Raw genomic sequence first — 57043 nt, 5'->3', positions numbered from 1 at the left:
ATCCGCCTGAGGTTGACAATGTCCGCCCGGGTGCTGAAGTAGACGGCGATGGCGATGCGTCTGCGAAGCCGCTGAACCCACGTCCACTTGCACCTGCACCTGCACCTGCACCTGCACCTGTCGGTGCATCCTCACCCACACCTGCATCAGCCGACGACGCCGCCGTTACCGCGGCCGCCGCTTCCGTTGCCGCCGACGCCGCTTCCATCGCCGATGCCGATGCCGACGCCGCTACCCCTGCCGAAACCGCTACGCCGGCCGACGTCGCTGCGGACGGCGCTTCGGACGGCGCTTCCGCTGCCGCTGACGCTGCCGCTGCCGCTGCCGCTGACGCTGCTGATGCTGCTGCTGCTGCTGCTGCTGCTGCTGCTCGTGCCTATGCCGTTGCCGTCGCGTATCCGGATCCTGATCGCGGTATCGAGCTGTTTCCCCGGGTTAATTTTGATCCTGATTTCGGTGTTGATTTCGTTCCCGACCCCGCACTTTGCGCAGACGATGATGCTCAGGTTGATCCGTTCCCGGAAGCGCTCGATCTTCCACCGGCGCCAGGCATGGGAGATCCGCGGTGGGACTGTGTGCCTTTCGAGGATTCCGAGTCGGACGGGTGCGAACTCGACGATTGCGGGCCTGACTGGTTCGATCCCGACACTCCTGATTTTGACCCTGGCCCGGATTGGGAGGCCGATGTTCCGCCGGATCCGAACCCGGACGACGTGGGTGAGGATTGGGCTGTTGAACCACGCCCGTCGCCTCCGGCGCCGCCGACGGAGTATGCCCGGGTCGCGGATGTCTGCAGCACCCTGATCGACGCGGTCGCTGAGGTTGAGAAGCTTGAGGCGAAACAGGCGGCGTGGAAGGTTGAGTTCATTGACCGGGCGAGGACCCTCGCGATCGCGAACGAGGAAGGCGTCACCCCGACCGAGCACCCCCGCACCGCCTCGCAGCGTCAGGATTTGGCGTTGCGGTCCTTCGTCTCCGAACTGGCCTGCACCTTACGGGTGTCGGAACGCACCGCGACCGGGCTGATCGAGGACAGCGCCGCCCTGATGCACCGACTACCGCTCACCCTGCAAGCACTCCGGGGAGGGGAGATCAGTTACCGGCATGCCCAGCAACTTGTCGATCAAAGCTCGACCCTGTCCGACGCCGCTGCCGCCGAACTGGAAGAGACAGCGTTACCGTTCGCGAAAACGATGACCGTGGCAAGATTTCGGCAGAAAACCCGGATGCTGCGGGAACGGTTACACCCGGACTCCGCCGTCGACCGGTGCATCAAATCGGTGCGCGATCGCCGGGTGGAGATCCTGCCGGCGGCGGACGGGATGGCATGGATCAGCCTGTTCACCACCGCACCCCTGGCCGAAGCATTGTTCTCCACCATCCGGGAACAGTCCATGCGGTTACAGTCACCGGTCGACCCGCGCACCCTGTCCCAGTTGGATGCTGATGTGGTCGTCGGGGCGATGTTCGAATCCTTCACCGGAGAGTTCAGCACACCCGACCCGACCGGCACCAGAATCTTCGGCACCGGACTCGGCACCTACCGCTACACCACCGAACCCCCACACAACACCAACACAGACCTCGACACCCGGACCAGCACCACAACCGCGCCGCGTACGGGTTCTGCCGTGGTGCCGGGAGTGTACCGGATCCGGTGCACCGGTCCCGGCGCGGACCCGGTGCAGACGTTTCGGAAGATCGTGCCAACCGTGATGATCACCGTCCCGGTACTCACCCTGCTCGGCAGAAGTGATGAACCCGGCAATCTCGACGGGTACGGTCCGATCGACCCGGAAACCGCCCGCGACCTGGCCTCCCAGGCACCGGAGTTCAGCCGAATCCTGACCCATCCCGAAAACGGGGTCGCACTGTCGTTAGGGCAAACAAAGTACAAACCATCGAACGCGATGAAACGGTTCCTCCGCTACCGCGACGGTTACTGCCGATTCCCCGGCTGCACCCGCAAAGCCGTCACCTGCGACATCGACCACACCAACCCGTTCAGCACCGGCGGCGGCACCGACTTCGACAACCTCGCCAGCCTCTGCCCCAAACACCACAAAATGAAACACGAAACCGACTGGCAAGTCCAACAACTCGGTGACGGGGTGCTGAAATGGACCTCACCCCAAGGCCGCACCTACCTCACCCACCCAGAGAACCCGGTCCGAGGGCCCGTCCCACCCGCGAAAGCATCCCCAACAGACACCACCCCGAACCCGACGGATGAAACGAGCGCGACCGGCGCGACCGACGCATCGAGAAAGACAGGCGCGACCGGTGCATCGAGCACGACCGGTGCATCGAGCACGACCGGCGCATCGAGCACGACAGGTAAACCGCTGTCCCAAGCCGCCGAAGACGAAGCCCGACGCCAAGACATCTACAAACAGTTCGTCGAACGACTGAAAAAGAAGAAGAAGAGTGATCGGCCCGGTGACGGCAAGGGAGACGGAAATGAAAATCCGATCGCACCGATTGACCCGAACACGCCACCGTTCTGATCGAGTTGATCCCGCTTCGTTAACCGTCTAGGTGGAGGTGTCGTCCGCCGAGTGCTGGACGTTGTCTTCCCGAAGACTGCGACGGGTCAGCAGCTCAGGGGCCGGATCATGTGGTCCGCCCGAGGATTCACCAGCGCGGGAACCCGATTCGCTCGATTCACCGATCTCAACTCCTGCTTCCTCTCCGGAAACAAATTCAGGTTCGGATTCTGCCGGATCAGATTTTCGACGCCGCACCACAGTCACGATGAGCGTCACTACGGCATAGCCGATGAGTGCAACTCCAAGGCCCTGAGCAAGCCAGGTTCGAGTGTCACTGGTCACACCGTTAGTGACATATCCGATTACCGGCAACCAGTACCAAACCTTGCCCCGAACCTGCTCTTCACGAACGCCATCCGCATCCGGGGCCGGGTTGGCATCACCCTGCGTTTCGAGCCTCACGCCATCGGGCGTGACGTTGACACCAATCACCCGGTGAGTAACGACCTCCGGCTTACCGGACGAGATCTGGTAGGTGATGACATCGCCCACTTTGATCTGAGAAAACTCAATCGGCTTGACTACTACCGTGGTCCCCGGCGGCATGCTTGGACGCATCGATCCGGTCAGAACTGTGTACGGCGTCGACCCAGTCAGACGGGGCACAAGCACGAAGGCGACAATGAGCAGCCCACACACAACAAGAACTGTCCAACTTACGACCCGCACCAGAATGCCTGGCAAACGATTCAGAAACGTAGGTTCCGACTTCGACTGAACATCGTCTTGCTCAACCGACGCCGTGGTCCCGCCCTTCACGTGAGTGGCATCCTCAGAAGCATTCACTGACACGTCAACGGTTGACTGCTTCCTCGCATCAGCCGCCGGATCAACCATAATTTAGTCGATCAGATCGTGACGCACGATGATCGCGTCGCGTCCCGGACCGACACCGATTGCCGAAATCCGCGAACCGCTCATGGCCTCGAGAGCGAGAACGTAGTCCTGCGCATTCTTCGGCAGCTCCTCGAAGGTCCGGCAACCACTGATGTCCTGCTGCCAGCCGGGGAACTCCTCATAGATTGGCGTCGCGTGGTGAAAGTCCGACTGCGAAACAGGAACCTCATCATGACGAACACCATCAACGTCGTATGCCACACAAACCGGAATGGTCTTGAGGTCATCGAGAATGTCGAGCTTCGTCAAAACGAAATCGGTCACACCGTTGATGCGAGCTGAGTACCGGGCGATCGGCGCGTCATACCAGCCAACCCGACGGGGGCGGCCGGTCGTGGTGCCGAACTCGAAACCCTTCGAACGCAGGTGATCACCCGATGCGTCGAACAGTTCGGTCGGGAACGGCCCAGCGCCAACACGAGTTGTGTATGCCTTCACGATCGCAATCACACGGTCGATCTTGTTGGGAGCAACACCCGAACCGGTGGCCGCTCCACCAGAGGTCGCATTTGACGAGGTGACAAACGGGTAAGTTCCGTGATCGACGTCGAGCATTGTGGCCTGGCCACCCTCGAACAGCACGATTTCATTGCGTTCAAGCGCCTGGTGCAGCTCGAGCGCCGTGTCGGCCACCATCGGCCGCAGTCGTTCAGCGTAGGAGAGCAGGTCGTCAACAATCTCGTCCGCCGATATCGCTCGCCGGTTGTAGATCTTCAGCAGCATGTGGTTCTTGACGTCAAGGGCTCCCTCGACCTTCTGCCGCAGAATGTTCTCGTCAAACAGGTCCTGAATGCGAATGCCGACACGGTTGATCTTGTCTGCATATGCCGGCCCGATGCCGCGTCCAGTCGTTCCGATCTGACGCTTGCCCAGGAACCGCTCGGTCACCTTGTCGAGCGTGCGGTGGTAGTGCGTGATGACATGCGCATTGGCGCTGACCTTGAGCGTCGACACGTCAACGCCACGCGCACTGAGCGCCTCTAGTTCGTGGAAGAGTACCTCGAGGTCAATGACAACACCGTTCGAGATGACCGGAATGACACCCTCGGTCAGGATGCCGGATGGCAGCAGGTGCAATGCGTACTTTTCATTGCCGATGACAACTGTGTGCCCGGCGTTGTTACCACCGTTGAACTTCACCACGTAGTCGATCCGGCTACCCAGAAGGTCAGTCGCTTTTCCCTTGCCCTCGTCGCCCCACTGGGCGCCGACGATCACAATTGCTGGCATAACGGATGCTCCCTTGTCGCCTTCTGGCTATTAATATCAAAAAAAAGTGTGGTGCGACGTCACTGCGCACGTTCTATGCGGCGGATCAATCCTGGCCGCGAATGAAGAACGCCTCGGTGGACGGCTGTGGTTCGGAAGGCAGGGATTCCGTCTCGATCCGCGCAACCGCGGTCTCGTCCGCGTCACGCAGGAAGTCGGTCAGGCGAGTGACCTCGTCAACTTCGCCGATGGCATCCGCTGTCTTCCGAAGCATGAACAGGGAACGCAACACTCCCTGATTCGGTGTGTGGTTCCACGGAATCGGACCCTGGCCACGCCAGCCGGCTTTGCGCAGGGCGTCAAGGCCGCGGTGATAACCCACCCGAGCGTAGGCGTATGCCGTGATCGGGTTGGCCGAATCGAACGTCGCTTCAGCCAACCGAGCCCACGCGAGCGAAGACTTCGGGAAGCGTGCGGCTACGGCGACGATGTCGTCCGTCGTTGTGGCACGGTCGAGGGCGTCGACGACTTCCGGTTCAAACGGGAGTCGGGTCTCTGGCAGTCCGAGCAGGTTGTCTCCAGTCACAGGGCTAGCCTATCGCGACTGTTGCATCGAGCGTCGATCTCTAGATCCGGACACCTTTGCCACGCAGGAATGGAGCCGGGTCTTGTGTCCCGCCGTTGATCTTCAGGTCGAGGTGACAACCGGTCGCGACGCCCGTCTTGCCGACGCTCGCTATGACCTGGCCGCCGGAGACCTGCTGGCCCGCGCTGACCCGGAACGACCCGGCGCTGAGGTGGCCGTATGTGGATGTGACTCCGCCGTGATCGATGATGATGCGGTAGCCAAAATCGCCGGCGTTGGTTGCAGAGACAACCCGTCCACCCTGGATCGCCTTGACGGCGTGACCACAGGCGTTACCGAAGTCGATGCCGGCGTGGAAGGACACCGAGCATCCTGTGCCACCGCAGAGGATGGGACGGTTGCCGTACCAGGACGTGATGGCACCCGGCAGCGGTCGCCACCATCCCTGGGGTGACGGCGTGAAGTAGGTTCCGGTTGCGCCAGCGTTGGAGCCGCCACCACCGCCGCCGCCCGCTGAGCCGCCTCCGCCACCGCTGTTGCCCGGCTTGTTCTTTGCCGCTTCTGCTGCTGCAGCGGCAGCTCGCTCCTCGGCAAGCTTGCGCTGGCGCTCCGCTTCGATTGCAGCAAGACGTGCGCGCTCAGCGACACCTGCTGCGTATCCCTCTTCAATGGATGCCGTCTGGCCCTTGAGCAGCGACAACTGCCCAAGGAGAGTTTCTTCGTGAGCTTCCTGTTCAGCTACTGCAGCTGCCGCCGCTTCCGCTGCTACAGTCGCCGCCTCGAGCTTCTCTTCGGAATCGACCCGAGCCTCTTCGAGGATCGTCGCCGCAACCTCGCCCTGTGCGCTCAGAGAGGTGACCTGGTTTGCATCCTGCTCAGCATTATCGAGCAGCTGCGTCGACAGCGACGTCAGCTTTGATACAGCGCCGAGCTTGTAGAGCGTGTCGTCAGCCTTGTTTGAGTTGATCAAGAGGCTGGCCGTGGTGTCGAAGGTACTCGTCCGACCCATCTGAGCGAATAGGGCACCGGCCTGCTTCGACGAAGTGGCTGCAGCCTCCTGCGCTGTCGCGAGCTGTGCCTTCAGGTCTTCAGACTTGATCAGTGCTTCTTCAGCGACCGCCAGGGCTGTCTGATATTCATCGGCAGCGGCAACAGCCGCAAGCCGCGCATTTTCTGCGTTCGTCCGCAGACCGGCAATGAGACCCTCAATGCGCGTGATCTCGGCAGCCTTCGCCGATTCACTCGCCCGAGCGTTTTGAACGTCTTCCCAGGTGGGGTAGGAGGTCGCCGCAGTCGCGGGTGCGGAGATCCCCATGGAGGCGACAACTACCCCGAGGGCGATCGTCGCGATAAGGGTCCGAAGTCGCATGCGCATTGCTCCATGGTGTCAGAGAACAGCACTTGAGCTCGTAGGCAGCGCCGGTCCGGGGGGAGTCACATGAGTAACACTCGTCACATCTGCAACAAGAGCCTCGCCCCCATGCTACGTAGTTCCCTCCGATCTGCGCAATCAACTCGGTTGAGGCGCTCAATCCAGAACCGCACCTCGACACGCAAACGGCCCGGTGACAGAATCACCGGGCCGCAAGCGGGTGCCGACAGAATCAGCGATCGGAAGCCTAGAAGAGGTCCTTCTCGGCAAGCCAGTCCTCGGCCAATGCCGCAGGCTCAGCCTTCTCATCGCCCTGGTTGCGGGCGTTGAGCTCGATGAGGTCTTCTGTGGTGAGTTCAGCGGAAATCGAGTTCAGAACTTCTTTGACCTTGTCGGTCACCTTGTCCGAGTTGATGAGCGGAAGCACATTCTGCGGCAGGATCAGGTTCTCCGGGTCCTCGAGCGTGACGAAGCCGTTCTCCTCGATCGACGGAGTCGTCGAGAAGATGTCCGCGATGTTGACGGTGCCGTCGAGAAGCGCACCGGTTGTCAACGGTCCGCCCGAGTCACTGACCGGAACGAAGGTGATCCGAGCAGCATCAACGCCGTAAACCTCGGTCAGCCCCTTCGGTCCGTACGGACGCTCGGCCAGCTCCGGGTTTCCACCGACGATGAGCGGAACATCGATCCCGGCCAGATCAGCCAGACTCGTCACACCATTCGTTTCACTGAATTCCTTCGTGACGTTGTAGCTGTCTTTATCCTCCGCCTTCGACTGGTCTAGGACCTCGAGACCGTCAGGAACAGCATCCTGCAGCGCAGCAAACACTTCATCGCTCGACTTCGCATCTGAGCTGTCGTCAAAGAACTGAAGCAGGTTTCCGCTGTAGTCAGGAATCAAATCGATCGAACCGTCATTGAGCGCCTCAATGTAGACATCCCGCTGTCCAATCTGGCCCTTGAAGTCCACACTGATGTCATTGGCCTCGAGAGCCTGAGCGTAGATCTCCGCGATGATCTCGGATTCGGCAAAACCCGCGGCGCCGATCGCGATCGTTTCGCTGCCCGAACTTTCCGATTCGTCAGCGGCGAGCGGATCGCCGCTCGAGCACGCCGCCAGCGTAAGAACGGCACCTGCGGCAAAAACCCCTGCCGCGATGCGTCCGCGTCGTGAAGTGAACATCTGTTTTCCTTACTCTCTTGAAGAAGTTCTGTGCTTGAAGAAGTGCTGTGTCTAAAGTGCTGTGTCAAAAATCTGAGTTTGTCGGCCGAGCCGGTCAGGCCGCTGACGACACCGCCGGCGTCGACCTCGATGTGCTTCGTTCCCGTGATGAAATTTGGATTGCACGAACTCCAGCGGGAATCGTCAGACGCTGGCAGAAAATGAGGATGCCATCAAGCACGAGGGCAAGGATCGTCACGAGCAACGCCCCCACCAAAACCTTGGTGTAGTCACGCACCGGAAGTGCATCAATGATGTATCGACCGAGACCTCCCAACGAGATGTACGCGGCAACTGTCGCTGTTGCAACAACCTGCAACACCGCCGACCGTATTCCGCCGATGATCAGAGGAAGCGCCAGGGGCACCTCCACCTTCCACAGGATCTGCCACTCCGTCATGCCCATCGACCTCGCCGCATCGACGGTTCGACCGTCAACGGATTGCACTCCCGAGTAGGCCCCAGCAAGCAGCGGTGGGATCGCCAGAACCACAAGCACGATGATCGTCGGCAGCAACGCAAACCGGATTCCGAGTCCGAACAGCACAGCAAGGTACACGAGAAGGCCCAGCGTCGGCAACGCCCGGAGCGCACCGGTCACTCCGACCACAAGACCACGCAACCTGCCGGTGTGACCGATGTACAGTCCGAGCGTCACGGCGATTGCCGTGGCGATCAGCACGGTGATCGTCGTGTAGCCGAGGTGTTCAAGAATTCGATTCGGGATGCCATCCGGCCCGGTCCAGTGGGACGGGTCAAGTATCCAGCCGATTGCGTCGGCAAACAGGTTCATGCGGCGACCGCTTTCACTCGCGCTGAGCCAGCTCCGCGTCGTGCAGCCTCATCGACACGAGCCCAGGGCAGAAGCATGCGTCCAATCAACACGAGGAGAACGTCGAACACCACGGCAATGAGGACGGTTCCGACGATGCCCGTGAGGATCTCGGTTGGGAAATTGCGCTGGTATCCGTTGGTGAACAGATAGCCGAGTCCGCTCATCCCGACGAGCGCACCGAGAGTGACGAGGCTGACAGTGCTCGTCGAGACCACACGCAAACCGGCGAGGAGCACCGGTCCTGCCAGCGGAAGCTCCACCTGCCAGAACCGACGCCACGCACCGAAGCCGACCGCAGTCGACGACTGGATGACGTCTTTCGAAACCGCATCGAAAGCATCCGTCGCCGTGCGAACCATGAGGGCGATTGCGTACAGAGTGAGCGTGACTATTAGGTTGAGCGGGTCAAGGATTTTGGTGCCGAGAATCGTGGGCATCGCAACGATGAGGGCGAGCGACGGAATTGTGTAGAGCAACCCGCACACGGTGAGAACGACGCCGCGAGAAACGCGGAAGCGGTGAGCGAACCAACCGATCGGCACCGCGAGCACAAACCCGAGCAGGATCGGCGCGATGCTCAACAGGATGTGAGCGACGGTGAGCTCCCAGATCTGCTCGAGGTTCGCGAGCACCCAGGTCATACCGTTCGACTCGATTCCCCGGAGGGCACACGCAGGATGCCTGCGAGGCGGCCGGTTCCGTCAACGACGACATCTTTGCCGTGAACGTTCTTGATCGAGAGAGCCCGACGCCCACGTTCGGCTCCGATGAAGTTGTCGACAAACTCGTCGGCCGGGTGAGCGAGAATTTCCTCGGGTGTTCCGACCTGCGCGATGCGACCGCCCGTTGAAAGAATGACAACCTGGTCGCCGAGCAGGAACGCTTCGTCGATGTCGTGGGTGACGAACACTATCGTTTTCGCGAGTTCCTTCTGAATGCGCAACAGTTCCTGCTGGAGTTCACTTCGGACGAGTGGGTCGACCGCACCGAACGGCTCGTCCATCAGGAGGATGTTCGGGTCATTGGCCAACCCGCGTGCTACGCCGACCCGCTGCTGCTGCCCGCCGGAGAGTTGTGACGGGTACCGCTCGGCGAGCGCCCGATCGAGGCCGACCGTGTCCATGAGTTGCAGTGCGGCTTCACGCGCTTCGCGCTTTGGGACACCGGTGAGCAACGGCACAGTGGCCACATTGTCAACGACGGTTCGGTGCGGCAGCAGGCCTGAGTTTTGCATGACGTAACCGACACGTCGCCGCAGGGCGACAGGTTCGAGGGTCGAGACGTCCTCGTCATCGATCCGGATCGCTCCGCCTGTCGGATCGACCATCCTGTTGATCATGCGAAGCAGCGTGGTCTTGCCGCTCCCCGATGAGCCGACGAACACCGTCGTCGTACGCGAGGGAATGGTGATGCTGAAGTTGTCCACAGCGAGGGTTCCGTCGGGAAACCGCTTCGAAACTCCGTCGAATGTGATCATGTCCCTGAACCCTCTGAGCACACTGCTGTCGGTGGCTTGCGTTCAGCGTAGCCAGAACCTCCGTCGGCGAACCAGATACAAATGACTGTTGTGCCGATCGAACGTCGCCCTGTATTGTTCCTGCCCTCAGGCCGGAGTCTGCTGGTGGGCAGCCACGTGCCAGGAGCCGCCGCCGTAGAGGTACGTGGTCGACACCCGAAGTTCGACCGTGTCGTTTCCCCGCGTTGCAACCGCACGATAGGCAACGATTCCGCTCCGGTCGCCGAGCCGGATGAGGGCCGGTTCGTGGATTTCGTATGAATCCCACGGCGCCGCTGTTGCGAACGCTGCGACAACATCGTCCCGGCCGATCGCTGCCCCCTCAACGATCATCAACGCATCGCGGGTCATCGCACGGGCGTAGTGTTCACCGCCGCGTCCGGCGAGGATGGCCTTCCACCCAGCGTGTTCTTCGCGCAGGAGGACGGCGGGCAGATCGTCAGTGATCGCAGTCATGTCCTCACGCTACCGCGCAGGGAAGCTCACGTGTTGCATCACCCAGGAATGCATGGCGACGGCAGCCGCAGCCGACGCATTGATCGACCGGGTCGAGCCGAACTGGCTGATCTCAAGAACGGCATCCGACGCGTCGATCGCCTCGGGAGACAGCCCCGGGCCCTCCTGGCCGAAGAGCATCACACACCGCTCGGGCAGCGCGAAGGTTTCGATCAACACCGAGCCGGGCACATTGTCGATACCGATGATCGGCATGCCTTCAGCGTGTGCCCACTCGACGAGTGCGGCGATATCCGCGTGGTGAATCACGTGCTGGTAGCGATCGGTCACCATCGCCCCACGCTTGTTCCACCGCCGGCGGCCGACGATGTGCACGGTGTCAGCCGCAAAGGCATTCGCCGTGCGCACGATGGAGCCGATGTTCATGTCGTGCTGCCAGTTTTCGATGGCGACATGAAACGGATGCCTGTGCTCATCCAGGTCAGCGACTATCGCGTCCAGTTTCCAGTAGCGATACCGATCGATCACATTGCGAGTGTCGCCGTGTTTGAGCAACTCTTCGTCGTAGTAGTCCTCGGTCGGCCACTCGCCCGACCAGGGACCGACCCCGTTCGTCGAGAGTTCGTGGGTGGGATTTTCGATCGCGTCAGGCACTGTCCAAGGGTAACCGGCCAGCGAAAGCCGCGCCGACCCCTTTTCGGCGCACCGAAAGCGGGCTAGGGTTTCGGCATGCCGAAATCTGTCGCCGACGCCAGCGCTCCCGTCCTCGTTTCACCGAAGCCGGCGCAGCAGCCACGGCTGCTGTGGCTGCTCGGCCCTGCCCTCGTCGCAGGCGTCGCCTACCTCGACCCCGGCAACGTCGCGAGCAACATGACGGCGGGCGCCCAGTACGGCTATCTCCTCGTCTGGGTGGTGGTGGCCGGCAACGTGATGGCCTGGCTCATCCAGTATCTCTCCGCCAAACTCGGCGTCGTCACGGGCAAAAGCCTGCCCGAGGTTCTCGGTGAGCGCATCAGGCGCCGCCCAGCCCGCATCGCTTACTGGATTCAGGCCGAACTTGTCGCCATGGCCACCGACTTGGCCGAAATCATCGGCGGCGCTGTCGCTCTCTACCTGCTCTTCGACCTCCCCCTCCTCATCGGCGGCCTCATCACCGGCACTGTGTCGATGATCATGCTCACCCTCCAGTCGAAAAGAGGCCCGCGCGCGTTCGAGGGCGTCATCATCGGCCTGCTCGTGATCATCGCGATCGGATTCAGCGCTGGCGTCTTTATTTCTCCACCGGATGCCGCTGGCGTGGTTTCCGGCCTCGTCCCCCGTTTCGAAGATGCGAACTCGGTACTGCTCGCCGCATCCATCCTCGGCGCAACGATCATGCCGCACGCCATCTACGCCCACTCCGCCCTGAGCCGTGACCGGTACGCCGTTCGGGCATCTGGCCTGACCACGGCGAGACTGCTCCGCGTCACCCGCTGGGACGTCTCGATAGCCATGCTCATCGCCGGGAGTGTGAACCTCGCGATTCTCCTCCTCGCCGCAACCAATCTCGCTGGCGTTCCTGGCACAGACAGTCTTGAGGGAGCCCACGCCGCACTCGAGGCATCGATCGGCCCCGTCGTTGCCACCCTCTTCGCGGTTGGACTGCTCGCCTCAGGGCTGGCATCGACCTCCGTCGGCGCGTACGCCGGAGCCGAAATCATGCAGGGGCTGCTGCGGGTGCGTATCCCACTCCTGCTGCGCAGGCTCATCTCCCTCATCCCTGCCCTGCTTCTTCTTGGCTCCGGTTTCGATCCGACCCTCGCACTCGTGCTCAGCCAGGTGGTGCTGTCGTTCGGTATTCCGTTCGCGCTCATCCCCCTCGTCGTGATCACGGCAAAGCAGGGCATACTCGGGAGCTACGCCAACCGCTGGTTCACGACCGCTGCCGGCGCCGTGGCATCCGTTCTTCTGGTCAGTCTCAACGCTGTGCTGCTCGTTCTCCTTCTCACGGGCGCCGAGTAGTCTGTCGATGCCATGAAGCTCTCCAAACCGGTGATCGAGAACTACCTCAAGACCATCTACGCGCACACCGAATGGCAGGCAGAGGCCATCACGCCGTCTGTGCTGGCCGAGCGGCTCGGCCTCGCGCCGTCGACGGTAACCGAGATGGTGAAGAAGCTCGCGACCGCGGGTCTTGTGACACACGTGCGTTACGGCGCGATCACGCTTACCGACACCGGCAGGGCCGAAGCCGTTGCCGTCGTGCGGCGGCACCGGCTCGTCGAAACCTGGCTCGTTCGCGAGATGGGTTACAGCTGGGACGAGGTGCACGACGAAGCCGAGGTGCTCGAGCACGCCATCAGCGACCGGCTGCTCGAGAGCATTGATGCGAGGCTCGACTACCCCGACCGTGACCCGCACGGAGACCCGATCCCGGCGAGTGATGGTTCGGTGCGGCGAGAGGATGCTGTCGTGCTCGGCCGCGCTGAGCCAGGCCACGTCGGCGTTGTGCTGCGCATCAGTGATCGGGATCCCGCACTGCTGCGCACGCTTGAAGCGCCTGGGATCGACATTGGGACGACGGTGAGTGTGACAGGCGGAGCCGTGATCGCTGGCGACGCGAGGGTCCCTCTGGATGACGCCGCGGCATCCGCTATCTGGCTCAGCGCCTGAGCCGCACCGATGCTGAGCGCCAGCCGTACACTGAGATCAGGACCGAAGGAGCCCGATGACCCGTCGCGACGAAGTTGAATGCTGGCTGACTGACATGGACGGCGTGCTCGTGCACGAGAACCGTCCGCTTCCTGGGGCCGCAGAGCTGCTGCAGCAGTGGCGTGATCAGGGCAAGCCCTATCTGGTGCTCACCAACAACTCGATTTTCACTCCGAGGGACCTGAGCGCGCGGCTTCGAGCGTCGGGCCTTGACGTGCCCGAGGAGTTCATCTGGACCTCGGCTCTCGCGACCGCCGCATTCCTTCAGGACCAAATGCCCGGCGGATCGGCATTCGTGATCGGTGAAGCCGGCATCACGACAGCCCTGCACGAGGCGGGCTTCATCATGACCGAAACCGCTCCCGATTACGTCGTCGTTGGTGAAACCCGCAACTACTCGTTCGAGGCAATCACCAAGGCGATTCGCCTGATCAATCACGGTGCGCGATTTATCGCCACAAATCCGGATGCCACGGGGCCAAGTGCGGATGGACCGATGCCGGCGACAGGCGCCATCGCGGCCCTGATCACGAAGGCGACGGGCAAGGAACCGTATATCGTCGGCAAACCGAACCCCATGATGTTCCGGTCTGCGCTCAACAAGATCGGCGCGCACTCCGAGAACACCGGAATGATCGGCGACCGGATGGACACAGACGTTGTCGCAGGGATCGAGGCCGGGTTGCACACGATCCTCGTGCTGACCGGCATCTCCGATGAGAAGGAGATTGCTCGTTACCCGTTCCGCCCATCGGAGATTCTCGGTGGAGTTGTCGACCTGCTTGAGCCCGACCCGATCGAGTCAGAGGTCGTCTGACCCGATCCGGTTCAGGGCGCGGGCTGCGCGACGGCCAGGGTGCCGGTGAGCGGTTCGCCGGTTGATCGGCTGATGAAACAGAAGTAGTTGCGCTCACCGTCGGCCCACTGCTCCTCGTTGACCGGGTATGTGCCCTGCACCTGAAGGTCGGTGAATGCACCGGCTGCCGCAGCGTCGAGAACACCCGGCGCACTGCACCACAGCGCGATTTGTGATGCGATCTCAGCTTCACCCGGGTACGGTGCGGCGGGGTCTGAGGTCACCGGTGCTGTAAACACCATCTGTGCCTTGTGCGGTGTTGCACAGTCGACAACTGTGAAGTTCTCGGCCCACGGTGTGGAGAACGGCTCGAGGCATTCGCCACCGAGAAGCGCTGTCCACTTGTGCTCTCCCGGAGGAACGGGGCCGACCGTCACGACCTCAGCTGGGGGCGCTGTCGGAGTCGGTGTCACCGTCTCGGTGGGAGTCGCCGATTCAGTGGTCGACGGCGTTGGTGCAGCAGCCGGCTCTCCGCCGAAGAGGCCGGGAAGTCGAGTACCGAGAAAGAACAGTCCGACGAGCACGAGAACGGCGGCGAGGCCGAGCGCGATCCACTTCACGTACGGCGGAAGGGGCGGGCGTCCGGATCGCTCGGGTGAAGCCGATGCCGAGTCGTTTGTTCCTGGCGGAACGGGCGGAACGAGCGCTGTCGCCGTGTCAGCCGCGAACGCCGCGGCGGGAGTTCCGGTGCCCATGGATCCCGCGCGTCGACCGGACACCGGCTCATTGGTGGCGATGTGCGCATCGTCGCTGAACCCATCGAAACCGAACGGTTCAGTTGCGGCGGGCGCGTTTGCGTCGGTTGAGTCGGTGGCGTTTATCGCCACCGTGGCGGCGGTGGCAGCCTCGAGCTCGATCAGGAACGCGAGACTGTCGACGTCTTCGGTGTCGAATGTGGCCGTCGGCGATGAGGCTTTGCCTGCGGCTGTCGCGGGTATCGGCTGGACGTCGTCGATGCCGTCGGACTCCTCATCCACAAGCTCGGCGTCGATGATCTCTTCGTTTACGAGGCTCTCGGGAACGAGGGTTTCGTCTGAACTCGGCTCGTCCACGGTGCCCTCGTCGACGGTGCCCCCATCGACGGTGCTCTCGTCAATTGAGCCCTCGTTCACGGTGCTCTCGTCAATTGAGCCCGTGTGTGCGGAGCTTTCGTCGGTGAGTTCTGCGTCGCGCCCGAGGGGAAGCACCGGCGGCACCACCGACGCGGCGAACGCAGCCGCCGGTGCCACAGAAGCCGAAGGTCCCGCGGAACCGGCGGGCGATGCGGTTTTGTGAACGATCGGGTCGAGCTCATTGTTAGGTGTCAGCGACCAGGTGAACGGTGCGCTGTCGTTGAGGTCGCTGTTGTTGAGTGCGCTGTCGTTGGAATCGCTGTTGCTGGAGTCGCTGTCGTCGGAAACTACCGTCGGGGCGCTTTCACGATCGGCCTCAGCGGAATGGTCAACGCTTCCGTCGCCGGACCGGACCGGCCCATCGAGCGGTTTTGTCACCCACGGCCGGTCACTGTCCGGGCGCGGCTTGAACAGCGGCGGCGTCGCCTCAGACGGCGCAACGAGCTCCGACACGATGGGCTCTGACTCGACCGGCACCTCCGTTGTCTTCAGTGCTGGCTCTGACTTCGGCTCTGGCTCTGGCTCGACCGCGGCAGCCTGCGGCTCTGCGGGAGTGAAGGGCTGAAAAGTGGAGCGACGACGTGGTGCAGTTCCATCCGACTGCTCAGCGTCGGTGATGTCGGACGGAATCAGGCCTGTATCGGCTGCATCGTTGCCGGCCGCCCTGTCCGCCGCGTCGTTCGCAACCGGGCTGGGAGCCGAGTCACGCCACCACGGTGTGAGATCCGGTGTTGGTCCCTCACCTCGGCTCGGTGTCGACTGCTCACCGGCATCCGTCACCGGAATCGCCTGGGTCCGATCGACCTCGCCGTCGTCCAACTGAGATTCCAGCCAGTCCGCTCCGCCATCACCAGCCTGCGGCTCGTCAGTATATGAATCCGCGGGCCCGCGTTCGGTCAAATCATCCGGCGCGTCACCGTCTCGGCGTCGACGCCGTCGGAACGACGCGTCGCCGTCGTCGCTCATTACTCGAGTCCCAGGTCAGCGAGTCCGATGGCCGCAAAGTAGGGGTATCCAGCGTTCTCGATGATCTCCCGCGCTCCGGTGTTGCGGTCGACAACGACGGCAACTCCGGCGATCTCGGCGCCGACCTTCTTCAACGCTTCGATGGCCGCGAGTGGCGATCCACCGGTGGTGGAGGTGTCTTCAAGGACAATTACGCGCTTGCCAGCAAGCTCAGGACCCTCGACCTGCTTGCCTCGACCGTGGTCCTTGGGTTCCTTGCGCACAACGAATGCATCGTAGGAGAGTCCACGTGCTGCGCCTTGGTGCAGCACCGCTGCGGCGACGGGATCTGCGCCCATGGTCATGCCGCCGACGGCGACAACATCGGGAACGTCAGCAATGAGGTCAATCATGACCTGACCGATCAATGGCGCGACGCGGTGGTCGAGGCTGACCTTGCGGAGGTCGACGTAGTACGTCGCCTTCTTGCCGCTGGTCAGGGTGAAGTCCCCGTGGAACACGGCCTCAGCCGAAATGTACTCAATAAGTTGCTGGCGCGCGTCGGTCACGCAGCAAGTTTAGCGATTCGCCGTTCACGAACCGCGACGGGCACGCCCAAGGCGCTCCCCGTCGCCCATTCCTCGAATGGGCGACGGGGAGCAATGGGATTTATTCGCCGACTCTCGCTACGAGTCGCCCGACAACCTCGCCCTTGGCGAGGCGGTCGATTCCTTCTGCGATCTCATCGAAGCCGATCTCAGTGATCGTCGGGTTCAACTCACCGGTCGCGAGGTAGTCGTAGACACCCTGGACATCGTCCTTCGTGCCGCCGACCGAACCGACGAGCGTGACGTTGTTGGTGATGAGAACCCGGGTGTTGATGGTGGCTTCGAGTCGCCCCATGCCCACCTGCACAACGCGACCGCCCGCGCGAACGGTTTCGATGGCATCCGCTGTGGTGACTCCGAATCCAGCGAAGTCGACGATGACGTCGAGTCCGATGTCGGCAAAGTCCTTGATGCTTCCGCGAACGTCGATGACGCCCGCGTCACGTGCGTTCTGCCAGACCTTCTCGTTGACCTCTGCGACGTAGACGTCAGCGCCGGCCAGGACCGCGACGCGTGCGCCGATCTGTCCGAGACCGCCGAAGCCGATGATGCCGAGCTTTGTACCCTTGGTGACCTGCCCGTTTGCGATGACCGCGTGGTGGCTGGTCATACCCGCATCGGTCCCGGCCGCACCGTAGGCGAAAGACACACTGTCGGGGATGCGGACAAGGGCTTCCTGTCCGATGACCGTCTGAGCCGCAAATCCGCCGTCGAATGCGTATCCGGGAGCACCGAGTTCCGTCGTCGGGCAAATACCGACGCGGTCGCCGACCTTCCAGTCGGTGACGCCATCACCGACGGCGCTGACTACTCCGGCAACCTCATGCCCGATCGTGATCGGGGTTTTGGCGAGGAGAGCCAACCAGCCCTCGTCCTCCATCAGACCAACGTCGGAGTGGCAGAGACCCGCTGCCTTCACGTCGACGACAACCTGGCCTGCTTCGGCGGAGGGCTCGGGAACCTCGGCGAGAACGAGTGGTTCGTGGGTGTTGGTGAACTGCCATGCCTGCATGGGTGTACTCCTTTGCTCTGCCTCCCGAACCTCGGCGGCTGGGAGATTTCGACGCGCCATCAGAAGAGGACGTGTCCTCCATTGTGCGCTTCCGAAGCCCGACCGTCGACAGATTGCAGCGAAGCGGCGACGCAAACAAGCCCCGATCAGGCAACAAAAAACGCGCCTCCCCAGGGATCGACCGCATCTGGCGCTACGGGATCTTCCTGGGAGGGCGCGGTTTTCGCTAGCGCTGCTTTACGGCAGCAGTGCATAGGTGCGCGTTGGCACCTTGCGGTAGCCGTCGCGCTTCACAACAATGAGGCTTCCGGCGATAGCGGCAGCACTCAGGGCTGCAATTCCTGCGAAGAATACGATCATAAGAATTCCAGTCCTTTCTATGGGTGGAGCGGCAACGGCCACTGGATACAGTTCAATAGTGCCCGCATCAACTATTCAGCACAAGCGAACATTGCTTACGTGATTCGGTAGCATTACTACATGGACGTTCGCCGCCTGGACCTGCTGCGTGAACTTGCCGATCGCGGCAGCATCGCTGCCGTCGCTGCGGCAACTCATCGGACGCCATCGGCCGTATCCCAGCAGTTGAAAGTGCTTGAGCGTGAAGCAGGGGTGCCGCTGACCGAGCGCGAGGGACGCGGTATCTCCCTCACCGATGCCGGTCGCGCCCTTGCCCGCAGCGCAACCGACGTCGCCGTCGCCCTTGAGCGAGCACACGCGGTGTGGGACGAATATCGCAACGACGCCACCGGCGAGGTCACCGTCGCGACCTTTCCGACCGCAGGGCAAATGCTCCTGCCCGGAGTCATCTCATCGCTTTCTCACGTGGCAGGACTCACGGTGACGATGGTCGACCGAGACCCGGACTCAGGAAACTTCCCCGATCTCACCGTCGATTTCGACATTGTGCTCGCCCATTCGATGCCAGGGATGCGGTCGTGGAGTGGAAAAGGGCTTCGCAATCTCTACCTGCTCAGCGAACCGCTCGACGTGTCACTTCCCGTCGGCCATCGGCTCGCTGGCGTCAACATGCTCACGCCGGACCAGCTGGTGAACGAACCATGGATTGGTGTTCCTCAGGGCTACCCATTTGATGCACTCATGCACGAGATCGAAGCAGTCACCGGCCAGGGGCTGTCAGTGGTGCAACGGGTCACTGACAACCGCGTCTCTGAGGCGCTGGTTGCTGCTGGCATCGGGATTGGAATCGTGCCGCGATTTACAGCATCCGGTCGTGAACGAGGAATCGTGACCCGTCCGCTGACCGGAGTGGACGCCTCTCGCCACATTGTCGCGCTCATGCGCCCCGAGAAAGCGGAGCGGTTCGCGGTGAGGACCGTCGCCGAAGCGCTGCACGCGGAAGCCGCCAGATTGCAGCTGGCACACAACCCCGTCGAGGATGCAGCACCGTTCACAACGCCGCGCTGGACATAGGAACTGAAGCGCCGACCGAAGCGACTCGCTTCGGCCGGCGCTTTCCGTCAGTCGTGCTCCGGGAACCCGAGGTTGAGTCCGCCGTGGCTCGGGTCGAGCCAGCGACTTGTGATCGCCTTCTCCTGGGTGAAGAAGTGCACTCCCTGCGGGCCGTATGCTTTCGAGTCGCCGAACATGGACTCTTTCCAGCCACCGAAGGAGTGGTAGGCGACGGGAACGGGGATGGGCACGTTGATGCCAACCATTCCCACGGTGACTTCGCGCTGGAATCGACGCGCTGCACCGCCGTCATTGGTGAAGATCGCCGTTCCGTTGCCGTACCTGCTGTTGTTGATGATCTCGAGCCCCTCGGCGTAGCTCGCCACCCGAACGACACTCAGCACCGGACCGAAGATCTCGTCGGAGTACACAGTTGAACTGAGCGGCACGTGATCAAGCAGCGTCGGTCCGAACCAGAAACCGTCGGCATCACCGTCGATTTCGGGATCACGCCCATCGACCACAACCGTGGCGCCGTCGGTTTCCGCAACCTCGAGGTACGAAGCGACCTTGTCACGGTGTTGCCTCGTAATGAGCGGACCCATGTCGCAGGAGCGGCGGCCGTCACCGGTTTTGAGGGTCGACATTCGTTCGGCGATGCGGGACACGAGTTCGTCGGCCACCGTATCGACAACCAGCAGGACGCTGATCGCCATGCACCGTTCGCCAGCGGAGCCGAACCCGGCGTTGACCGCGGCATCGGCGGCGAGGTCGAGGTCGGCATCCGGCAGCACGAGCATGTGGTTCTTCGCACCGCCCAACGCCTGGACGCGTTTGCCGTTTCGCGCGGCTGTCTCATAGATGTACTTCGCGATCGGCGTCGATCCGACGAAGGAGATCGACTTCACCACGGGATGTTCGAGCAGGGCATCGACGGCTTCCTTATCGCCGTGCACGACGTTGAAGACCCCGTCGGGCAGCCCGGCCTCGGCGAACAGCTCCGCCAGCCAGTTCGCCGCAGACGGGTCTTTCTCGCTGGGCTTGAGGACGACCGTGTTGCCGGCCGCGATGGCGATCGGGAAGAACCAGAGCGGCACCATCGCTGGGAAGTTGAACGGGCTGATGATGCCGACCACGCCGAGCGGCTGCTTCACCGAGTAGACATCCACACCGGTCGACACGTTCTCCGAGTACTCCCCCTTCAGCAGGTGCGGCATGCCAGCCGCGAAGTCGACGACCTCGAGCCCTCGGGCGATCTCGCCAGCAGCGTCGGAGAGAACCTTGCCGTGTTCGGAGGTGAGGATCTCAGCGAGCTCACTCTTGCGAGCGTTGAGCAGTTCCCGGAAGGTGAAGATCACCGACTGGCGCTTCGCAAGCGACGCGTCACGCCAGGCGGGGAACGCAGCCGCCGCGGCAGAGACCGCGCTGTCGACGTCGGAAACGCTGGCGAGCCGCACCTCCTTTGAGACAGTGCCCTTCGCCGGGTCGTAAACCGGTGACGTCCGTGTCGAGTTCCCCTCGACGAGTTTTCCTCCGACGAAGTGGTTGAGATAGCTGGTCATTACAGTCCTTTCGAAACGTCTGTGAGCACCGCGTCGTATGCGGCCATCGCCTCGGCGACCTCGTCAGCCGTGACGGTGCACGGCGGTACAACGTGGATTCGGTTGTCTTGCACAAACGGAAGCAGTCCCCGCCCAACCAGCGCGGTCTTGATGCTTCCCATCACCGCGGCAGGAAGTGGTGCGCGCGTCGTGGCATCCGCTACCAATTCCATCGCCCAGAACACGCCCTCTCCACGAATCTCCCCGATCACCGCGTGTTTGTCGGCAAGCTCGGCGAGCGCGGGACCGATCGCCTCGCGGCCGATGGTCGCTGCGTTCTCGACAATGCCCTCCGTGGCCATCGCATCGAGAGCACCGACAATTGACGCCATCGCGAGCGGATGTCCCGAGTAGGTGAGCCCGCCTGGGAAGACTGTCGAATCGAAATCGGATGCTATTTCATCCGAAATAATCACGCCTCCTGCTGGTACATATCCTGAGTTGACACCCTTCGCGAACGTGATGAGGTCAGGAACGACGTCATACCCCTCGAATGCGAACCACCGGCCCGCACGCCCGAAACCGGCCATGACCTCGTCGAGGATGAGGACGATGCCGTAGCGGTCGCAGAGTTCACGAACTCCGGCAAGGTAGCCGGGCGGCGGGATGAGAATGCCCGCGGTTCCCGGGATCGACTCAAGCAGAATGGCGGCGATCGTCTGGGCACCCTCGCCCTGGATCACCCGCTCCAAGTGGTGCAGCGCTCGAGCCGACTCTTCCTCTGGCGTCGATGCCCAGAACTCGGAGCGATAGAGATACGGGCCGAAGAAGTGCACGTGGCCTCGGGCAAATTCGTTCGGCATCCTCCGCCAGTCACCGGTGGCCACAATCGCCGCGCCTGTGTTGCCGTGGTAGGACCGGTAGGTCGAGAGCACCTTGTCCCGCCCAGTGTGAAGGCGAGCCATCCGGATTGCGTTTTCGTTGGCATCCGCACCGCCGTTGGTGAAGAAGACCTTGTGAAAACCCTGCGGCGCGAGGTTCGTAATGCGCTTGGCCGCTTCGCCGCGCGTGAGGTTCGCCGTAGACGGCGCGATGGTTGTCAGCTGCTCGGCCTGCTCTCGAATCGCCGAGATGACGGCCGGATGCTGGTGACCGATGTTCACATTGACCAGCTGGCTGGAAAAATCGAGGTAGTTTCTGCCATCGAAATCCCACACCCGCGAACCGAGACCGCCGGCGAGAACGAGTGGGGTCAGCGTCCCCTGCGCTGACCACGAGTGGAAGACATGAGCGCGATCGAGATCGAGGGTGCTCTGGTTGTTTTCTGACGTGAGCGTGAGTGCCACGACATCTCCTTTGTGCTTTTCGTGCGGTGGTTCCCCGGGCGGGAAGCGTGTGCTTTCCCGCCCGGGATCAGGAGTGTTAGTTGCCACCCTCCTCGAGGGTGACGTCAATGGGAGTGAAGTCCTGCCCCTTGGTGTCGACACCTTCCTCCTCCAGTGCGTCGAGCGCTTGCTGGATGTAGTCGTTCGTCCACACGCCCGCTGGCGGTTCTTCGGTGATGAGTGCGGCGCCCGCTTCGTTCACGGCGGACAGAGCACCGGCCACCGTCTTGTCGAACGCTGCTTCGTCGATGAATCCGATGCCGTTCTCCGCCGGCCAGATCAGCTTGTTGGTCTCGTTAACCATCCACAGTTCGTGGCTTGGACCCCAACCGGACCCTGCATCGAGTGTGATCTGTGACGCTTCCTCGGGGTTGTCTGCGGCATAGACCCAGCCCTTGAGAACCGCCTTGAGGAAGGACACCGTGGTTTCCTGGTACTGCTCATCGCTCTCGAGCTTCTCGGTGTCCGCCCAGATTGCGTCCTGGAGCATCGCACCGACTGTGTCTTCATAGCTGATGACGTTGAAGTCCTCCGCTGTGTACAGCTCCCCCGTCTCCGGGTTCGGTGTCTCAAGCAACTGCGCGTACTCGTTGTACGTCATGGCTTGCGCCGCGTCGATGTCACCCTGCAGGAACGCATTCATGTTGAAGTCCTGCGTGATGATCTCGACTTTGGAGGAGTCGAGTCCCTCAGCTGCCATGGCCGCGAAGATCTCCCACTCATTACCGAAACCCCATGAGCCGATCTTCTTGCCCTCGAAGTCGGCGACACTCTCGATTCCGGAGTCGGCCCAGGAGACCTGGAGCGTTCCGGAGCGCTGGAAGATCTGGGCGATGTTCGTGACGTTCGCTCCTGCCTCGATCGACCCGAGCACCTTTGGCACCCAGGCGATGGCGTAGTCCACATCGCCATTGGCGAGGGCGTCCTGCGGAACGATGTCGCCACCCGACGGGATGATTTCGACATCCAGACCCTCGTCCTCGAAGTAACCCTGGTCGAGGGCTGCGAAGTACCCGGCGAACTGGCCCTGAGGCAACCACTGAAGCTGCAGTTTCACCTCGGTGAGTGAGTCACCGGCGTTCTCGTTTGATCCGGAACCGGTATCGGATGGTCCTCCTGAACAAGCGGAAAGTACGAGCGCTGCCGAGACGGCCAGCGCACCGACCGTCGCGAAGCGACGTGTGCTGTGTTTCATGGTCTGTCCTTTCATTCGAGTGCTTCGGGTGGTGCAGGAGCGGGGTGGTGCGTTGACCGTCAGCCCAACGGACTGAGGACATTCATGAGCGCCGCCTGCCTCGGGTTGCCAGGCGTTCGAGCGCGAGTGTGGCCAGGAAGAACACGAGTCCGAGCACGATGGACGCGACGACATACGCCCATGCCCTCGCATACGCGCTCGAAGCGGCTGACGTGGAAATCAGGCCGCCGAGCCCGCCGCGTGGGCCGCCGAAGTACTCTGCGACGAGGGCGGAGATCACGGCCAGAGATGAGGCGATACGGATGCCGGTGAAGACGAAAGGGACGGCAGTGGGCAGCGTCACGGTGCGGACAATCTGAGCGGAGCTTGCCGCGTAAACCTTCATCAGGTCACGGTGTACGGGAAGAGTCTGCCGGAAACCGCGCAGCGTGTTGATGAACACGGGTACAAACGACGCCAAACCAGCGATGGCCTGCCGCCCGAATTGACTGTCAGCACCAAACATCGAGTTGAGTACTGGTGCGAGCGCAACGATGGGGATGACGGCGAGCGAGGCTACAACTGGGGCACTCATGTGGTCGATCGGACGCCAGCCGGCGGCGATCGCTGCGAGCAGAATGCCAAGGATCGATCCGATGATCAGTCCGAGCAGAGCGTTCCAGCCGGTGATCAGTGTCGCTGAAACCATGGACGGGAAGAATTCGATGAACTCCTCGACGATGGCCGCGGGGCTCGGCAGCAGGTAGTCGCTCACGCCGATGACGCTCACGAGGAACTGCCAGCCGACGAGAACGAGGATGCCAACCGCGATCGGAGCGATGATCCGCAGGGTGGTCTCGGTTCTCGCGGCCGAGCGCGATTTTCCGGGCAGCGTCAGCACCATCAGCGATTCTCCACTCCGCGCGCCCCAGTCGGAACCGGAGAACCCGTGTGCAACGCTTCACGAACAGCGGTGACTCCATCAAAGAACGCGCGGTCTTCGCGCAGCGCCTCGGCGTGTTCCGGATCGCGGGTGAGTGCCATTGGAACGATCTGCTGGATTCGTCCCGGCCGAGGGGACATGACCACCACGCGGTCAGAAAGATAGACAGCCTCAGGAATGGAGTGGGTGACAAACACAACAGCGGCCCCGGTCTCGGCGCAGATTCGCAGCAGTTCAGTCTGCATCCGCTCGCGGGTCATCTCGTCGAGCGCCCCGAACGGCTCATCCATCAGGAGGAGGTCAGGTTTCTCGGCGAGCGACCGGGCGATGGCGACGCGCTGCTGCATTCCACCGGAAAGCTGGTCGGGGTACCTGTCGGCGAAGTCGCTCAGTCCGACCATGTCGAGCAACTCCTCTATGCGAGCATTGCGGTCGCGGCTTGTCGCCCCGTGCAGTTCGAGCGGGAGGCCAACATTCGCAGCCACTGTGCGCCACGGAAGAAGGCCAGCTTGTTGGAAGGCGATGCCGTAGTCCTGGTCAAGTCGAGCCCTGGACGCGGTCTTGCCGAACACGGTGACGCTTCCTGCCGTCGGCTGGTCGAGGTCGGCGATGAGCCGCATCAGTGTCGACTTGCCACACCCCGAAGGGCCGATAAGCGAGACGAACTCACCGGCAGACACCGTGAGGCCGATTGCGGTGAGCGCCTGGACCTGGCCTGAACGGGTGTCGAACGTCTTGTCGACGCCTCTCACCACGACAGCGTCGGCAGAACGCGTCGGAGTCGCGGACGAATCGGTGGGCTGGGGTTCGGGTACCTGGGTCACGCGTTGATCTCCACACGTCGGTAGTTCTTGAGAATGGCGCCGAGGATAGCGACCGAGCCTGCTGCGGCAAGGCCGAGCACGATGGATCCGAAGATGGGTCCCCAGGCCTTGGCCGGGTCCCCGCTGGCTTGCCCGGCGTACTGGATGAGGATGCGTCCGATTCCGCCCTGCATGCCCGTTGAGACCTCGGCGACAACGACGCCGACAACCGCGTTCGCCGCACCAAGCCGAAGCGCAGGCAGGAGGTAAGGCACCGATGCGGGAATGCGCAGTTTGAGCAGCGTCTTCCACCAGCCGACTCCGTAGGTGTGCATGAGTTCGGTGTGGATGGCGTCAGGCGACTGGAGGCCTCGAAGGGCACCGATCGCGATCGGGAAGAACGCAAGGTACGAGGCGATCACGGCGACGCTCATCCAGTCCTGCCACTCGAAAGCCCCGATCTCCACCCGGGACCCCCAGCTGCGGACGATGGGAGCAAAGGCGATGAGCGGCACCGTTTGGCTGAGGATGACCCAGGGCAGGATGCCCCATTCTGCGAGCTTCCATCGCTGCATGATCAGAGCGAGTCCGAACCCGACAACGACTCCGACGAGCCAGCCGACGGCCGCGATTCCCAGGGTGACGAGTGCGGCGAGCGCCACCTCGAGCCAGAGCGGGTTCGCCGTCGCCGAGCGGCTGACCGGGTCGAACAACCGTGTCACCATGTCCCAGGTGTGCGGCATGGCCAGATCGGTGGTGCGAGGCAGCACCCGGGCCTCCCCGATCACGACACCGTCGGCCGGCCCGAGAAACTTATAGAGTTCCCAGACCGCGGCGATCACGAGGATGCCGAGCACTCCGTAGCCCCAGCGCACCAGCTCCCTGGCAGGCGCACTCCGGCGCCGCCGGATCGCTGGGGCGAGGTTCTCGGCGGTCATGCCGTCGCCACGATCTTTTCCTTGAGAGCGGGGATGACCGTCTCACCATAGACGCGGAGAGTTTCCTCCTTGTTGTCGTGCTGCAGGTAACCGGCGAACTGGTCGACACCGATACTCTTCAGCTCTTCCAGTTTCGCTATGTGATCACTTGCCGAGCCAAGCACGCAGAACCTGTCGACAATTTCGTCCGGCACGAAGCTGGCGTGGGTGTTGCCTGCCTTACCGTGCTCGTTGTAGTCGTATGATTCCCGGCCGGCGATGTAGTCGGTGAGAGCTCGCGGAATGGCACCGCTCGTGCCGTATTTCGCAACGATGTCCGCGACGTGATTACCGACCATGCCGCCGAACCAGCGGCACTGATCTCGCATGTGCTGCCAGTCGTCCCCGACATACATCGGTGCGGCAACACAGAATTTGATCGACATCGGGTCGCGACCCGCCTGCTCCGCAGCATCCCGAACCGTCTTGATCATCCACTTCGCAATGTCGATGTCAGCGAGCTGGAGGATAAAACCGTCACCGACCTCACCCGTCAGTTTCAGGGCAAGCGGGCCGTATGCCGCCACCCAGACGTCGAGCTGCGATCCAACACTCCACGGGAACTGCACGGTGGCACCGTGGTATTCGACGGGTCGCGAGTTGGCAAGTTCGCGAATGACATGGATCGATTCGCGCAGCGTCTTCAGGTTTGTCGGTGCCCCATTGGTCGTGCGCACGGCCGAATCGCCACGACCGATGCCGCAGATCGTTCGGTTGCCGTACATCTCGTTGAGCGTGGCGTATGTCGACGCGGTCACTGTCCAATCACGCGTGGCCGGGTTTGTGACCATCGGGCCAACCGTGATGCGCTTGGTTTCGTTGAGGATCTGACTGTAGATGACGTAAGGCTCCTGCCAGAGCAGGTGCGAGTCGAACGTCCAGACGTGGCTGAAGCCATACTGCTCGGCGAGTTTGGCGAGGTGGACGGTTCTCGAGGCGGGCGGGTTGGTTTGGATTACTGCTCCGAAGTCCATGAATGCCCTTAGATCAGGTACTGGCTGAGACCGCGGTGGACGTACTTGCCGTCACCTTTGGTGCCCAGGTACTGGTTGTCGTCGATGATGACCTTGCCGCGCGAGAGCACGGTGTCGACGTGGCCGTCGATTTCGTAGCCTTCCCAGGCGGAGTAGTCCATATTCATGTGGTGCGTTTTCCCGACACCGATGGAGGTGTGGCCGTTCGGGTCGTAGATGACGACGTCGCCGTCAGCCCCGGGTTGAAGCACGCCTTTCCTGCCGTACATACCGAACATGCGGGCCGGAGTGGTCGATGTCACCTCGACCCAGCGTTCAAGCGAGATCTTTCCGTCGACCACGCCCTGGTACAGCAGGTCCATCCGGTGCTCCACGCTGCCGATGCCGTTTGGGATTTTGGCGAAGTTGCCAACGCCCATGTCCTTCTGGCCCTTCATGCAGAACGGGCAGTGGTCTGTCGAGACCATTTGGATGTCGTTGGTCCGAAGGCTCTGCCACATGTGGTGCTGGTGCCCCTCGTGCTTGGATCTCAGCGGCGTCGAGCAGACCCATTTGGCTCCCTCAAAGTCGCCCCATTCCTCGCTCGACGCTCCGAGTTGGTCCTCGAGTGAGAGGTAGAGGTACTGCGGGCAGGTTTCCCCGAATACGTTCTGCCCGTTGTCGCGTGCCTGAGCGATCTGCTCGACGGCCTGCTTTGCGCTCACGTGGACGACGTAGAGCGGAGCACCAGTGAGGTTCGCCAGCATGATCGCCCGGTGGGTCGCTTCCTCTTCCGCCTGCCAGGGCCGGGTGATGCCGTGATAGTACGGCGACGTGTTGCCTGCTTCGAGGGACTGCTGCACCAGAAGGTCGATGACACTGCCATTCTCTGCGTGCATCATGATCATCGATCCGTTGTCGCTCGCCCGCTGCATGGCCTTGACGATTTGGCCGTCGTCGGAGAGAAACACTCCCTTGTATGCCATGAAGAGCTTGAAGCTCGAGACGCCCTCTCTCACGAGTTCGTCCATGGCCGTCAAGGACGAGTCCTGCACATCGCTGAGGATCTGGTGAAACCCGTAGTCGATGGCGCAGTTGCTTCGTGCCTTCTCATGCCACAACGAGAACTGGTCGAGAACGTTCTCCCCCGCATACTGCACAACGAAGTCGACAATGCTCGTTGTTCCGCCGTGTGCGGCCGCACGGGTGCCAGTCTCAAACGTGTCACTCGCGAACGTTCCGCCGAATGGCATCTCCATGTGGGTGTGTGCGTCGATACCGCCGGGGATCACGTACTTCCCTGTCGCGTCGATGACCGTGTCGACGTTGTTCTCGACATCGAAGCCAAGCAGATTCGAGCCAGGCGCCAGCACCGCTGCAATGGTTTCACCGTCGATGAGCAGGTCAGCCGGAGCCGATCCCGTCGAGTTCACGACTGTGCCGTTTTTGATGAGGGTCTTCATGATTCCTCCTCGGCTTCCGGTTATGGCTTGGGGATCGACGTATAGGACTCGGGACGACGATCGCGATAGAACTGCCAGTCATCGCGGACGCGCTTGATCATGTCCAGGTCAAGGTCACGAATGACGATGTCCTCGTGCTCGGCGCTGCCCCGCTCCCCCACGAAGTTGCCTTGAGGGTCAGCGAACTGGCTGGTGCCGTAGAAGGTGACAGCGAGGTCGCCGTACTCGTTGTCCTCGGTGCCGACCCGGTTCGGCGCTGCAACGAAATAGCCGTTTGCGGCAGCGGCCGTTGCCTGTTCGAGGTCCCACAAACGGTTGGACAGGCCGGGCTTCGTCGCGTTCGGGTTGAAGACGATCTGTGCGCCGTTCAAGCCGAGCTCACGCCAACCCTCGGGGAAGTGACGGTCGTAACAGATGTAGACGCCAATCGGGCCGACCGCCGTGTCGAACACCGGGTAGCCCATGTTGCCCGGGCGGAAGTAGAACTTCTCGTAGAACTTCTCGAGGTGAGGAATGTGGTGTTTGCGGTACTGGCCGAGGATGGCGCCGTCCGAATCGACGACGACGGCGGTGTTGTAGTAGACGCCCGGCATGTCCTCTTCATAGATGGGAAGAACCATCACGAGGTTCAGCTCCTTCGCGAGCTTCGCGAAGCGCTGCACAATCGGCCCATCGGCCGGCTCAGCGAACTCGTAGTACTTCTTGTCCTCCGTGATGCCGAAGTACGGTCCGTAGAACAGCTCCTGGAAGCAGATGATCTGCGCCCCCTGGGCAGCTGCATCTCTGGCGAACTGTTCGTGCTTCGCGATCATGGATTCTTTGTCGCCGGTCCAGGTCGTCTGGGTGATTGCCGCGCGAACTACAGTCATCTCTAGCCTCCGTGTCGTCATTGAGCGGTAGGTGTTTTACGCCGTTGTTTGCCTGTCAGGCCCGGGAGCAGTTCCCCAGTCCGGAAGACCATTTTGCTGTTCCGCTCATTTGTTATTATTCGAGTTGAACATTTCTCCATTGTTTCCCTCTGTGACGCATTCGTAAATACCCAATTCGGGAGAAGGTGGCCTGTGATGGCTGAGTCGTTTGCAGATCTCATCGATGACCGCTCCCCACGTGGCATCGCGGCTGCACTCGCCCGACTCATCAATTCGGGGCAGCTGGCACCGGGAGACCGTCTTCCGACCGTCCGCGAACTGGGCGCAGAACTCGCCGTGAGCCCCGCGACGGTGAGCGCCGCATGGCAGGCCCTGTCAACAGTCGGACTCATCGTCTCGCGTGGCCGCAGCGGAAGCTTTGTACGCCAGGCCGCGATGCCGTGGCTGAGCCCCCGGATGCAGCGCATGGCGGGTTACGGCGAACAGACGAGAATCGATCTCTCTCGAGGCACCCCCGATGACGCGCTGCTCCCCTCGCTCAGCCCCGCGCTGTCCCGGCTGTCCGAGCACGCGACAACGTTCAGCTACACCGATCAGCCCGTCATTCCCGCCCTGCACGCTGAGTTGAAGCGCACCTGGCCGTATCCGGCTGACGCCATCACCGTCGTGGATGGCGCGCTCGACGGAATGTCGCGAGCGCTTGAGCAGGTGGTCCGGTTCGGAGACCGCGTGGCACTCGAGGACCCGACGTTCCCCCCGTTCTTCGACATCCTCGACTCTCTCGGGGCCGTGCGTATCCCTGTTGCCATTGACGAATTCGGGATGCTCCCTTGCGCGCTGGCCAAGGCCCTCACGTCATCGCCGCGCGCGGTGGTGCTGCAACCTCGAGCGCACAACCCGACGGGTGCGTCGATGACCGAAGAACGTGCTCGTGAACTCGCGAGAGTTATCACAACCTCCCGCCACGCCAGTGACGCCGTCGTCATCGAAGACGATCACTCGGCGGGAATCAGTACGGAGCCCGACGTCAGCCTCGGGGCATTCATTCCGGGCCAGGTCCTGCACGTACGGAGCTTCTCCAAAACACACGGTCCCGATCTTCGTATCGCGGCTCTTGGCGGGCCCGATGAGCTGGTGAACCGTATCGTGTCCAGGCGCATGCTCACCACCGGATGGACGAGCCGCATGGTGCAGACCATCCTGGCTGAGCTCCTCACAGAGAACGCGTCCGTGAATGCTGTGAACGAGGCGCGGATGGTCTACTTTTCCCGGCAGAAGGAGCTGGCGTCCGCGCTCACCCGCCACGGGTATTCCGCGACCCTGGCCGATGGGCTCAATACGTGGATCCCCGTGACCGACGAACGAAGTGCGCTGGTGCAATTATCAGCCGCAGGCATCCGTGTTGCTGGCGGAACGCCGTATCTCGCTTCACCGGATGCGGGATCGTTCGTACGGGTCACCGCGGGCGTACTTGGCGATGAGTTCGACTTCGTAGCCGAGGCACTCGCCGGTGTTGCTGTGAAAAGCTGACGCACTCCACCGCCAGTCGCGGGCCCACGAACTGTAGGTTGAGGCTATGACTCCGCTCAGACGCATGGCCTGCGTCGCGATCGCGGCAACATTTGTTTCTGCTCTGACGGGATGCTCGGTCGTGGATACGGTGATTTGGGGACCGGACGGAAGTCGGGTGATCGACACGACCGAAAGGGTCATCCGCGCCGCAGCTACTGGCGACGAAGACACGCTCACGTGCGGCGATGCGGAGCCCAAGTTCGGGAAATCGCAGGACTGGACGGGCCTCTCAGCCGGCGAACCGGAACGCTTCCACGCCGAGTATTGGGAGGACCAGGAACCTCTGGATCCGGCCTGGAACATCAACCTCGAAGTTGGGCCTGAGGGAGTTGCAATTGGCGAAGTCTTCCCGAGCGACGTGTTTTATCGCGAAACAGGAGACGGCCTGTGCGTGGTGGATATCGTCTGGGCGACCGTTGTGGGCTGAGCACCCATCAGCATCTGACGAATTCGAGGAAAAACCCAGTTCAGCGGCGTATCATGACTCTCCACTTCGATTCGACAAAGGATGTTGATCGTGTCGCGTAAATCCCTCAAGTGGCTTCCCGCCCTCGCAGTACCCGCGCTTGTCGCGGTCGGTATTGTCGCCATTCCGCTTTCAGCTGGTGCCGCCGTCGATCTGCCTGACAAGACGGCGAAGGAGGTTCTTCTTCTCGTCTCTGAAAGCACCGAAGACTCGTTCTCCGGCACCGTTACCAAGACGGCCGAACTCGGCCTGCCCGACATCGACGCTGTCGCCGGCATGGGGCAGTCGATGGGCGGCTCAGAATCGGGCCTGTCCGTCGAGGAATCGACCGAACTCGTGTCGAGCGCGCTCGAACTTCTCAGCGGAACACACGAAGCCAACGTGTACGTGTCCGGTGACTCGAACGTGCGGGTTGAGGTGAAGGCAGACCTCGCCAGGCGCACAGCCGTGAGCAACGGCACAGACGCCTGGTACTACGACTCGGAATCGAATGTGGCGACCCATGTCGCCATCCCCGCTGACCTGAAATCTTCATCTCCCGAGAAGCTCGATGGCCACGCCGACGAGATGCTCACTCCCCCCGAGCTTGCCGACCGGCTCCTCACGGAGCTTGAACCGACCACCGAGATCACCGTGGGCACTGACGCCCGGGTCGCCGGTCGCACGGTCTACGAACTGATCCTCACCCCCAAGGTTTCCGGAACTCTTGCAGAGTCTGTGGCCATTGCCGTTGACTCCGAGACCGGGCTTCCACTTCAGGTGACCGTCTCGGCATCGGGTCAGGAAGAACCCGCCTTCCAGGTCGGCTTCAGCTCGATTGATCTGTCTGACCCGGCCGCCGACCTGTTCGCCTACACCCCCGGTGACGGTGTCACTGTCGAAGAGATGCCCTTCCCGTCACCTCCGCCGGCCGGAGAGCACACCCCGCCGACCGAAGACGCCAACGGTCCGACCACCATAGGCTCCGGATGGGAGACCATCGTGGCTCTCCCCGCGGCGAGCTCCCCCGAGAGCTTCGCCGATAACCCGATGCTCGACCAACTCACCACCCAGGTGGATGGCGGTCGCCTTCTCTCGACGTCTCTGCTCAACGTGTTCCTGACGGACGACGGACGGGTGTTCGCTGGGTCCGTGACCGTCGACAGGCTCCAGGCCGCGGCGAACGCGCAGTGACGGCAGCCGCGACCGCGGACCTCGCAATCGAGACGCGAGGCCTGACGAAGCGATTCCGCACCCAAACGGCGGTCAACGCCATCGACCTGGCGGTGCCGCGTGGTTCGGTCTTCGGCTTCCTGGGGCCAAACGGATCAGGCAAGACAACAAGCATCCGGATGCTGCTCGGCCTCGTCACTCCAACCGACGGCGAGATTCAGCTGCTCGGGCAGAGCATGCCAAACAAGCTCCGCGAGGTGCTGCCTCGCGTCGGCGCACTGGTCGAAGGACCAGCGTTTTACCCGTTTCTCTCCGGCGAGGCCAACCTGCACCGGTTCGACACGGCAGACCGGCATGCTTCCAGGCGCACTCGCACCGGCCGAGTGGCAGAAGCGCTCGAGCGGGTTGGGCTGACCAACGCCGCATCGAAAAAGGCCGGCGCATACTCACTCGGCATGAAGCAGCGCCTCGGAATCGCCAACGCGTTGCTCTCACCACGCGACCTGCTTGTCCTCGACGAGCCGACGAACGGCCTCGATCCGCAGGGCACCCGTGAGGTGCGCCACCTCGTGCGTTCGTTTGCCGCAGAGGGCACGACGGTCTTCGTCTCCAGCCACCTGCTGGCCGAGGTCGAGCAGATGTGCACACACGCCGCCATCATGAGCGCCGGCTCGATCGTCGCTCAGGGTTCACTCGATGATCTTCGTGGTGCAGGCGAATCACACGTTCGAGTGAGAACTCCGGATGTCACAACTACCGAGAGCGTGCTTGCCCGGTTCGGTCTCATTCCGACGCGATCGTCACACAGCGACAGCCATACCGAGGTGACGGCCCTCCTCCCGCATACATCCGAACTCGACCCTGACCGCATCCTCCCCGCACTTCTCGAAGCTGGGGTTCGTGTTCGCGGATACGGCATCGAGGAAGCCAGCCTCGAAGAACGGTTTGTCGCGCTGACCGGGGAGGGATTTGATGTCCTCTCCTGACCTCGCCACCGAACGCCGACCTGGGCCGGGACTCGACCTGCTCGGCAGCGAGTTGTCTGTGTTGTTCCGCCGTCGGCGCACGTGGGCAATGCTCGCGGCCGTCGCTCTGATCCCGATCCTGCTCGCCGTCGCCGTCCGACTAACAGCGAGCGAACTCGACCCGGGCGAGGGCCCGCCGTTTCTTGACCGCGTGACCCAGAACGGCCTGTTCGTGAGCTTTACGGCAACGGTTGTGGCGATCCCCCTGTTCCTGCCCCTCACCATCGGAGTCGTCGCCGGAGACACCATCGCCGGCGAAGCCGGGCTCGGCACACTGCGCTACCTCCTGGTGTCGCCGGCCGGGCGACTGCGTCTGCTCCTCGTCAAGTACACCGGCGCCGCTGCCTTTTGTCTCGCGGCAACACTGACCCTCGTCGTCGTCGGCGCCGTCATCGGCGCTCTACTGTTCCCGGTCGGACCGGTCACCCTGCTGTCCGGCGAGACGATCGGCGTTGCCGAATCCGTGCTGCGCTCGCTGCTTGTCGCCGCATACGTCACCGTTTCCCTGCTCGGGCTGTGTGCGATCGGGCTCTTCATCTCGACACTCACCACGGTGCCCGTCGGCGCAATGGCTGCGACCGTCGTCGTCTCGGTCGTCTCGCAGATCCTCGGCGCTCTTCCACAACTGGAGTGGCTGCACCCCTGGCTATTCACCCAGCACTGGCTCGGCTTCGCCGGCCTGCTCAGCCAGCCAGCGGACCTCAGCGCGTTCGGCTCAAACGCCCTCCTGCAGACGGGCTACATTGCCGTGTTCTTCGCCCTCGCCTACAGCCGATTCGCAACCAAGGACGTGCTGTCCTAGGGGCTTCAAACGCGCACGCCTTCCACCCGTTCGGTCAGGAAGTCTTCCCACGACTGCGTGCCGACGGCGTGTTCGGGCGTCAGGTTCGCTCCTGCCCGGAACGCGGCGGCAGCCCGTCCCGGCATTCGCATCTGTACGATCGGACGCCTCTTGCCGGTTCTCGCAAGGTATCCGCGAATCAGTTCCGTCATGGCATAAATTCGAGGACCTCCGATGTCGGGCACAAGCCCTGACGGACGGCCGAATGCCAGCTCGACGAGTCGCTCGGCGACCTCATCAGCGGAGATCGGCTGGAACCGGAACCCGCCGGGCGACGGGATGACGGGCAGCTTGGCCAGAGCGCGCACGGCAGTGAGGTTGAGGTCGTGGAACTGGGTCGCTCGAAGTATGGAATATGGCACGCCCGACTCGCGCACGATCTCCTCTGCCTTGCGTTTGAAGTCGAAGTAACCGAACATCGCACGGTCCACCCCTCTGGACACCGGGATCTTGTCGGCACCGACGACAGAGATGTGGACCAGGTGCCTGATCCCCTCCTGCCTGACCGCACGGACAAGAGCACGTGCCTTATCGTCGTCACCCTTCTGGCTTCCCGCGCAATGGATAATCGTCGAGATTCCGCGAACCGCGTCCTCGACCCCAGCGCCAGTTGCGAGGTCGCCCCGGACAAATTCGAGGCCGTCGCTCGCCTCGCCCGGGTTCCTGCTGAGCACCCGTACGTTCGCGCCCGCGTCGCGCAACCGTGCAACGACGAGCCGACCGAGAGTGCCAGTTCCTCCGGTCACCAAAATCGTGAATTCAGTCATTTCTCCTCCATGAAGTTCGTGCTTTACTGCAATGACCCCGGGAAGCGAGGGAGTGTGACACATGCACGTCGATGATGTGCTCGCCGACGCCTTCGAGTCACATCGCCCTCGGTTGCGGGCGGTGGCGTACCGGATGCTTGGCTCCCTGAGCGAAGCGGACGATGCGGTGCAGGAGACCTGGCTTCGGCTCAGCCGCAGCGATGCAGACGCAATTGAGAATTTGGGGGGCTGGCTCACCACCGTCGCCTCGCGGGTCTGCCTGAACATGCTGCGGGCTCGCGCTACCCGTGCAGAGCAACCATTTCCGCCGCACACGCCGGACCCGATCGTGAGCCGCGTGGACGCGAGTGATCCCGAACATGAAGCGCTTCTTGGTGACTCCGTCGGCCTGGCACTGCTGGTTGTGCTCGACACACTCACGCCGACGGAACGACTCGCGTTCGTGCTCCATGACATCTTCGCTGTGCCGTTTGGCGACGTGGCGACGATCCTCGCGGTCTCCGAGCCAGCGGCCAGGCAGCTCGCCAGCCGGGCCAGGCGACGGGTGGGAACGGCCCCAATGCCGGATGCCGACCCCGCCCGCCAGCGCGCGGTCGTCGACGCTTTCTTCGCTGCTTCACGGCGAGGCGATTTCGCCGCTCTCCTCACCCTGCTCGACCCTGATGCGGTACTCCGGTCGGACGGTGGACCCGACCGTGTGAGCCTCTCCCGCGTCCTGCGGGGCGGACGCAGCATCGGTGAGCAGGCGATCATGTTCGCACAGGGTGCTCCCTTCGCACAGCCGGCCATCGTGAACGGGGCTGCCGGAGTTGTCGTCGCTCGGAATGGGCAGGCGCTCTCTGTGATGGGCTTCGTGGTTCGCGCGGACGCGATCGCCGCTATCGACGTGCTGGCGGATCCGGTTCGCCTCAGCCGGCTCGACCTCTCACCCTGGCTCGGTTGACGCCCCCGCGCGGGTGTATCGTCGAAAAGGACCGCCGGTTGGGTATGACCGGTCGAGCTTGCCCGGATTTGGGTGGCTGGTCGAGACGAGTACTTGTTGTGCTCTCTCACCGCACACACTCGATCCGAGGTCACATGACTTTCCCCACCCGCCTCTCCCGTTTCGGTCGGCCCCTCGCCGCAATTGCTCTCGCCGCATCGCTGCTCGCGGTTTCTGCGTGTGCCAGCCCCGCAGCATCCGTTTCACCGTCAAAAACAGCCACGCCGGAAACGGCGGGTTATCCGCTCACCCTCGACAATTGCGGCACGGAGCTGACGATTGAGAAGGCGCCGGAGCGGGTGTTGAGCATCAAGTCCACGACAACCGAAATGCTGCTAGCGCTCGGTCTCGAAGATTCGCTGATTGGCCGCGCGTTCCCCGACGGCCCTCTCCCCGAAGACCTCGGCGGCACCGATGTTCCCGTGATCAGCGACAAGGTGCCCGGCCAGGAGGCCGTACTCGACCTCGAGCCGGACTTCATTTACGCGGGCTGGGAGTCGAACTTCTCGGCGGATGGCGCCGGCGAGCGCGAGACGCTGCAGTCTCTCGGCGTGAACACCTACGTCTCCCCCGCCGCATGCCAGGAAGCCGACTACGCGCCGGAGTCGCTGAGCTTCGACGACGTGTTTGCACAGATCGAAGAGGTCGGCTCGATCTTCGATGTGACCGGCGCGGCCACCGAACTCGTGGACGCCCAGAAAGTACAGCTCGAGTCGATCGAGCCGGTCGAGGACGTGAGCGCGCTCTGGTACTCGAGCGGTTCGGATACCCCGTACGTCGGTGCCGGATCTGGCGCACCGCAGATGATCATGGACGCCGTCGGCCTCACCAACATCGCGGCCGACGTCGACGAGTCGTGGACCTCGTTCAACTGGGAAGCGGTCGTCGACGCCAACCCCGACGTCATCGTTCTCGTGGTCTCCGATTGGGGCACAGCCGAGAAGAAGATCGGGGTGCTCGAGTCCAACCCGGCAACCGCGAACCTCGACGCGGTCGTGAACAAGCGGTACGTGACCGTGCCGTTCGCGGCAGGCGAGGCAGGCGTGCGCAACGTCGAGGCAGCAACCTCGATCGCCGCCCAGTTGGGAGACCTCGGCCTGTGACCGGAACGACCGCGATCGACGTGCCGACGGCAGGGACTGCTCCTCCCCGCCGCAGGTCGGCGCGCGGCGTGCCCACATCCGTCTGGGTGGTCGGGCTCTCGGTCATGCTTCTTGCATCGCTCGTTCTCGCCGTCACATTTGGCCCGGCAGACATCCGCCCGACCGAGGTGTGGGGGTCCATCCTCGGCCACCTCGGCTTCTCGCCGACCGCCCTCGGCGGCGAAGCGCTCTCGCCCCTCCGCGACGGCATCGTCTGGGAACTGCGCATGCCCCGCGTGCTCACGGCAGCGGCGGTCGGCGCCGGCCTCGCGCTCTCTGGAACGGTGATGCAGGCGATCACCCGCAACCCACTCGCCGACCCGTACCTCCTCGGCTTGTCTTCGGGCGCATCGCTCGGCGCCGTGGCCGTCATCCTGCTCGGCCTCGGCGTTGTGCTCCCGGTCGCTGCCTTCGCCGGAGCGATCCTCGCCCTCGTCGCCACTCTCGGCCTCGCCGGAGCGGCCGGCTCGCTCACCCCCACCCGCACCGTGCTTGCCGGACTGGCCGTGTCGAGTTTCTTCGGCGCCCTGACCAGCCTCATCATTTTCTGGTCGGCCACTGGGGACACCTACCGCGAAATCCTGAGCTGGCTGCTCGGCTCGCTCAGCGGCGCCCGCTGGCCCGCCGTGGCAATCGGTATCGGGGCCCTCGTGATCGTCGGCATCCCGCTCATGCTCACCGGCCGCACCCTCGACGCCTTCGCATTCGGTGACACGGCGGCGTCCGCTCTCGGCATCGGCGTGAACCTCACCCGCTGGATCCTGCTCACCGCAACAGCGCTGCTCACCGGCGCCATGGTCTCCGTCTCCGGATCGATCGGCTTCGTCGGCCTCATCCTGCCCCACGCCGTCCGACTCGTCGCCGGGCAACGCAACCGCGTTGTGCTGCCGCTCTCCGCCCTGGCCGGCGCGATCTTTCTGGTCTGGATCGACACCGGCGCCCGCACCCTGTTCGACCCACGCGAGTTGCCCGTCGGCATTCTCACCGCGGTCGTCGGTGCCCCGGTCTTCGCGCTTCTGCTCCTCAAATCCCGGAGGATCTCGTGACAGATCTGACCACCAATACGACAACGGATGCTGTCGCCAACGCTTCCGCATTGGCCGCCAGTCGGTTGTCCTTCCGCCGCGACGGCAAACTCGTCATCGACGGCGTAGACGTTTCCGTTCCGGTCGGCTCGTTCGGTGCCGTCATTGGGCCGAACGGAGCCGGCAAGTCGACCCTGCTGCACCTGCTCGTCGGAACACTGCCGGCCGAGAGCGGCGCCGTGCTGTTTGACGGCTCCGACCTGCTTGAGCTCCGCCGCCGCGATCGGGCCCGGATCGTTGCGCTGAGCGAGCAACACGGTGATGGAGACACCGGTCTGGCTGTAACCGACGTGGTGATGCTCGGGCGCACCCCGCACATCGGTCGCTTCGCATCGGAGGGTGAGACCGACCGGCGAATCGTCGCCGATGCCCTCGCCGCCGTCGGCATGAGCCCGTTCGCGGAGCGCTCGTTCGACACACTCTCGGGTGGGGAACGCCAACGCGTGCACCTCGCTCGTGCGCTCGCGCAGCAACCGCGCCTGCTGCTCCTCGATGAGCCGACCAACCACCTCGACGTGCGGGCTCAGCTGAGCCTGCTGTCACTGGTCAGGGCGCAAACCGCTGCCGGGATCACTGCCATCGCGGCGCTTCATGACCTCAACATCGCCGCGGCGTACGCGGACTCGGTGATTGTGCTGAGTGCCGGGCGCGTGATCGCCGCCGGCAACGTGGCATCCGTTCTCACCTCCGAACTCATCGGCGACGTGTACGGCGTTCGCGCCGACGTGCTCACCCACCCGCGCACCGGGCGTCCGCTCATCGCGTTCGACACGACGTGATCCGCTCGGGCAACGGATGCCGCGTCCTACTCAGGAGATAGACGCCATATCAGGAGGTTTTCACGACAAGTGTCCTGATTTGGCCGCCATTTCCTGTTTTGCCGTCGTCAGGCGGTTCAGCCCGAGGCTTCGGTGCGCGAGGCTTCGGTGCGCGAGGCTTCGGTGCGAGAGGCTTCGGTGCGAGAGGCTTCGGTGCGAGAGGCCGCTTCGGTGCGAGAGGCCACGCCAGCCGCATACCCGGCCGCGTAGGCCTCGTCGCTGCCTAAACGGAACATGTCCCGTTCAGCATCGCGAACCAGTGCCCGAGCGCCTGGCCCGTCCTCCTCGGTGACGAAGTGCGGCAGACCCCGGGCGACTGCTACCGGGCGACCACTCGTCTTGCCCTTCACCAGGTCGCCGGCAGCGGCGAGCTCGTCAGCAACCGCTGCAGCTGTGACGGTGAGCAGGCGACCTGTGGCATCCGTCTGCCCACGAAGGTCATCAACAACACGAATGCCGGCAGCGCCGATCGCCATATCGGTCTGACCCTCGCGCCACGGGCGCCCCACCGTGTCCGTGATGATCACACCCACGTCGACGCCCAATCGGGTGCGCAGCTCTGAACGCAGGTGGCGCGCCGATTCGTCAGGGTCGACAGGCAACAGCAGGATCGTGCCGTCCGGGGTGTTGCTCGCGTCGACGCCCGCGGCGGCCATCACCAGACCGAGCCGATTCTCGACGATGCGCGTGACGCCGTTCGGGTGTTCCCGTCGTGCCACCACCCGGACCGTCTCGTCGGTGATTGCCTGCTCGCGATCTGCGGCCAGGCGCATCCGCCCTTCTGCCTTGGACACGATTTTCGACGTCACGAGGAGGATGTCGCCGTCTTCGAGCTGCCCTTCAGCCGCGGCGGCCACGAGCGCGCCGAGGTCGTCACCCTCGGTGACCTCACCGATACCGTCGAGCCCAAATACTGTCAGCACATTGCCGCCTATCGGTGAAGTTTTGGAAGAACGTCGCGGCCGAAGGTTTCGATCCACTCCCGCTGGTTGCGGCCGACGTTGTGGAGGTAGATCCGGTCGAAACCGAGGTCAGCAAACGACTGGATGTGCCGACGGTGCACGTCGGGGTCGGACGAGATGGCCATCCGTCCGTCGAAGTCTTCCGGGCGGACCATGCGCGCCATCTGTTCGAACTCGAACGGTGAGCGAATGTCCGACTTGGGAAACCGCATGCCTCCGTTCGGCCATTCCAAGACGGCGTTGCGCCGTGCTTCCTCGTCGGTCGGCGCCCAGGACAGGTGCAACTGGAGCACCTTGGTCATCGCGGCCGGGTCGCGACCGACCGACCGCGCTCCCTCGTCGAACCGCGACAACAGCATCGCAACCTTCTCGCGCGGAGCCTCAACGGTGATTAGTCCGTCCGCGGTTTTGCCCGCCCGTTTCGCGGTCACCGGGCCTGACGTTGCAATGAGGATCTCCGGCGCGACGGCCGGCATCGTCCACAACCGGGTGGACTCCAGCTTGTAAAACGGACCCGCGTGTTTGACGTCCCGGCCGGCCAGGGACGCGGCGAAGAGTTTCTTGATGATGTCAACGGCCTCGAACATCCGGCTGATCCGCTCGTGCGCCTCGGGCCAATACTGGCCGACGATGTGCTCGTTGAGCGCCTCACCCGAACCCAGGCCGAGCCAGTGCCTGCCCGGATACATCGCGCCGAGCGTCGCGGACGCCTGCGCAACCATCGCGGGGTGCCACCGAAAAGTTGGCGCGGTGACGCCTGGTCCGAAATTCCCGTTGGTTCGCTCCCCAAGGGCCGCAAGCACGGCCCAGACGAACGACGACTCGCCCTGCTGCGGAACCCACGGCTGAAAATGGTCGGCGGCCATGACCCCGTCGAACCCGTTCTCCTCGGCGAACGCGCTGAGCGCGACAGCTTCCTGTGGGGCGAACTGTTCGAGCATCGCCGAGTAGCCGACAGAAAGGGAAGCCATTCCCCCATCTTGGCGCACGGAAGGGTCCGTGGTCTCGGCTAGCGTTGAACCATGCGAATCGCCACCTGGAACGTCAACTCCATTCGAGCCCGCGTCGTACGCACCGTCGATTGGATGGTGCGTGAAGACGTCGATGTGCTCGCCATGCAGGAGATCAAGTGCCGACCAGACCAGTTCCCGCTCGAACAATTCGAAGCGGCGGGCTATGAGGTCGCGATTCACGGGCTCAACCAGTGGAACGGTGTTGCCATTGCCAGCCGTCTTCCGATTGAGGATGTCACGACCTCCTTCGAGGGAATGCCCGGCTTCCTGAAGGGTGAAGAAGGACCAGACCTGCCCAAGGAAGCACGCGCTCTGGGGGCGACCATCAACGGTGTTCGCCTGTGGAGCCTGTACGTGCCCAATGGCCGCTCACTCGACGACCCGCACTATGTCTACAAGCTCGACTGGCTGGCGAAGCTGAAAGAAGACACCGGTGCCTGGCTCTCGGCGAACCCCGGCGCCCCGCTCGCCCTGATGGGCGACTTCAACGTCGCACCCCTCGACTCCGACATGGGCGACCCCAACCTCGTCCAGGGCCTGTCCACCCACATCTCGCCACCCGAGCGCGCGGCCATCGCGGCATTCGGCGAGATCGGCCTCACCGACGTTGTACGGCCTATCGTGCCTGAAGGCTTCACCTACTGGGACTACAAACAGCTCAAATTCCCGCGCAACGAGGGCATGCGGATCGACTTCATCCTCGGCTCGCCGGACTTCGCCGGCCTCGTGACCGGCGCATCCATCCACCGTAACGAGCGAAAGGGTGAGGCACCGAGCGACCACGTTCCGGTGATGGTCGAACTGGATCTGCCGACAGAAGACGACGATGATCGGCCCATGATCTTCTAACCAGGCTGCACCGCTAACACGGCTCCCGCTCTCGACGCAGTTCGAGAGCGGGAGTTTTGTTTTTCTGTGGTTTTTCTTGCTTTCCCACACAAACGGGCATAAAGTCACTGAAACAAAGATTCCGCTCCGGTTTCCAAAACGGCGAGCGAATTCCGGTTCAGAGAAGTCCGAAGGGTCAGCGTCGACATGTATGCCATCGAACGCCACGAGCGAATCGCCGAACTGCTTTCATCGAGCGGCCGCGTCACCGTGACCCAGCTCGCCGACTCGCTCGCGGTCACCGCGGAAACCGTTCGCCGCGATTTGGACCTCCTTGAACGACAGGGAGCGCTTCGCCGGGTCCACGGCGGTGCCGTCGCGTCTGGCAAGACCAGCCTCGTCGAGTCGACGGTTGCTGACCGCACCGGCCAGGCCCGCGAAGCGAAGCTCGCCATCGCCCGAGCCGCTTTCGCTCTCCTCGGCGACGACTTCCGCGGATCCATTCTGCTCGACGCCGGAACCACAACCGGAGCCCTCGCCGAACTCCTCGCCGACTGGCGCGGAGCCGGCACCTCCAGCCTCACGGTGATTACCAACTCAGTTCCGATCGCCGCCCTGCTTCACCACAACCCGGCAATCGACCTGCACCTGCTCGGCGGCAGCGTCCGCGGAGTCACCAGCGCCGCTGTCGGTGGAAGCACGATCGAGCAGCTCGCACACCTCCGCCCCGACATCGCGTTCCTCGGAGCAAACGGCATCTCCGCCGAGTTCGGCCTCAGCACCCCCGAGGAGCGTGAGGCATCGGTCAAGTCCGCCATGGTGCGCTCAGCCCGCCGAACTGTCGCCCTCGTTGACTCCTCCAAACTCGGCGACGAAGCGCTGTACCGGTTCGCCGAACTGCACGAACTCGACACCCTCATCTCCGACACCGACCCCATCGGCACCCTCTCGGCGGCACTCGACGCCGACGAGGTCGAGGTGATCGTCGCATGATTGTCACCGTCACCCTCAACCCGTCGTTCGACCGCACAATCGACCTCGATGCACCACTCGAGCGTGGCCAGGTGCAGCGCGCTGCCCGCGCGATCCAGGAGCCAGGCGGCAAGGGCGTCAACGTCTCACGCGCCCTGCACACCGCTGGCGTCTATACCCTGGCGATCCTGCCCGGTGCCGCGACAGATCCCATGGTTCTCGCGCTTCTCGCCGACCGCATTCCGGCCGAAACGGTTCCCGTCACCGCCGCCATCCGCTCAAACACGACGATCACCGAGCCGGGCGGAACCACCACCAAGCTCAACGAACCGGGAGCAGCCCTCTCCCCCGAAACCGCAACGGCCCTCCTCGACCTCATCGTCTCGAGATCAGCGGATGCCACGTGGCTGGTTCTCGCAGGATCCGTACCTCCAGGCCTCCCGACGGACTTCTACGCCCGCATCGTCCGCGAGGTCCGGAGTGCCGCTGACCGCAACGGGCTTGCCGCACCCCGCATTGCCGTCGACAGCTCGGGCGAACCACTCGCCGCGTTACTCGCGTCGGATCAGAACGTCGACCTGATCAAACCGAATGCCGAGGAACTGTTCGAGCTGGCCTCATCGCTCGGCATCGTCGTCCCGGACATCGACCCTGAATCGCTCGGCTTCGACGACGACACGGTTATCACAATCGCGGATCAGGTTCTCGAGCACGGCCTCGGCGCCGCTCTGATCACCCTGGGGTCTCGCGGCGCTGTGCTCGCTACTCCCACCGAGGTGCTGCGCGCAGCCGCACCCCGCATCGTTGCGCGCAGCACAGTCGGCGCTGGCGACTGCTCGCTCGCCGGCTTCCTGCTCGCGTCCGAACGAGGCGACGATGCCGCCGGCTGCCTCGCCCAGGCCGTCGCCCACGGCGCCGCGGCCGCATCCCTTCCAGGTTCCAGTGTTCCAACACTCGAACAGGCGGATTCCGGCACCATCGCCGTCACCCGCTCCCCCCGCGTACTCACCGAGTAACGCCCCTCCACCCACAACTTTCCCCTGCACCACCGCAACGAAGGAGTTTCGTTCATGACATCACTGATCACCCCGGAACTGGTCGTCCTCGACCAGGATCTCGGAACCGACCGCGCAACGGTCATCCGCACGCTCGCCACACTCGTCGTGAACAACGGTCGAGCCACCGACGTCGACGCCCTGTTCGCCGACGCATGGGACCGGGAGTCGAAGACGGACACCGGTATTCCCGGCGGTCTGGCCATTCCTCATTGCCGCTCAGAGGCCGTCACGGTTCCCACCCTGGCCATGGCGCGCCCGAACCCCGGCGTCGACTTCGGTTCGGACGACGGCCCCGCCGACCTGATTTTCTTCATCGCCGCTCCGGCTGGCGCGGACCAGGCCCACCTGCAATTGCTTTCCACCCTTGCCCGGTCGCTCATCCGTGAGGACTTCACCGACGCCTTGCGGAACGCTCCAACACCGCAGGCCATCGTTGACCTGGTAGACGGCGCCCTTGCACCGGCACAACCCGCGGCAGCCGCCGAACCGGCGGCCACACCGGCCGCTGGCGCCGGAGCATCCGCTTCTCTGGAAAACAACCGGCCCGTCCTCGTTGCGGTGACCGCCTGCCCAACCGGCATCGCGCACACCTACATGGCCGCCGATTCACTCGTCGCCGCGGCGAAGCGCGCTGGGGTCGACCTGCACGTTGAGACCCAGGGCTCGTCGAGTGTCACACCGCTGGACCCGGCGATCATCGCGAGTGCCTCAGCCGTGATCTTCGCCGTCGACGTCGACGTGCGTGACAAGGCCCGGTTCGCCGGGCTGCCGCTCGTTCAGTCGCCGGTGAAACGTGGGATTGATGAACCGGACAAGATGATCGCCGAGGCCCTGGCAGCGCCGAGCGACCCGAACGCCCGTCATGTCTCTGGCAGTGCAGCCGACGCGACGGCAACCGAAGACGCCCGCTCCGAGCACTTCGGCCAGAAGCTCAAGCGATACCTGCTCACCGGTGTCAGCTACATGATTCCGTTCGTCGCCGGTGGTGGTCTCCTGATCGCGCTCGGCTTCCTGCTCGCCGGGTACGAGATCACCGAGAGCGCGGGCAAGATCGTCCTGGACAACACGTTGCTCAACCTCCCAGACGGCGGACTCGGCGAGTACCTCGGCGCTGTCGCCTACGTCATCGGAAAGGCCTCGATGGCCTTCCTGGTTCCGGCGCTGGCGGGTTACATCGCCTACGCGATCGCCGACCGCCCCGGCATCGCCGTCGGATTCACTGCAGGAGCCGTCGCGCTCGTCATGAACGCCGGGTTCCTCGGTGGACTCATCGGTGGCCTCCTCGCCGGATTCATCGCGTGGGCCATCGGTCGACTCACCGTCCCCCGCTGGCTGCGCGGCCTCATGCCCGTCGTGATCATTCCACTTGTCGGTTCGATCTTCGCCTCCGGCCTCATGATCGTCGTACTCGGCGGCCCCATCGCCGCCCTGATGACTGGCCTCAGCACCTGGCTTTCCTCGCTGACGGGAGCATCGGCCATACTGCTCGGTGTGATCCTCGGAACGATGATGGCCATCGACCTCGGCGGCCCGGTCAACAAGGTTGCCTATGCCTTCGCCGTCGCAGGGCTCGGTGCCGCGTCGATCGACAACCAAGCACCGTGGGCCATCATGGCAACGGTCATGGCAGCCGGAATGGTGCCGCCGCTCGCTCTCGCCCTCGCAACGGTCATCGACCGCAAGCTGTTCAGCGCAGCGGAGCGTGAAAACGGCAAGGCGGCCTGGCTGCTCGGAGCCGCGTTCATCTCCGAGGGTGCCATTCCGTTCGCCGCAGCTGACCCGCTGCGCGTGATCCCCGCCGGCATCGTCGGCAGCGCGGTGACCGGTGCGATCGTCATGGGTACCGGCGTCACATCGCAGGCACCCCACGGCGGCATCTTCGTGTTCTTCGCCATCGGAAACGTCCTCATGTTCATCGTCGCCATCCTGGTCGGCGTGATCATCTCGGCGACCCTCGTCGTGCTCCTGAAGCGCTTCGTTCGGCGGCGTCCGGTTGCCGACGACACTTCGACAACGGATGCCACAACAATCGACGCGGGCGTTCCCGCGTCGGTCTGACCCGCTTGCTCCTCCCTCAATACGTCACAGTTAGGAAATTCATGTCAGAACGCACAGCAGTCATCGCCAGCCGCGTCGGCCTCCACGCTCGTCCGGCGTCGCTCTTCATCGACGCCGTGAAGCGGCAGCCCGTGAAGGTCACCATCGCAAAGGGGGACAGTGGTCCACTGAACGCGGCCAGCATTCTGTCGATCATGAGCCTCGGTGCATCGAACGGCGAAACCGTGACACTCGCTGCCGACGGTGAAGGAGCCGACGAGGCTCTCGCCGAGTTGGTCGCCCTGCTCGAAACGGACCTCGACGCCGAGTAGCCACTTTCGATCAACCCAAGGCCAGACGCACTCGACGTGCGTCTGGCCTTTGAGTTGCACGCGTCAGTTATGCGCCAGTGTCAGCTGCGTTGGCGAGCTGCCGCGATCGTGCGAGCGAGCGGCACGGGGGGGGGGGGGGGGGGGGGGGGGGGGGGGGGGGGGGGGGGGGGGGGGGATCGACCGAGCTGCGTTCAGCTACCCCTTGGTCACTATCGCGAATCCGCCGGGTTTCACGGTGATCTGCGCGACACCGCTGATGGCGTGTTCGGCGACGAGAGCGCCCTGCGCGTTATAGCTTTTCAGCGTTCCAGCGCCGCCGGCGGCGTTTACCGGAACTCGTTGGGCGACGGCGCTTGCCGAGTGAACCAGCTCGGTGCTCGCGTTCGAGCCAGCGAAGGTGAGCCGGGAAAAAAGTGGTCGCACGATCAGGGCGTCGACCCTCACCGGTCCGGCCAAAGCCGTCACGGAGACACTGGAGCTTTGGGGAGGAGCGGCGATGGGCAACGGTTGCGGAAGCAGGGCACCTGGGGCTGCAGTTATTCCCTGCTTTCCTGCACTGTGCTCGAGTACACCGAGCGGAACGTATTCGCTGCGCCACAGCGAACTGGCGTTTCCGTTCTCACCTGAAAGAACGACCGGGCTGATCAGGCGCTGCCCGGTCGACGAGGGAAGTGCAAAGGTCGCCGTGCGCCCTTCCGCCAGTTCCAGGTAGCCGGTTCCCGAGTATCGCGATTCGCCTGTGTCGGTTTCCTGAGGAGCAACGACCTTTCCGCTCGTCGACGAGGCCGCCTCCGCCTGCACGACGGTCGCGCCCTCCCTGGAGACGACAGTAGTCAGTCCGAGAGCACGAGCGCGGAGCTCAGGGTTCGCGTCAAGCGCGAGCATGGAGAGCTGTGCGTGGATTGTTGATTCCGCGCCACTGTTGCGGTTCACGGCACCGTCGGGCGCGACGCCGTCGAACACCACCCCGGTGGCTGGGTCGTAGGTTGGCTCGCCCGACGCGTTCGTGCCGAAGTACCAGCTGCCAAAGAGCGACGCGAGGTCGAGAAGGCCAGGCTTGCCCGCTGCCGCCGAAACGGCGATGAGTGATCGCAGGCGAGAGTCGACGCCGTAAGCGTTTTGAGTTCGATCGACTGGCGTGGGCTTCCACCCGTTGTCAGCACCTCCGGCGGTGAGCAAAATGGGGTCGAACACCGCCGAATCCGTGACTGCCGGTTCGAGCAGGGTTGCATCCTCGAGAACAGCAGATGCAGCGGCAAGCGCCGCAGGCATCTGGGAACCCTCCGCCTGCCACATCGACAGCGATTCGACGGACGGCAGAACAGCGCCGTACGGCCAGGTCCGGGCGTCACCTGAGCCGAGCGCCGCGATGCCCTCGGCCAGTTTGGCCGTGGCGGCACGAACTCGGTCGTCGTGAGCAGCCGCGGCCAGGTAGGCAGACAACCCGAGGACGGCTTCGGCACTGGCGTCTGCGGCGTTCGAGATCAACCACGCCGGGACTTGAGCGCCGTCGGCGGTGAGGTACTCGTCGTATCGCGTCAAAGGCTGACGGTCTAGAGCGGCCACCCCGAGTCGCAGTCGTTCCTGCAGAAAGGAGGCGAACGCGGGATCCACGTCGCGGAAGGCTGCGTAGCCCTCACCGAAGGCCCACAGCGCCCTGGCCGACCAAACGCTCTCGCTTGAGTCGGACGTGTCTGTCGGTGCTGCCGGTGCGGCGCCGGGATTGAGAGTGCCGTCCGGCTGCATCCACCTCACGACGTTGCCGGCATTCGAACCGGTCGCCGTCTGCAGGTATGCGGTCGAGCGGAGCAACTCGTAGGCGCTGCGCTGTGAGAACTCGTCACCGGACTGTGCCCAATGCCGCAGATATACAACCGCGGCGCGTGCTGTGTCATCGGCGTTGAAAGCCCCCTGCGCCCAATAGCCCGTCGCCGGGTCGAACTGGCCACCGCCACGGCGTTCGAATGCCCCACCGTCCCGGGCATCGGCATTCGCCCACGGCAACACAAGCTGGGGCTCCTCGGCAAGGCGCCAGGTGTCGTGTTCGCCGCTTGCTGCGGGAGCGACATCGTCGAGAAGGAAATCGAGGTGACCGACGTTGCTCAGGGGGAGAGTTTCGGCTGCCGCCGGGGCGGAGACACCGATGCCCGCAAGAAGTAGAGCTGTGCTCGCGAGTACAGCCAACAGGCGTCTGCCCATTACATTCGCCACGCTCCACACCTCCAGCCCCGTCGTTCGTCGAGGGTCACTCCTCGGTCGGAATGCGGTCAGCTTACGCGCTCGAGCCGGACATCGTGTGTACGGTTCCGTCGAGCGGGACTCTAGGTGAGGAGCAGTGACGCGACCAGGAGGACGGCGACTGAGCCGACCGTGGTCAACAGGATGGTGTCACGGGAGAGGATGACTCCGCGCGAATAGCGCTGCGCGTAGTTGAAGACGTTCTGGGCCGTCGGCAGTCCGGCAAGAACGACGACAGCGAAGAGCTCGTGCCCGGTGATGCCGAAACCAACCCCGATGAGCCAGGCGACAACGGGCATGATGGCCAGTTTGATCGTGGTGGCGAGCAAAACATCCCTTCGCCCGGATCCGGCCTGGAGGATTTTTGTACCGGAGAGAGACATACCGAAGTTCATCAGCATCAGCGGGAGCGCCGCTGCTCCGATGAGTCGGAATGGCTCGAATATCGGCTCCGGAACGGTGATGCCCGTGACAGAGACGAGCAGCCCCAGGAGCGAACCGATGATGATCGGGTTACGGAACGGCTGGGTGAGAATGCGGCCAACGGAGGCTTTGCCACCCGTTCCCAAATCGAGCAGCGTGAGTGCAACCGGAGCAAAGATGAGCATCTGCAGCAGGACCACCGGTGCCGAGTAGGTGGCGTCACCGAGAACGTAGACGGATACGGGGATTCCGATGTTGTTGGCATTGACGTAGCCGGAGGCCAGCGCGCCAATCGTTGCCTCGGGCATCTTGCGGCGCCACACGAGCACAGCGACCAGAAGGAAGACGCCGAACGCCGAGGTCGCCGCGAGGAGCGACACAACCAGCAACGGCGAGAATAGACGGTCCACCTCGGCCTCGGCCAACACGGTGAACAGCAGGCACGGCGACAACACGAAGAAGATCGCCCGGGCCATAACCTGTTGCCCGTGTTTGCCGAGCAGGTCGATACGTCCAACGAGATAGCCGACAGCGATGATGATGCCGATCACCACGAACCCCGTCAGAACCCCAGACATTTGTCCATTCTGACAGCACCGATGGCATCCGCTTGCCGTAAGAAGCCCGCGCGCCCCACCTGCCAGCCGCACTCCGCCCTCGAACGCGGTGCTCTAGCCAGCGGCTACTCGCCTGAGTAGTGTCGAAGAATGCCTCACCTCGATGTGCCGGGAGCCCGGCTGTACTACGAGACGGACGGTCACGCGGCCGACGAGCCGCTGCTTCTGGTTCACGCGGGCATTGCGACCCTGCGGATGTGGGACCCCATCGTTGAGGCACTGGCGGCAACCCACTATGTCGTTCGTTTTGACACGCGCGGATACGGCCAGACGACCTGCGGGCCGGACGCCTTCTCTGACCGGAATGACGCACGAGCGCTTCTTGACCACCTGGGAGTGCTGCGGCCGACGATTGTCGGCGCGTCACGAGGTGGCCGGATCGGGCTCGACATCGCCGTCGAAACCCCGGACCGGGTGGCGGGAATTGTCACCATCGGGTCGGGGCCGAGCGGGTTTCCCGAAGTCGAGCTCACCGACGCCGAAGACGAACTGTGCACACAGCTCGACGAAGCGTGGGAGGTGAGGGACCACAAGCGCATCGCCGATCTCGAGGTGAGGCTCTGGTCGATCGGCCCGTTGCGCAACGAGCGGGACCTGGACGAGGAGTTCGTTCGCACGGCGTTCGAGCTCAATCGGTTGAACCTCGGTCACCACGAAGACCAGATCGGCGAATCGACCGACCTGGAACCGCCAGCGTACGACCGCATCGTCGACCTCGATGTTCCGGCGCTCGTCACCGTCGGCGAGTTCGACATCACCAGGGCGCTCATTTCCTTCGAGTACCTGGCCGAGACGATCCCCAACGCCTCCCGTCACATCTTTCTCGACACCGCGCACCTGCCGAGCGTTGAACATCCGCAGGAATTTCTCGCGGTGCTGAGCCCGTGGCTGTCAGACCACGGGCTCTGAACCCACGTTTTTCCGGCGCTCAGTCGGCAGCGCGCTTGACCCTGTCGTATGCGGCGAGCGCCGCTTTGCGGGTTTCCGCGAGGTCCACGATCGGTTCGGGGTATGCGTCGGTTCCCCACTCGGGCACATTCTGGCGAATGTACTCCCCGTGCGGGTCAAACTTTTTGGCCTGCAGTTCGGGATTGAAGACGCGGAAGTATGGCGCGGCATCCGCTCCTGAACCGGCCACCCACTGCCAGTTGAACCCGTTCGCCGCTGAATCGGCGTCAACGAGGGTGTCCCAGAACCAACGTTCACCCTCACGCCAGTCAATGAGCAGGTTCTTCGTGAGGAAAGACGCCACCACCATGCGAACCCGGTTGTGCATGGCACCGGTCCGCCACAGTTCACGCATGCCAGCGTCGACGATCGGGATACCCGTCCGACCTTGCTGCCAGGCGGCGAGCGCCTCTTCATTGAGCGGGGGCCACGGGAACGCGTCAAAACTCGATCGCCAGTTCGAGGTCGCAAGATCCGGAGCAGCGAACAGCACGTGGTAACAAAACTCGCGCCAGCCGAGTTCCGTCAGAAAGCGAGAAGCACCGGCAGCTTCCCGCGAACTCGCCCCGCGTCGAACCAGGTCGGTTTCGGCCCACACCCGGTGCGGGCTGATCTCGCCCCAGCGCAGGTGCGGCGAGAGCCCCGACGTCGCCGACTGCGCCGGCAGGTCGCGCTCATCGTCGTACGCGGCGAGCTTCTCGGTCAGGAACTCATTCAACAGACGATGAGCGGATGCCTCTCCCGGCTGCCATGCCTCACGGAGTCCCCCGGCCCAGTCGGGTCGAGTCGGCTCGAGTTCCCACGTCTCCAGCAGATCGGTGGCAACGTTTCTCTCCCAGCCGGTCAGCGTTTCGGGTTCATCGAGCGGTGCCCGCGGAGGCGGACTGGAGAGGCAGGCTCGCCAGAACGGCGTGAAAACGGAATACGGAGTACCGGAGCCGGTCGTGATCGTCCACGGTTCGAAGAGCAACGCGGCCGCGAAGCTGGTGACCTCTACGCCGTCCGCGCGCAGACCGGCCTTGATCCCTGAGTCGACCTGCCGTTCGGCCGCACCGTAGCGGCGGTTCCAGAACACCGCCTCGGCACCGAGCTCCTGCACGAGGCGAGGGATCTCGTCGCCGGCAGCTCCCCGGCGAAGAACGAGCTGGACGCCCAGGTCGCCGAGCGACCGTGACAGTGCGGTGAGGCTCTGGTGCAGCCACCACCGTGCGGCGCCACCGAGCGGACGAACCCCTGGCGACACGTCATCGAGCAGGTAGATCGCGACGATTGGTCGACCGGACTCGGAGGCCGCGGTGAGTGCGGGGTTGTCGTCGAGCCGCAGGTCCTCTCGGAACCAGACGAGCGCCGGGGCGTTTACAGCCATTTGTTCCTCTTGAAGATGATGTAGAGCACCAACCCGCTCCCGAACATGAGAGCGAGCGCAAATGGGTATCCCCATACCCATTCCAGTTCCGGCATGTGCCGGAAATTCATTCCATAGATCGATCCGATAATCGACGGCGCGAAGAAGATCGCGGCCCAGCTCGAGATGCGCTTGACCTGCTCGCTCTGCGCGAAGCTCGCCTCATTCTGGCGCTGGCCGACGAGCGCCGTGTTCACGGTGAGCGCGTTTTGCAGCAGGGCGCGGAATGCCGCAGCGCGCTCCACCACCCGAAGCACATGGTCGTGCACGTCACGCAGGTACCGGCGCAGCTCGACGGGGACACCGTACTTGTCTGCTCCGTCGCCCAGAGACTCGAAGATACCCACAAGCGGCTGGGTTGCCCGCTGGAACTCGATCACCTCTCGGCTGAGCGCGTAGATTCGCTTCGACGACTCCTGCCCGCCGGAAAACAGCGCGTCCTCGATCTCCTCGATGTCATTCTCCAGTCCGGCAATCACCGGCGCGTATCCGTCGACGATCTCGTCGATGACCGCGTACAACACCGACTCGGGCCCCATCGCAAGGAGGTCGGCATCACCTTCGAGGCGTTTGCGGATGCCGGCGATGTCGGGAGTCTCCGCGTGCCGGATGGTGACGGCAAAGTCCTTGCCGACGACGACGTGAACCTCGCCGAACTCGACGCGCTCATCTGCATCGATGTACCGAGCTGCCTTGAACACGGCGAACAGGGTGTCGCCGTACCGTTCCATCTTCGGTCGCTGGTGACCGGAAAGAGTGTCCTCAACCATCAGCGAGTGCAGCCCGAACTCCGCGGCGACAGAGTTCACTTCGTCCTGGTCCGGCCGGTACAAACCGATCCAGGCCATGCCGCCCTTCTCCTGCAAGACCTCGTAGGTGGCGTCGAGGCTCGGCGGGGTCGCCACCCGGCTGCCGCCGAGGTAGACGGCGTTATCCACGACGACCATGGTTCATCCTTCCGCCCGCAGTGTTACGGAGTGTTTCAGCCCATCTGATGTGATTTGGCGCATGTCAGTAGCGTGAAACCACCCGAATTCTCGCTCTGAGGAGCAACCTATGACATCTTCGCGCTTGACCGCTGGTCCGCAGGGGGCCTTGCGCGCCGTGTCGAATTCAGCCAAGGGCCCTGAGTTTGAGACAACGGATGCTGCGCTGACGGTTTCATTTGCCGGAATCGGTCGCACTTTCCCCGGCGAACGCGGTCAGGGCCGTTCCGTTCTTCGCGATATCTCCCTCGATGTGAAAGCCGGAGAGGTGCTCGCGATCCTGGGAACAAGCGGCTGCGGAAAATCGACGCTGCTCCGAATCGCCGGTGGTCTTGACTCGGCAACGACCGGTGACATTCTCATCGACGGCAGACCGGTCACTCCATTCGACGCTCGCACGGCCGTCGGTTTCCAGGAACCCCGCCTGCTGCCCTGGCGGAGCGTCGCAGACAACGTTGCGCTCGGTCTTGTCCGCGGCACACCGAAAACCGAAGGTGCCGCCCGGGTGGCGAACCTCATCGACCTCGTCGGCCTCGGAGCCTTTGCGGGGCACCGCCCCCGGCAGATCTCCGGTGGAATGGCGCAGCGCGCCTCCCTGGCTCGGGCGCTCGCCCGCAACCCGGGGGTTCTCCTCCTGGACGAACCGTTCGGGGCGCTCGACGCCCTCACTCGCCTGAAGATGCAGGATCTTCTGCTGGACGTGCACGCCGCGGCTCCAACCACTGTGCTGCTCGTCACTCACGACGTCGACGAGGCGCTGCAGCTCGCCGACCGCATCATCCTCCTCGGCCGCAAGGACGGTGAGGAAGGTTCGTCGATCGCCCAGGAGATCGTCGTCCCTGGCCACCGACCCCGCGACCGCGGGTCAGCCGAACTTGCCGAGCTGCGCGGCCGCCTCCTCGCAGGCCTCGGTATCGACCGCCACGGTGAAGCCCGCGGTGTCGAAAAGACAACGGCGATGCCGACCTTCCCGTATTGACCCCCACCTGCTCCACTCCACTTCGTCCAACTAAAGGAACAGCTCATGGCTCGCTCACGATTTTCCCTGGCGGCACTTGTCGCCGGTGCCGCAACAGCGGCGCTTCTCCTCACCGGCTGCGTGGCAGGCGAAGGCCAGGCCGCCAGCGCGGCTAAAGACGACGGCAGCACAACGGTGACGGAGGGCGGAACCCTCAACATCGACTTCGCCACCTACAACCCGCTCTCGCTGATCATCAAGGAGAAGGGCTGGCTCGAAGACGCCCTCGCTGACCAGGACGTCTCTGTCAACTGGGTGCAGTCCGCCGGCTCGAACAAAGCCAACGAGGCGCTTCGCGCCAATGCGATCGACGTCGGGTCGACAGCCGGGTCGGCCGCGCTCCTTGCCAGGTCCAACGGTTCACCGATCCAGGTCATCGACATCTATTCGCAGCCCGAGTGGGCAGCACTCGTCGTCGGACCGAACTCGACGATCACCGACGTCGCCGAGCTCAAGGGCAAGAAGATCGCCGCGACCAAGGGCACCGACCCCTACTTCTTCCTGCTGCAGACGCTCGAAGACGCTGGGCTCACCCCCGAGGACGTCACCATCGAGAACCTGCAGCACGCCGACGGCTGGGCGGCGCTGCAGAACGGTTCGGTCGACGCCTGGAGCGGACTGGACCCGATCATGGCCAACGCCGAAGAGGCGGGCGCCAAGCTGATCTACCGCAACGTCGACTTCAACACCTACGGTTTCCTCAACGCGACCGAAAGCTTCCTGAAGGAGAAGCCGGACCTGGCACAGGCTGTCGTGAACGCGTATGAGCACGCCCGAGCATGGGCAGCCGAGAATGAGGAAGAGGCTGCACAGATCCTCGCGACGGTGGCCGGACTCGACCTTCCCGTTGCAACGCGCGTGATCTCCGAACGTTCGAACCTCGATGTCGACCCGGTTCCCGGGGACGCGCAGACCGATGTGCTTGGGATTGTCGGCCCAATCTTCGTCGAAACCAACGACGTCGCAAGCCAGGACGCCGTCGACGAAGCGCTCGACACCATCATCAACGACGAATTCATCACCCAGGCCGACCCCGACGCGATCGGTTAGTCGTCCGTAGTGGAGGCGCGTGGCATCCGTCTCCACTTCTTCTCGTTTTCCAGGCAGGAATTTTCATGACTCACACCGACAAGCTGACAACGGCAGACGAGGTTCGCGCTGGCGTCGCTTCGTCAGCGGGGTTATCGAGCGAGCAGCCTGTCGCGGTGCGAGCGCGACCGTCGGTTGCCGCTCGCACCGAGGCATCCGCTCGCCGTGAGGATTCCGCGCGCGGGCGCGTCCCGCTGACCCGCCGCACCTGGTTCGTGATCGTCGGTGGTTCGCTGCTGCCGCTGCTGTTGCTGGCGATCTGGCAGGCGGTGACCGCCCTCGGTCTCGTCAGCGCGTCACAGCTTCCGTCGCCGGCATCGGTCTGGACCGCCGGGGTTGACCTGCTGCAGCGCGGACTGCTCGGTCAATACGCGGCGATCTCGACGCAGCGTGTACTGATCGGTTTCGCCATCGGAGCCTTGCTCGGACTGATTCTCGGCGCGATTGTGGGGTTGTCTCGACTGGCCGACATCCTGATCGCACCCACCCTCGGCGCGATTCGTGCGGTTCCGTCACTCGCGTGGATTCCACTGCTCATCCTGTGGCTCAAGATCGGCGAGGAATCGAAGATCACGCTGATCGCGATCGGTGCATTCTTTCCCGTTTACACAACGGTGTCTGCCGCGCTCCGCCATGTCGATCGTCAGCTCGTCGAGGCAGGGCGGGCGTTCGGCTACAACGGGGTCCGCCTCTTCTCCACCGTGCAACTGCCGGCCGTTCTGCCGTCTGTGGTGTCCGGGCTGCGCCTCGCTCTGGCACAATCATGGCTCTTCCTCGTCGCCGCTGAGTTGATCGCGTCATCCATGGGACTTGGCTTCCTGCTCATCGACTCGCAAAACAACGGCCGGATCGACCGCATCATCCTCGCGATCATCCTGCTTGCCGTGCTCGGCAAGGTGACCGACTCCCTCGTCGGACTCTTCGAGCGCTGGGTGAACAAACGCTGGAGCTGAACCCTGACGGCGGGTCTGATGCCCCTTGCCACCGGGTCCCTGTGCTGGTGTGATGGAACCAGGTGATTTGCCGCGCTACCCGCGCACCGAATCGCCGCCCCGACCCGGGACACCCACATCACCCACAAGGAGATCTGACAATGACGTCTTTTTCATCCGGTGCGTCTCTCGACGCCCTGCACTCCCCCTCCCTCGACCACGAAACCGTGCTGATCACCCGCGGCAATCGATCCGGGCTCACAATCAGCGTCGCGGTCCACTCCACCCGGCTCGGCTCAGCCCTCGGCGGCGCCCGGGTCTGGCACTACGACTCCTGGCTCGACGCCGTCGACGATTCGCTTCGACTTTCGGCCGGGATGACCCTCAAGAATGCGGCGGCGGGGCTTGCCCGTGGCGGCGGCAAGTCGGTCGTGTTCATCCCCAACGGCACAACGCTCGACGCTGAGCGCAAACGCCTCGCCATGCTCGACCTCGGCGATGCCGTCGAGAGCCTGGGCGGCAGCTACCAGACGGCGGAGGACGTCGGCACAAGTGCCGCGGACATGGCAGTCGTGGCCGAACGAACCGCTCATGTCTGCGGGCTGCCCGCCGACAGGGGCGGAGTCGGCGAGCCAAGCGACGCCACGGCGCAGGGCGTGTTCTCGAGCATTGTTGCCACACTCGAAACGGTCACAGGGAGCCCGTTGCTTTCCGGTCGACGGGCGACCATCTCGGGGCTCGGCCAGGTGGGATCACGGCTCGCACGGCGGTTGAGCGAGGAAGGCATGTCACTCATCGTCACCGACGTGAATCCGGCGAGACGTGCGTTCGCTGAGGAGATTCATGCCAGCTGGATCGCCCCAGGCGACGAGCACCTTTTCGAGACGGACGTGTTCGTACCGTGTGGCGTCGGCGGTGCTTTGACGCACGACGTCATCGCGCAGTTGC

54 protein-coding genes (2 of these 54 only partly in view) are annotated in these 57043 nt (G+C 63.6%); 24 read left to right on the top strand and 30 right to left on the bottom strand.

The genetic code is table 11. The features are described from left to right. Nucleotides 1–2507 carry the 3' portion of an HNH endonuclease signature motif containing protein gene (locus D9V28_RS09825; protein WP_121659512.1) on the top strand. It extends 46 nt beyond the left edge of the window, so only the last 2507 of its 2553 coding nucleotides appear in the window; its start codon lies beyond the left edge, outside the window; its stop codon occupies nt 2505–2507. A gap of 27 nt (nt 2508–2534) precedes the next feature. Here the strand turns inward: D9V28_RS09825 and D9V28_RS09820 are convergent, their stop codons facing one another. The 10 genes from D9V28_RS09820 to D9V28_RS09775 form a co-directional block, all read right to left on the bottom strand. Next, a complete protein-coding gene (locus tag D9V28_RS09820) occupies nt 2535–3218 on the bottom strand; it encodes a signal peptidase I (RefSeq protein ID WP_220700479.1) in 684 nt (227 codons plus the stop codon). Nucleotides 3219–3389: 171 nt separating this feature from the next. Further along, nucleotides 3390–4676, bottom strand: coding sequence for an adenylosuccinate synthase (locus D9V28_RS09815; RefSeq protein ID WP_121659510.1), 1287 nt, complete (start codon nt 4674–4676; stop codon nt 3390–3392). Nucleotides 4677–4761: 85 nt separating this feature from the next. Then, nucleotides 4762–5241 carry a DUF3151 domain-containing protein gene (locus D9V28_RS09810; protein WP_121659509.1) on the bottom strand — a complete coding sequence of 160 codons (480 nt, stop codon included), beginning with the start codon at nt 5239–5241 and terminating at the stop codon, nt 4762–4764. Nucleotides 5242–5281: 40 nt separating this feature from the next. Continuing rightward, nucleotides 5282–6610, bottom strand: a complete 1329-nt coding sequence (locus D9V28_RS09805; RefSeq protein WP_147440962.1) for a peptidoglycan DD-metalloendopeptidase family protein — start codon at nt 6608–6610, stop codon at nt 5282–5284. 250 nt (nt 6611–6860) lie between these two features. Continuing rightward, nucleotides 6861–7796 carry an ABC transporter substrate-binding protein gene (locus D9V28_RS09800; protein WP_121659507.1) on the bottom strand — a complete coding sequence of 312 codons (936 nt, stop codon included), beginning with the start codon at nt 7794–7796 and terminating at the stop codon, nt 6861–6863. Between the two features lie 94 nt (nt 7797–7890). Next, a complete protein-coding gene (locus tag D9V28_RS09795) occupies nt 7891–8628 on the bottom strand; it encodes an ABC transporter permease (protein ID WP_121659506.1) in 738 nt (245 codons plus the stop codon). After that, a complete protein-coding gene (locus tag D9V28_RS09790; protein ID WP_121659505.1) occupies nt 8625–9311 on the bottom strand; it encodes an ABC transporter permease in 687 nt (228 codons plus the stop codon). The genes D9V28_RS09795 and D9V28_RS09790 overlap by 4 nt, the downstream gene beginning before the upstream one ends. Beyond that, nucleotides 9308–10147 (bottom strand): ABC transporter ATP-binding protein, encoded by an 840-nt coding sequence (locus D9V28_RS09785; RefSeq protein ID WP_121659504.1) that lies wholly within the window; start codon nt 10145–10147, stop codon nt 9308–9310. Before D9V28_RS09785 ends, D9V28_RS09790 begins: the two co-directional genes overlap by 4 nt. Before the next feature lie 126 nt (nt 10148–10273). Next, on the bottom strand, nt 10274–10642 hold the full coding sequence (locus D9V28_RS09780) for a DUF4440 domain-containing protein (RefSeq protein ID WP_121659503.1): 369 nt from the start codon (nt 10640–10642) through the stop codon (nt 10274–10276). A gap of 9 nt (nt 10643–10651) precedes the next feature. After that, nucleotides 10652–11296, bottom strand: a complete 645-nt coding sequence (locus D9V28_RS09775; protein ID WP_183086482.1) for a TrmH family RNA methyltransferase — start codon at nt 11294–11296, stop codon at nt 10652–10654. 75 nt (nt 11297–11371) lie between these two features. On the opposite strand from D9V28_RS09775, the gene D9V28_RS09770 reads away from it, so the two are divergent. The 3 genes from D9V28_RS09770 to D9V28_RS09760 are packed head-to-tail and all read left to right on the top strand — an operon-like array spanning nt 11372 to nt 14150. Further along, nucleotides 11372–12643 (top strand): Nramp family divalent metal transporter, encoded by a 1272-nt coding sequence (locus D9V28_RS09770; protein ID WP_121659502.1) that lies wholly within the window; start codon nt 11372–11374, stop codon nt 12641–12643. Nucleotides 12644–12655: 12 nt separating this feature from the next. Beyond that, nucleotides 12656–13294, top strand: coding sequence for a metal-dependent transcriptional regulator (locus tag D9V28_RS09765; RefSeq protein ID WP_121659501.1), 639 nt, complete (start codon nt 12656–12658; stop codon nt 13292–13294). Between the two features lie 55 nt (nt 13295–13349). Beyond that, on the top strand, nt 13350–14150 hold the full coding sequence (locus D9V28_RS09760; protein WP_121659500.1) for an HAD-IIA family hydrolase: 801 nt from the start codon (nt 13350–13352) through the stop codon (nt 14148–14150). Between the two features lie 11 nt (nt 14151–14161). Here D9V28_RS09760 and D9V28_RS09755 read toward each other — a convergent pair whose 3' ends face one another. From D9V28_RS09755 to D9V28_RS16425, 4 genes are all read right to left on the bottom strand, one after another. Further along, nucleotides 14162–16267: a hypothetical protein gene (locus D9V28_RS09755; protein WP_121659499.1), complete on the bottom strand. Its 2106-nt coding sequence runs from the start codon at nt 16265–16267 to the stop codon at nt 14162–14164. Continuing rightward, complete coding sequence (gene pyrE / locus D9V28_RS09750) at nt 16267–16815, bottom strand: orotate phosphoribosyltransferase (RefSeq protein ID WP_121659498.1); 549 nt, start codon at nt 16813–16815, stop codon at nt 16267–16269. The genes D9V28_RS09755 and pyrE overlap by 1 nt, the downstream gene beginning before the upstream one ends. A 100-nt stretch (nt 16816–16915) precedes the next feature. Continuing rightward, a complete protein-coding gene (locus D9V28_RS09745) occupies nt 16916–17866 on the bottom strand; it encodes a zinc-binding dehydrogenase (protein ID WP_121659497.1) in 951 nt (316 codons plus the stop codon). A 237-nt stretch (nt 17867–18103) separates the two neighbouring features. Then, entirely contained in the window at nt 18104–18226 is a 123-nt protein-coding gene (locus D9V28_RS16425) for a hypothetical protein (RefSeq protein WP_268234419.1), read from the bottom strand. A 120-nt stretch (nt 18227–18346) separates the two neighbouring features. On the opposite strand from D9V28_RS16425, the gene D9V28_RS09740 reads away from it, so the two are divergent. After that, complete coding sequence (locus D9V28_RS09740) at nt 18347–19300, top strand: LysR family transcriptional regulator (protein ID WP_121659496.1); 954 nt, start codon at nt 18347–18349, stop codon at nt 19298–19300. A gap of 47 nt (nt 19301–19347) precedes the next feature. On the opposite strand, the gene D9V28_RS09735 is transcribed toward D9V28_RS09740, so the two are convergent. The 9 genes from D9V28_RS09735 to D9V28_RS09695 form a co-directional block, all read right to left on the bottom strand. Further along, nucleotides 19348–20841, bottom strand: coding sequence for a CoA-acylating methylmalonate-semialdehyde dehydrogenase (locus tag D9V28_RS09735; RefSeq protein WP_121659495.1), 1494 nt, complete (start codon nt 20839–20841; stop codon nt 19348–19350). Next, nucleotides 20841–22166 carry an aspartate aminotransferase family protein gene (locus D9V28_RS09730; protein WP_121659494.1) on the bottom strand — a complete coding sequence of 442 codons (1326 nt, stop codon included), beginning with the start codon at nt 22164–22166 and terminating at the stop codon, nt 20841–20843. Before D9V28_RS09730 ends, D9V28_RS09735 begins: the two co-directional genes overlap by 1 nt. A 76-nt stretch (nt 22167–22242) precedes the next feature. Then, complete coding sequence (locus tag D9V28_RS09725; RefSeq protein ID WP_121659730.1) at nt 22243–23400, bottom strand: ABC transporter substrate-binding protein; 1158 nt, start codon at nt 23398–23400, stop codon at nt 22243–22245. Nucleotides 23401–23482: 82 nt separating this feature from the next. After that, nucleotides 23483–24283, bottom strand: a complete 801-nt coding sequence (locus D9V28_RS09720) for an ABC transporter permease (protein WP_121659493.1) — start codon at nt 24281–24283, stop codon at nt 23483–23485. Further along, nucleotides 24283–25146 carry an ABC transporter ATP-binding protein gene (locus tag D9V28_RS09715; RefSeq protein ID WP_121659492.1) on the bottom strand — a complete coding sequence of 288 codons (864 nt, stop codon included), beginning with the start codon at nt 25144–25146 and terminating at the stop codon, nt 24283–24285. Before D9V28_RS09715 ends, D9V28_RS09720 begins: the two co-directional genes overlap by 1 nt. Continuing rightward, nucleotides 25143–26063, bottom strand: coding sequence for an ABC transporter permease (locus D9V28_RS09710; RefSeq protein ID WP_121659491.1), 921 nt, complete (start codon nt 26061–26063; stop codon nt 25143–25145). The genes D9V28_RS09715 and D9V28_RS09710 overlap by 4 nt, the downstream gene beginning before the upstream one ends. Further along, complete coding sequence (locus tag D9V28_RS09705) at nt 26060–27076, bottom strand: TIGR03842 family LLM class F420-dependent oxidoreductase (protein ID WP_121659490.1); 1017 nt, start codon at nt 27074–27076, stop codon at nt 26060–26062. Before D9V28_RS09705 ends, D9V28_RS09710 begins: the two co-directional genes overlap by 4 nt. 8 nt (nt 27077–27084) lie before the next feature. Continuing rightward, nucleotides 27085–28521, bottom strand: coding sequence for a dihydropyrimidinase (hydA, locus tag D9V28_RS09700; protein ID WP_121659489.1), 1437 nt, complete (start codon nt 28519–28521; stop codon nt 27085–27087). Nucleotides 28522–28538: 17 nt separating this feature from the next. Continuing rightward, nucleotides 28539–29387: a nitrilase-related carbon-nitrogen hydrolase gene (locus D9V28_RS09695; protein WP_121659488.1), complete on the bottom strand. Its 849-nt coding sequence runs from the start codon at nt 29385–29387 to the stop codon at nt 28539–28541. 195 nt (nt 29388–29582) lie between these two features. Here D9V28_RS09695 and D9V28_RS09690 point away from each other — a divergent pair, with 195 nt between their 5' ends. The 5 genes from D9V28_RS09690 (at nt 29583) to D9V28_RS09670 (ending at nt 34404) form a co-directional block, all read left to right on the top strand. Next, nucleotides 29583–30917, top strand: coding sequence for an aminotransferase class I/II-fold pyridoxal phosphate-dependent enzyme (locus tag D9V28_RS09690; protein ID WP_121659487.1), 1335 nt, complete (start codon nt 29583–29585; stop codon nt 30915–30917). Nucleotides 30918–31074: 157 nt separating this feature from the next. Next, nucleotides 31075–31386 (top strand): hypothetical protein, encoded by a 312-nt coding sequence (locus D9V28_RS09685; protein ID WP_229727829.1) that lies wholly within the window; start codon nt 31075–31077, stop codon nt 31384–31386. Nucleotides 31387–31476: 90 nt separating this feature from the next. After that, nucleotides 31477–32598, top strand: coding sequence for a LolA family protein (locus D9V28_RS09680; protein WP_183086481.1), 1122 nt, complete (start codon nt 31477–31479; stop codon nt 32596–32598). Then, nucleotides 32595–33563 carry an ABC transporter ATP-binding protein gene (locus tag D9V28_RS09675; protein WP_121659484.1) on the top strand — a complete coding sequence of 323 codons (969 nt, stop codon included), beginning with the start codon at nt 32595–32597 and terminating at the stop codon, nt 33561–33563. The genes D9V28_RS09680 and D9V28_RS09675 overlap by 4 nt, the downstream gene beginning before the upstream one ends. Then, nucleotides 33550–34404: an ABC transporter permease gene (locus D9V28_RS09670; protein ID WP_121659483.1), complete on the top strand. Its 855-nt coding sequence runs from the start codon at nt 33550–33552 to the stop codon at nt 34402–34404. The genes D9V28_RS09675 and D9V28_RS09670 overlap by 14 nt, the downstream gene beginning before the upstream one ends. A gap of 5 nt (nt 34405–34409) precedes the next feature. Here the strand turns inward: D9V28_RS09670 and D9V28_RS09665 are convergent, their stop codons facing one another. Beyond that, nucleotides 34410–35210 (bottom strand): SDR family oxidoreductase, encoded by an 801-nt coding sequence (locus D9V28_RS09665; protein ID WP_121659482.1) that lies wholly within the window; start codon nt 35208–35210, stop codon nt 34410–34412. A 61-nt stretch (nt 35211–35271) separates the two neighbouring features. Between D9V28_RS09665 and D9V28_RS09660 the strand changes: the two genes are divergently transcribed. From D9V28_RS09660 to D9V28_RS09645, 4 genes are all read left to right on the top strand, one after another. After that, nucleotides 35272–36153: a sigma-70 family RNA polymerase sigma factor gene (locus D9V28_RS09660; protein ID WP_121659481.1), complete on the top strand. Its 882-nt coding sequence runs from the start codon at nt 35272–35274 to the stop codon at nt 36151–36153. Nucleotides 36154–36287: 134 nt separating this feature from the next. After that, the gene (locus tag D9V28_RS09655; RefSeq protein ID WP_121659480.1) at nt 36288–37295 is read left to right on the top strand and encodes a putative F420-0 ABC transporter substrate-binding protein; all 1008 of its coding nucleotides are present in this window, start codon (nt 36288–36290) and stop codon (nt 37293–37295) included. Beyond that, a complete protein-coding gene (locus D9V28_RS09650) occupies nt 37292–38380 on the top strand; it encodes a putative F420-0 ABC transporter permease subunit (RefSeq protein ID WP_371869998.1) in 1089 nt (362 codons plus the stop codon). The genes D9V28_RS09655 and D9V28_RS09650 overlap by 4 nt, the downstream gene beginning before the upstream one ends. Then, a complete protein-coding gene (locus tag D9V28_RS09645; protein ID WP_229727832.1) occupies nt 38377–39198 on the top strand; it encodes an ABC transporter ATP-binding protein in 822 nt (273 codons plus the stop codon). Before D9V28_RS09650 ends, D9V28_RS09645 begins: the two co-directional genes overlap by 4 nt. 116 nt (nt 39199–39314) lie before the next feature. On the opposite strand, the gene D9V28_RS09640 is transcribed toward D9V28_RS09645, so the two are convergent. Further along, nucleotides 39315–40160 carry a coenzyme F420-0:L-glutamate ligase gene (locus tag D9V28_RS09640; protein WP_229727834.1) on the bottom strand — a complete coding sequence of 282 codons (846 nt, stop codon included), beginning with the start codon at nt 40158–40160 and terminating at the stop codon, nt 39315–39317. An 8-nt stretch (nt 40161–40168) separates the two neighbouring features. Then, nucleotides 40169–41170, bottom strand: coding sequence for a TIGR03557 family F420-dependent LLM class oxidoreductase (locus tag D9V28_RS09635; protein WP_121659479.1), 1002 nt, complete (start codon nt 41168–41170; stop codon nt 40169–40171). Nucleotides 41171–41221: 51 nt separating this feature from the next. Here D9V28_RS09635 and D9V28_RS09630 point away from each other — a divergent pair, with 51 nt between their 5' ends. From D9V28_RS09630 to D9V28_RS09610, 5 genes are all read left to right on the top strand, one after another. Further along, a complete protein-coding gene (locus D9V28_RS09630; RefSeq protein WP_121659478.1) occupies nt 41222–42061 on the top strand; it encodes an exodeoxyribonuclease III in 840 nt (279 codons plus the stop codon). Nucleotides 42062–42247: 186 nt separating this feature from the next. Continuing rightward, complete coding sequence (locus D9V28_RS09625) at nt 42248–43033, top strand: DeoR/GlpR family DNA-binding transcription regulator (protein WP_121659477.1); 786 nt, start codon at nt 42248–42250, stop codon at nt 43031–43033. After that, nucleotides 43030–44028, top strand: coding sequence for a 1-phosphofructokinase family hexose kinase (locus D9V28_RS09620; RefSeq protein WP_121659476.1), 999 nt, complete (start codon nt 43030–43032; stop codon nt 44026–44028). Before D9V28_RS09625 ends, D9V28_RS09620 begins: the two co-directional genes overlap by 4 nt. A 54-nt stretch (nt 44029–44082) precedes the next feature. Further along, on the top strand, nt 44083–46128 hold the full coding sequence (locus D9V28_RS09615; protein ID WP_121659475.1) for a PTS fructose transporter subunit IIABC: 2046 nt from the start codon (nt 44083–44085) through the stop codon (nt 46126–46128). 41 nt (nt 46129–46169) lie between these two features. Continuing rightward, on the top strand, nt 46170–46439 hold the full coding sequence (locus D9V28_RS09610; protein ID WP_121659474.1) for an HPr family phosphocarrier protein: 270 nt from the start codon (nt 46170–46172) through the stop codon (nt 46437–46439). Between the two features lie 195 nt (nt 46440–46634). On the opposite strand, the gene D9V28_RS09605 is transcribed toward D9V28_RS09610, so the two are convergent. Continuing rightward, on the bottom strand, nt 46635–48650 hold the full coding sequence (locus D9V28_RS09605; protein ID WP_229727837.1) for a hypothetical protein: 2016 nt from the start codon (nt 48648–48650) through the stop codon (nt 46635–46637). 110 nt (nt 48651–48760) lie between these two features. Beyond that, nucleotides 48761–49678, bottom strand: a complete 918-nt coding sequence (locus tag D9V28_RS09600; RefSeq protein ID WP_121659472.1) for an AEC family transporter — start codon at nt 49676–49678, stop codon at nt 48761–48763. 129 nt (nt 49679–49807) lie between these two features. Between D9V28_RS09600 and D9V28_RS09595 the strand changes: the two genes are divergently transcribed. Beyond that, the gene (locus D9V28_RS09595) at nt 49808–50626 is read left to right on the top strand and encodes an alpha/beta fold hydrolase (RefSeq protein ID WP_121659471.1); all 819 of its coding nucleotides are present in this window, start codon (nt 49808–49810) and stop codon (nt 50624–50626) included. 19 nt (nt 50627–50645) lie between these two features. Here the strand turns inward: D9V28_RS09595 and D9V28_RS09590 are convergent, their stop codons facing one another. After that, nucleotides 50646–52031 (bottom strand): cryptochrome/photolyase family protein, encoded by a 1386-nt coding sequence (locus tag D9V28_RS09590; RefSeq protein WP_121659470.1) that lies wholly within the window; start codon nt 52029–52031, stop codon nt 50646–50648. Further along, nucleotides 52022–53017 carry a magnesium and cobalt transport protein CorA gene (locus D9V28_RS09585; protein ID WP_121659469.1) on the bottom strand — a complete coding sequence of 332 codons (996 nt, stop codon included), beginning with the start codon at nt 53015–53017 and terminating at the stop codon, nt 52022–52024. Before D9V28_RS09585 ends, D9V28_RS09590 begins: the two co-directional genes overlap by 10 nt. Before the next feature lie 109 nt (nt 53018–53126). On the opposite strand from D9V28_RS09585, the gene D9V28_RS09580 reads away from it, so the two are divergent. The 4 genes from D9V28_RS09580 to D9V28_RS09565 all read left to right on the top strand — a co-directional run. Then, a complete protein-coding gene (locus D9V28_RS09580) occupies nt 53127–54035 on the top strand; it encodes an ABC transporter ATP-binding protein (RefSeq protein WP_121659468.1) in 909 nt (302 codons plus the stop codon). A 45-nt stretch (nt 54036–54080) separates the two neighbouring features. Beyond that, nucleotides 54081–55124, top strand: coding sequence for an aliphatic sulfonate ABC transporter substrate-binding protein (locus tag D9V28_RS09575; RefSeq protein WP_121659467.1), 1044 nt, complete (start codon nt 54081–54083; stop codon nt 55122–55124). Nucleotides 55125–55189: 65 nt separating this feature from the next. Beyond that, a complete protein-coding gene (locus tag D9V28_RS09570) occupies nt 55190–56116 on the top strand; it encodes an ABC transporter permease (protein WP_121659466.1) in 927 nt (308 codons plus the stop codon). Nucleotides 56117–56256: 140 nt separating this feature from the next. Then, nucleotides 56257–57043, top strand: the 5' portion of a protein-coding gene (locus tag D9V28_RS09565) for a Glu/Leu/Phe/Val dehydrogenase family protein (protein WP_121659465.1). The gene runs 380 nt beyond the window's last position; 787 of the gene's 1167 nt are visible here — the first part of the coding sequence; it begins with the start codon at nt 56257–56259; its stop codon lies beyond the right edge, outside the window.

The sequence above is a fragment of the Mycetocola zhadangensis genome, assembly GCF_003668565.1.
Taxonomy (GTDB): Bacteria; Actinomycetota; Actinomycetes; order Actinomycetales; family Microbacteriaceae; genus Mycetocola_A; species Mycetocola_A zhadangensis.
This window is presented reverse-complemented; position numbering and strand designations above follow the sequence as displayed.

What these genes read in the sequence shown, in the direction of transcription:
- D9V28_RS09575 (WP_121659467.1), top strand. Translation starts at nt 54,081, where the DNA reads ATGGCTCGCTCACGATTTTCCCTGGCGGCACTTGTCGCCGGTGCCGCA.
- D9V28_RS09720 (WP_121659493.1), bottom strand. Translation starts at nt 24,283, where the DNA reads ATGGTGCTGACGCTGCCCGGAAAATCGCGCTCGGCCGCGAGAACCGAG.
- D9V28_RS09725 (WP_121659730.1), bottom strand. Translation starts at nt 23,400, where the DNA reads ATGAAACACAGCACACGTCGCTTCGCGACGGTCGGTGCGCTGGCCGTC.
- D9V28_RS09780 (WP_121659503.1), bottom strand. Translation starts at nt 10,642, where the DNA reads ATGACTGCGATCACTGACGATCTGCCCGCCGTCCTCCTGCGCGAAGAA.
- D9V28_RS09805 (WP_147440962.1), bottom strand. Translation starts at nt 6,610, where the DNA reads ATGCGACTTCGGACCCTTATCGCGACGATCGCCCTCGGGGTAGTTGTC.
- D9V28_RS09760 (WP_121659500.1), top strand. Translation starts at nt 13,350, where the DNA reads ATGACCCGTCGCGACGAAGTTGAATGCTGGCTGACTGACATGGACGGC.
- D9V28_RS09800 (WP_121659507.1), bottom strand. Translation starts at nt 7,796, where the DNA reads ATGTTCACTTCACGACGCGGACGCATCGCGGCAGGGGTTTTTGCCGCA.
- D9V28_RS16425 (WP_268234419.1), bottom strand. Translation starts at nt 18,226, where the DNA reads ATGATCGTATTCTTCGCAGGAATTGCAGCCCTGAGTGCTGCCGCTATC.
- D9V28_RS09580 (WP_121659468.1), top strand. Translation starts at nt 53,127, where the DNA reads ATGACATCTTCGCGCTTGACCGCTGGTCCGCAGGGGGCCTTGCGCGCC.
- D9V28_RS09615 (WP_121659475.1), top strand. Translation starts at nt 44,083, where the DNA reads ATGACATCACTGATCACCCCGGAACTGGTCGTCCTCGACCAGGATCTC.
- D9V28_RS09665 (WP_121659482.1), bottom strand. Translation starts at nt 35,210, where the DNA reads ATGACTGAATTCACGATTTTGGTGACCGGAGGAACTGGCACTCTCGGT.
- D9V28_RS09695 (WP_121659488.1), bottom strand. Translation starts at nt 29,387, where the DNA reads ATGACTGTAGTTCGCGCGGCAATCACCCAGACGACCTGGACCGGCGAC.
- D9V28_RS09585 (WP_121659469.1), bottom strand. Translation starts at nt 53,017, where the DNA reads ATGGTCGTCGTGGATAACGCCGTCTACCTCGGCGGCAGCCGGGTGGCG.
- D9V28_RS09765 (WP_121659501.1), top strand. Translation starts at nt 12,656, where the DNA reads ATGAAGCTCTCCAAACCGGTGATCGAGAACTACCTCAAGACCATCTAC.
- D9V28_RS09595 (WP_121659471.1), top strand. Translation starts at nt 49,808, where the DNA reads ATGCCTCACCTCGATGTGCCGGGAGCCCGGCTGTACTACGAGACGGAC.
- D9V28_RS09625 (WP_121659477.1), top strand. Translation starts at nt 42,248, where the DNA reads ATGTATGCCATCGAACGCCACGAGCGAATCGCCGAACTGCTTTCATCG.
- D9V28_RS09790 (WP_121659505.1), bottom strand. Translation starts at nt 9,311, where the DNA reads ATGACCTGGGTGCTCGCGAACCTCGAGCAGATCTGGGAGCTCACCGTC.
- D9V28_RS09670 (WP_121659483.1), top strand. Translation starts at nt 33,550, where the DNA reads ATGTCCTCTCCTGACCTCGCCACCGAACGCCGACCTGGGCCGGGACTC.
- D9V28_RS09735 (WP_121659495.1), bottom strand. Translation starts at nt 20,841, where the DNA reads ATGACCAGCTATCTCAACCACTTCGTCGGAGGAAAACTCGTCGAGGGG.
- D9V28_RS09785 (WP_121659504.1), bottom strand. Translation starts at nt 10,147, where the DNA reads ATGATCACATTCGACGGAGTTTCGAAGCGGTTTCCCGACGGAACCCTC.
- D9V28_RS09705 (WP_121659490.1), bottom strand. Translation starts at nt 27,076, where the DNA reads ATGGACTTCGGAGCAGTAATCCAAACCAACCCGCCCGCCTCGAGAACC.
- D9V28_RS09630 (WP_121659478.1), top strand. Translation starts at nt 41,222, where the DNA reads ATGCGAATCGCCACCTGGAACGTCAACTCCATTCGAGCCCGCGTCGTA.
- D9V28_RS09745 (WP_121659497.1), bottom strand. Translation starts at nt 17,866, where the DNA reads ATGCAGGCATGGCAGTTCACCAACACCCACGAACCACTCGTTCTCGCC.
- D9V28_RS09710 (WP_121659491.1), bottom strand. Translation starts at nt 26,063, where the DNA reads ATGACCGCCGAGAACCTCGCCCCAGCGATCCGGCGGCGCCGGAGTGCG.
- D9V28_RS09655 (WP_121659480.1), top strand. Translation starts at nt 36,288, where the DNA reads ATGACTTTCCCCACCCGCCTCTCCCGTTTCGGTCGGCCCCTCGCCGCA.
- D9V28_RS09815 (WP_121659510.1), bottom strand. Translation starts at nt 4,676, where the DNA reads ATGCCAGCAATTGTGATCGTCGGCGCCCAGTGGGGCGACGAGGGCAAG.
- D9V28_RS09740 (WP_121659496.1), top strand. Translation starts at nt 18,347, where the DNA reads ATGGACGTTCGCCGCCTGGACCTGCTGCGTGAACTTGCCGATCGCGGC.
- D9V28_RS09570 (WP_121659466.1), top strand. Translation starts at nt 55,190, where the DNA reads ATGACTCACACCGACAAGCTGACAACGGCAGACGAGGTTCGCGCTGGC.
- D9V28_RS09755 (WP_121659499.1), bottom strand. Translation starts at nt 16,267, where the DNA reads ATGAGCGACGACGGCGACGCGTCGTTCCGACGGCGTCGACGCCGAGAC.
- D9V28_RS09590 (WP_121659470.1), bottom strand. Translation starts at nt 52,031, where the DNA reads ATGGCTGTAAACGCCCCGGCGCTCGTCTGGTTCCGAGAGGACCTGCGG.
- D9V28_RS09600 (WP_121659472.1), bottom strand. Translation starts at nt 49,678, where the DNA reads ATGTCTGGGGTTCTGACGGGGTTCGTGGTGATCGGCATCATCATCGCT.
- D9V28_RS09770 (WP_121659502.1), top strand. Translation starts at nt 11,372, where the DNA reads ATGCCGAAATCTGTCGCCGACGCCAGCGCTCCCGTCCTCGTTTCACCG.
- D9V28_RS09635 (WP_121659479.1), bottom strand. Translation starts at nt 41,170, where the DNA reads ATGGCTTCCCTTTCTGTCGGCTACTCGGCGATGCTCGAACAGTTCGCC.
- D9V28_RS09620 (WP_121659476.1), top strand. Translation starts at nt 43,030, where the DNA reads ATGATTGTCACCGTCACCCTCAACCCGTCGTTCGACCGCACAATCGAC.
- D9V28_RS09660 (WP_121659481.1), top strand. Translation starts at nt 35,272, where the DNA reads ATGCACGTCGATGATGTGCTCGCCGACGCCTTCGAGTCACATCGCCCT.
- D9V28_RS09690 (WP_121659487.1), top strand. Translation starts at nt 29,583, where the DNA reads ATGGCTGAGTCGTTTGCAGATCTCATCGATGACCGCTCCCCACGTGGC.
- D9V28_RS09795 (WP_121659506.1), bottom strand. Translation starts at nt 8,628, where the DNA reads ATGAACCTGTTTGCCGACGCAATCGGCTGGATACTTGACCCGTCCCAC.
- D9V28_RS09610 (WP_121659474.1), top strand. Translation starts at nt 46,170, where the DNA reads ATGTCAGAACGCACAGCAGTCATCGCCAGCCGCGTCGGCCTCCACGCT.